The 45,979-nt window shown below is 57.8% G+C and carries 46 protein-coding genes; 24 read left to right on the top strand and 22 right to left on the bottom strand.

Annotated elements, in window-relative coordinates; translation table 11 throughout:
- Positions 1–4 precede the first annotated feature (4 nt).
- The 4 genes from aqpZ to hcr all read left to right on the top strand — a co-directional run bounded on the left by aqpZ (position 5) and on the right by hcr (position 4,493).
- Positions 5–706 carry an aquaporin Z gene (aqpZ, locus tag ACKLKD_RS22525; RefSeq protein WP_087804975.1) on the top strand — a complete coding sequence of 234 codons (702 nt, stop codon included), beginning with the start codon at positions 5–7 and terminating at the stop codon, positions 704–706.
- 114 nt (positions 707–820) lie between these two features.
- A complete protein-coding gene (locus tag ACKLKD_RS22520) occupies positions 821–1,720 on the top strand; it encodes a lysine exporter LysO family protein (protein ID WP_025712983.1) in 900 nt (299 codons plus the stop codon).
- A gap of 142 nt (positions 1,721–1,862) precedes the next feature.
- Entirely contained in the window at positions 1,863–3,515 is a 1,653-nt protein-coding gene (gene hcp, locus ACKLKD_RS22515) for a hydroxylamine reductase (protein ID WP_080897600.1), read from the top strand.
- 9 nt (positions 3,516–3,524) lie between these two features.
- Positions 3,525–4,493, top strand: a complete 969-nt coding sequence (gene hcr / locus ACKLKD_RS22510) for an NADH oxidoreductase (RefSeq protein ID WP_087804977.1) — start codon at positions 3,525–3,527, stop codon at positions 4,491–4,493.
- A gap of 207 nt (positions 4,494–4,700) precedes the next feature.
- On the opposite strand, the gene ACKLKD_RS22505 is transcribed toward hcr, so the two are convergent.
- The gene (locus ACKLKD_RS22505) at positions 4,701–5,135 is read right to left on the bottom strand and encodes a DoxX family protein (RefSeq protein ID WP_080924431.1); all 435 of its coding nucleotides are present in this window, start codon (positions 5,133–5,135) and stop codon (positions 4,701–4,703) included.
- 151 nt (positions 5,136–5,286) lie between these two features.
- On the opposite strand from ACKLKD_RS22505, the gene poxB reads away from it, so the two are divergent.
- The 4 genes from poxB (at position 5,287) to ACKLKD_RS22485 (ending at position 10,599) form a co-directional block, all read left to right on the top strand.
- Entirely contained in the window at positions 5,287–7,005 is a 1,719-nt protein-coding gene (poxB, locus tag ACKLKD_RS22500) for a ubiquinone-dependent pyruvate dehydrogenase (RefSeq protein WP_087805018.1), read from the top strand.
- 38 nt (positions 7,006–7,043) lie between these two features.
- On the top strand, positions 7,044–8,045 hold the full coding sequence (gene ltaE / locus ACKLKD_RS22495) for a low-specificity L-threonine aldolase (RefSeq protein ID WP_025712988.1): 1,002 nt from the start codon (positions 7,044–7,046) through the stop codon (positions 8,043–8,045).
- A 10-nt stretch (positions 8,046–8,055) separates the two neighbouring features.
- Positions 8,056–9,498, top strand: a complete 1,443-nt coding sequence (locus ACKLKD_RS22490) for an SDR family oxidoreductase (RefSeq protein WP_080924430.1) — start codon at positions 8,056–8,058, stop codon at positions 9,496–9,498.
- 87 nt (positions 9,499–9,585) lie between these two features.
- On the top strand, positions 9,586–10,599 hold the full coding sequence (locus tag ACKLKD_RS22485; protein ID WP_025712990.1) for an NAD-dependent epimerase/dehydratase family protein: 1,014 nt from the start codon (positions 9,586–9,588) through the stop codon (positions 10,597–10,599).
- Here the strand turns inward: ACKLKD_RS22485 and ACKLKD_RS22480 are convergent.
- Together ACKLKD_RS22480 and ACKLKD_RS22475 are read right to left on the bottom strand one after the other, a co-directional pair.
- Positions 10,596–11,426, bottom strand: coding sequence for an N-acetylmuramoyl-L-alanine amidase (locus ACKLKD_RS22480; protein WP_025712991.1), 831 nt, complete (start codon positions 11,424–11,426; stop codon positions 10,596–10,598). The genes ACKLKD_RS22485 and ACKLKD_RS22480 overlap by 4 nt on opposite strands.
- 31 nt (positions 11,427–11,457) lie before the next feature.
- Positions 11,458–12,597 carry a GGDEF domain-containing protein gene (locus tag ACKLKD_RS22475; protein ID WP_025712992.1) on the bottom strand — a complete coding sequence of 380 codons (1,140 nt, stop codon included), beginning with the start codon at positions 12,595–12,597 and terminating at the stop codon, positions 11,458–11,460.
- A gap of 360 nt (positions 12,598–12,957) precedes the next feature.
- On the opposite strand from ACKLKD_RS22475, the gene yahO reads away from it, so the two are divergent.
- The 7 genes from yahO to artJ all read left to right on the top strand — a co-directional run bounded on the left by yahO (position 12,958) and on the right by artJ (position 18,010).
- Positions 12,958–13,230 (top strand): DUF1471 family periplasmic protein YahO, encoded by a 273-nt coding sequence (gene yahO, locus ACKLKD_RS22470; protein ID WP_008805825.1) that lies wholly within the window; start codon positions 12,958–12,960, stop codon positions 13,228–13,230.
- Positions 13,231–13,480: 250 nt separating this feature from the next.
- The gene (locus ACKLKD_RS22465) at positions 13,481–13,996 is read left to right on the top strand and encodes a lipoprotein (RefSeq protein ID WP_025712993.1); all 516 of its coding nucleotides are present in this window, start codon (positions 13,481–13,483) and stop codon (positions 13,994–13,996) included.
- 226 nt (positions 13,997–14,222) lie between these two features.
- Entirely contained in the window at positions 14,223–14,951 is a 729-nt protein-coding gene (gene artP, locus ACKLKD_RS22460; RefSeq protein WP_087804980.1) for an arginine ABC transporter ATP-binding protein ArtP, read from the top strand.
- Positions 14,952–14,971: 20 nt separating this feature from the next.
- Complete coding sequence (artI, locus tag ACKLKD_RS22455; RefSeq protein WP_002896390.1) at positions 14,972–15,703, top strand: arginine ABC transporter substrate-binding protein ArtI; 732 nt, start codon at positions 14,972–14,974, stop codon at positions 15,701–15,703.
- Between the two features lie 6 nt (positions 15,704–15,709).
- Positions 15,710–16,426, top strand: coding sequence for an arginine ABC transporter permease ArtQ (gene artQ, locus ACKLKD_RS22450; RefSeq protein WP_023288989.1), 717 nt, complete (start codon positions 15,710–15,712; stop codon positions 16,424–16,426).
- Positions 16,426–17,094, top strand: coding sequence for an arginine ABC transporter permease ArtM (gene artM, locus ACKLKD_RS22445; RefSeq protein WP_008805822.1), 669 nt, complete (start codon positions 16,426–16,428; stop codon positions 17,092–17,094). Before artQ ends, artM begins: the two co-directional genes overlap by 1 nt.
- Before the next feature lie 184 nt (positions 17,095–17,278).
- On the top strand, positions 17,279–18,010 hold the full coding sequence (gene artJ, locus ACKLKD_RS22440; protein WP_008805821.1) for an arginine ABC transporter substrate-binding protein ArtJ: 732 nt from the start codon (positions 17,279–17,281) through the stop codon (positions 18,008–18,010).
- An 82-nt stretch (positions 18,011–18,092) separates the two neighbouring features.
- Here artJ and ACKLKD_RS22435 read toward each other — a convergent pair whose 3' ends face one another.
- The 12 genes from ACKLKD_RS22435 to ACKLKD_RS22380 all read right to left on the bottom strand — a co-directional run bounded on the left by ACKLKD_RS22435 (position 18,093) and on the right by ACKLKD_RS22380 (position 29,216).
- Positions 18,093–19,565: an ATP-binding protein gene (locus ACKLKD_RS22435; protein ID WP_087804982.1), complete on the bottom strand. Its 1,473-nt coding sequence runs from the start codon at positions 19,563–19,565 to the stop codon at positions 18,093–18,095.
- Positions 19,562–20,278, bottom strand: a complete 717-nt coding sequence (locus tag ACKLKD_RS22430; protein WP_025712995.1) for a response regulator transcription factor — start codon at positions 20,276–20,278, stop codon at positions 19,562–19,564. Before ACKLKD_RS22430 ends, ACKLKD_RS22435 begins: the two co-directional genes overlap by 4 nt.
- Before the next feature lie 78 nt (positions 20,279–20,356).
- On the bottom strand, positions 20,357–21,484 hold the full coding sequence (gene rlmC, locus ACKLKD_RS22425) for a 23S rRNA (uracil(747)-C(5))-methyltransferase RlmC (protein ID WP_039103028.1): 1,128 nt from the start codon (positions 21,482–21,484) through the stop codon (positions 20,357–20,359).
- A 41-nt stretch (positions 21,485–21,525) separates the two neighbouring features.
- The gene (locus ACKLKD_RS22420; protein ID WP_087804984.1) at positions 21,526–22,014 is read right to left on the bottom strand and encodes a YbjO family protein; all 489 of its coding nucleotides are present in this window, start codon (positions 22,012–22,014) and stop codon (positions 21,526–21,528) included.
- Between the two features lie 57 nt (positions 22,015–22,071).
- Positions 22,072–22,917 carry a putrescine ABC transporter permease PotI gene (potI, locus tag ACKLKD_RS22415; RefSeq protein WP_002896372.1) on the bottom strand — a complete coding sequence of 282 codons (846 nt, stop codon included), beginning with the start codon at positions 22,915–22,917 and terminating at the stop codon, positions 22,072–22,074.
- A complete protein-coding gene (gene potH, locus ACKLKD_RS22410; RefSeq protein ID WP_087804986.1) occupies positions 22,914–23,867 on the bottom strand; it encodes a putrescine ABC transporter permease PotH in 954 nt (317 codons plus the stop codon). The genes potI and potH overlap by 4 nt, the downstream gene beginning before the upstream one ends.
- Positions 23,868–23,877: 10 nt before the next feature.
- Entirely contained in the window at positions 23,878–25,011 is a 1,134-nt protein-coding gene (gene potG / locus ACKLKD_RS22405) for a putrescine ABC transporter ATP-binding subunit PotG (RefSeq protein ID WP_087805020.1), read from the bottom strand.
- A 161-nt stretch (positions 25,012–25,172) separates the two neighbouring features.
- Entirely contained in the window at positions 25,173–26,285 is a 1,113-nt protein-coding gene (potF, locus tag ACKLKD_RS22400; RefSeq protein ID WP_087804989.1) for a spermidine/putrescine ABC transporter substrate-binding protein PotF, read from the bottom strand.
- A 348-nt stretch (positions 26,286–26,633) separates the two neighbouring features.
- Positions 26,634–27,113, bottom strand: a complete 480-nt coding sequence (locus tag ACKLKD_RS22395) for a YbjN domain-containing protein (RefSeq protein WP_025713834.1) — start codon at positions 27,111–27,113, stop codon at positions 26,634–26,636.
- 88 nt (positions 27,114–27,201) lie between these two features.
- The gene (gene rimK, locus ACKLKD_RS22390) at positions 27,202–28,104 is read right to left on the bottom strand and encodes a 30S ribosomal protein S6--L-glutamate ligase (protein WP_087804991.1); all 903 of its coding nucleotides are present in this window, start codon (positions 28,102–28,104) and stop codon (positions 27,202–27,204) included.
- Between the two features lie 118 nt (positions 28,105–28,222).
- Entirely contained in the window at positions 28,223–28,945 is a 723-nt protein-coding gene (nfsA, locus tag ACKLKD_RS22385; protein WP_087804993.1) for a nitroreductase NfsA, read from the bottom strand.
- Positions 28,929–29,216, bottom strand: coding sequence for a YbjC family protein (locus tag ACKLKD_RS22380; protein WP_025713831.1), 288 nt, complete (start codon positions 29,214–29,216; stop codon positions 28,929–28,931). Before ACKLKD_RS22380 ends, nfsA begins: the two co-directional genes overlap by 17 nt.
- Positions 29,217–29,418: 202 nt before the next feature.
- Between ACKLKD_RS22380 and ACKLKD_RS22375 the strand changes: the two genes are divergently transcribed.
- Positions 29,419–29,682: a GrxA family glutaredoxin gene (locus tag ACKLKD_RS22375; RefSeq protein WP_002896352.1), complete on the top strand. Its 264-nt coding sequence runs from the start codon at positions 29,419–29,421 to the stop codon at positions 29,680–29,682.
- 6 nt (positions 29,683–29,688) lie between these two features.
- Here the strand turns inward: ACKLKD_RS22375 and ybjM are convergent, their stop codons facing one another.
- Positions 29,689–30,072 (bottom strand): inner membrane protein YbjM, encoded by a 384-nt coding sequence (ybjM, locus tag ACKLKD_RS22370; protein WP_025713830.1) that lies wholly within the window; start codon positions 30,070–30,072, stop codon positions 29,689–29,691.
- Between the two features lie 267 nt (positions 30,073–30,339).
- Between ybjM and ACKLKD_RS22365 the strand changes: the two genes are divergently transcribed.
- Positions 30,340–32,025 carry an aspartate:alanine antiporter gene (locus ACKLKD_RS22365; protein WP_025713829.1) on the top strand — a complete coding sequence of 562 codons (1,686 nt, stop codon included), beginning with the start codon at positions 30,340–30,342 and terminating at the stop codon, positions 32,023–32,025.
- 180 nt (positions 32,026–32,205) lie between these two features.
- Here the strand turns inward: ACKLKD_RS22365 and ACKLKD_RS22360 are convergent, their stop codons facing one another.
- Positions 32,206–32,769, bottom strand: coding sequence for a TetR/AcrR family transcriptional regulator (locus tag ACKLKD_RS22360; protein WP_087804995.1), 564 nt, complete (start codon positions 32,767–32,769; stop codon positions 32,206–32,208).
- 82 nt (positions 32,770–32,851) lie between these two features.
- Here ACKLKD_RS22360 and ACKLKD_RS22355 point away from each other — a divergent pair, with 82 nt between their 5' ends.
- Both ACKLKD_RS22355 and ACKLKD_RS22350 read left to right on the top strand, forming a co-directional pair.
- Entirely contained in the window at positions 32,852–34,054 is a 1,203-nt protein-coding gene (locus tag ACKLKD_RS22355; RefSeq protein ID WP_087804997.1) for an MFS transporter, read from the top strand.
- On the top strand, positions 34,054–34,866 hold the full coding sequence (locus ACKLKD_RS22350; RefSeq protein ID WP_087804999.1) for a Cof-type HAD-IIB family hydrolase: 813 nt from the start codon (positions 34,054–34,056) through the stop codon (positions 34,864–34,866). Before ACKLKD_RS22355 ends, ACKLKD_RS22350 begins: the two co-directional genes overlap by 1 nt.
- Before the next feature lie 37 nt (positions 34,867–34,903).
- Here the strand turns inward: ACKLKD_RS22350 and kdeA are convergent, their stop codons facing one another.
- Positions 34,904–36,136, bottom strand: coding sequence for a multidrug efflux MFS transporter KdeA (gene kdeA / locus ACKLKD_RS22345; RefSeq protein ID WP_087805001.1), 1,233 nt, complete (start codon positions 36,134–36,136; stop codon positions 34,904–34,906).
- Between the two features lie 324 nt (positions 36,137–36,460).
- Between kdeA and ybjG the strand changes: the two genes are divergently transcribed.
- Entirely contained in the window at positions 36,461–37,054 is a 594-nt protein-coding gene (gene ybjG, locus ACKLKD_RS22340) for an undecaprenyl-diphosphate phosphatase (RefSeq protein WP_025713826.1), read from the top strand.
- Between the two features lie 102 nt (positions 37,055–37,156).
- Positions 37,157–37,915, top strand: a complete 759-nt coding sequence (gene deoR / locus ACKLKD_RS22335; protein WP_004151717.1) for a DNA-binding transcriptional repressor DeoR — start codon at positions 37,157–37,159, stop codon at positions 37,913–37,915.
- 35 nt (positions 37,916–37,950) lie between these two features.
- On the opposite strand, the gene dacC is transcribed toward deoR, so the two are convergent.
- On the bottom strand, positions 37,951–39,153 hold the full coding sequence (dacC, locus tag ACKLKD_RS22330; protein ID WP_042929693.1) for a serine-type D-Ala-D-Ala carboxypeptidase: 1,203 nt from the start codon (positions 39,151–39,153) through the stop codon (positions 37,951–37,953).
- A gap of 255 nt (positions 39,154–39,408) precedes the next feature.
- Between dacC and ACKLKD_RS22325 the strand changes: the two genes are divergently transcribed.
- Complete coding sequence (locus ACKLKD_RS22325; RefSeq protein ID WP_025713824.1) at positions 39,409–40,035, top strand: glutathione S-transferase family protein; 627 nt, start codon at positions 39,409–39,411, stop codon at positions 40,033–40,035.
- Positions 40,036–40,037: 2 nt separating this feature from the next.
- On the opposite strand, the gene ACKLKD_RS22320 is transcribed toward ACKLKD_RS22325, so the two are convergent.
- A complete protein-coding gene (locus ACKLKD_RS22320; protein ID WP_087805003.1) occupies positions 40,038–41,147 on the bottom strand; it encodes a PQQ-dependent sugar dehydrogenase in 1,110 nt (369 codons plus the stop codon).
- Between the two features lie 115 nt (positions 41,148–41,262).
- A complete protein-coding gene (gene bssR, locus ACKLKD_RS22315; protein ID WP_025713822.1) occupies positions 41,263–41,646 on the bottom strand; it encodes a biofilm formation regulator BssR in 384 nt (127 codons plus the stop codon).
- A gap of 377 nt (positions 41,647–42,023) precedes the next feature.
- On the opposite strand from bssR, the gene ACKLKD_RS22310 reads away from it, so the two are divergent.
- Complete coding sequence (locus ACKLKD_RS22310) at positions 42,024–43,265, top strand: oligosaccharide MFS transporter (RefSeq protein ID WP_025713821.1); 1,242 nt, start codon at positions 42,024–42,026, stop codon at positions 43,263–43,265.
- Positions 43,266–43,281: 16 nt separating this feature from the next.
- Here ACKLKD_RS22310 and ACKLKD_RS22305 read toward each other — a convergent pair whose 3' ends face one another.
- Positions 43,282–44,184, bottom strand: a complete 903-nt coding sequence (locus ACKLKD_RS22305) for a Kdo hydroxylase family protein (RefSeq protein ID WP_025713820.1) — start codon at positions 44,182–44,184, stop codon at positions 43,282–43,284.
- Positions 44,185–44,429: 245 nt separating this feature from the next.
- On the opposite strand from ACKLKD_RS22305, the gene rimO reads away from it, so the two are divergent.
- Positions 44,430–45,755 (top strand): 30S ribosomal protein S12 methylthiotransferase RimO, encoded by a 1,326-nt coding sequence (gene rimO / locus ACKLKD_RS22300; RefSeq protein ID WP_025713819.1) that lies wholly within the window; start codon positions 44,430–44,432, stop codon positions 45,753–45,755.
- The last annotated feature ends 224 nt before the right edge of the window (positions 45,756–45,979 follow it).

Below are 45,979 nucleotides of genomic sequence, written 5' to 3'. Positions count from 1 at the left end.
AAAATTGGAGTCATTACCAAAATTAGCAGCCGAATGTTTCGGTACCTTCTGGCTTGTATTTGGTGGCTGCGGTAGCGCCGTGCTGGCCGCAGCATTCCCCGAGCTGGGTATCGGTTTTGCCGGCGTGGCGCTGGCCTTTGGTTTAACGGTACTTACTATGGCGTTCGCCGTGGGCCATATTTCCGGGGGCCATTTCAACCCGGCGGTAACGTTAGGCCTGTGGGCCGGCGGTCGTTTCCCGGCAAAAGAGGTGATTGGCTATATTATTGCCCAGGTCGTCGGCGGGATTATTGCCGCCGCGGTCCTGTATGTGGTGGCCAGTGGTAAAGCAGGCTTTGATGCCGCCGCCAGCGGCTTTGCTTCCAACGGCTATGGCGAGCACTCTCCGGGTGGCTTCTCTATGCTGTCGGCTATCGTTATTGAAATCGTCCTGACCTGCGGCTTCCTGCTGGTTATCCATGGCGCGACCGATAAACACGCGCCGGCGGGCTTTGCGCCGATCGCTATCGGCCTGGCGCTGACCCTCATCCACCTGATCAGCATTCCGGTCACTAACACCTCCGTCAACCCGGCGCGCAGCACCGCGGTGGCGATTTTCCAGGGCGGCTGGGCGCTGCAGCAGCTATGGTTGTTCTGGGTCATGCCGATCGTTGGCGGGATCCTCGGCGGCGTGCTGTATCGCACTCTGCTGGAAAAACGCGATTAACCCTTTCAAAGCCCGGTTCTCCGGGCTTTTTCTTTCTGGTGACTGCTTTACTCGGCCCGGTGATTTGGGTAGTGTCATGGGCGCTATTCTCATCATGCAAGGGCTGCGTCGTTCATGTTCTCGGGACTGTTCATCATTCTGTTGCCGCTGGTCGTCGGCTATTTACTGCCTCTTCGTCACCCCTCCGCGCTAAAACTGATTAACCGGATGCTCAGCTGGATTGTCTATGTCATCCTCTTTTTTATGGGGATCAGCCTGGCGTTTCTCGACAATCTGGCCAGCAACCTGTTAGCGATACTGCATTACGCCGCGGTCAGCGTAGTTATCATTTTACTGTGTAATATCGCCGCCCTGCTGTGGCTGGAAAGAAAAATGCCCTGGCGTAGTCAACATCGTCAGGAGAAATTACCCTCGCGCCTGGCCATGGCTCTCGAATCACTTCAGCTATGCGGTGTGGTAGTGCTCGGTTTTTTGCTTGGCCTGACCGGCCTGCCTTTTTTACAGCACGCGACCGAAGCCAGCGAATATACGCTGATTTTTCTCCTGTTCCTCGTCGGTATTCAATTACGCAATAACGGAATGAGCCTGCGACAAATAGTTCTTAACCGGCGGGGAATGATCGTCGCGGTGGTGGTCACCGCCAGTTCATTACTCGGCGGGATACTCAATGCGTTTATTCTCGGTCTGCCATTAAAGACCGGTCTGGCGATGGCCAGCGGCTTTGGCTGGTACTCGCTCTCCGGTATTTTACTCACCGAATCCTTTGGCCCGGTGATTGGCAGCGCGGCGTTCTTTAACGATCTGTGCCGCGAGCTGCTGGCCATCATGTTAATTCCGGGTTTAATTCGCCGCAGCCGCTCCACGGCGCTGGGGCTGTGTGGCGCCACCTCGATGGATTTCACCTTACCGGTACTCCAGCGTTCCGGCGGGGTCGAGATCGTCCCTGCCGCCATCGTGCACGGTTTTCTTCTCAGCCTGCTGGTCCCGATCCTGATCGCCTTTTTCACCGCCTGAGCACGCGCTGGCGGCAGCCACCTGCCGCCAAATTTGCGCTAAATCAATCTCCCTTTAAGTTGTATCAGAAATACCTTTTCTCCTGGTGTCGTGCGGCATAACCTTAAACATGTATATTAAATATAACTTTAAAGGTGTGACCATGTTTTGTGTGCAATGTGAACAAACCATTCGTACTCCAGCCGGCAACGGCTGCTCTTACGCGCAGGGAATGTGCGGTAAAACAGCGGAAACCTCCGATCTGCAGGATCTGCTGATTGCGTCACTGCAAGGCCTGTCCGCCTGGGCGCTCAAAGCGCGTGAATATGGCATTATCGATCATGAGGTCGACAGCTTTGCCCCCCGCGCGTTCTTCTCCACCCTGACCAACGTGAACTTCGACTCTCCGCGTATTGTCGGCTACGCCCGTCAGGCGATCGCGATGCGCGAGGCACTGAAAGCGCAATGCCTGGCTATTGATGCCAGCGCCGCGGTCGATAGCCCGGTCGCCGACCTGCAGCTGGTCAGCGACGATCTGGGCGACCTGCAGCGTCAGGCGGCGGACTATACCCCGAATAAAGACAAAGCCGCCATCGGTGAGAATATCCTCGGCCTGCGTCTGCTGTGCCTGTACGGCCTGAAAGGCGCGGCGGCCTATATGGAACACGCCCATGTGCTCGGCCAGTACGACAACGCTATTTATGCCCAGTACCATAAAATCATGGCATGGCTGGGAACCTGGCCGGCCGATATGAACGCTCTGCTGGAGTGTTCGATGGAAATCGGCCAGATGAACTTCAAAGTGATGAGCATCCTCGACGCCGGTGAAACCACCAAATACGGCCACCCGACGCCGACTCAGGTCAACGTTAAAGCCACCGAAGGGAAGTGCATCCTGATCTCCGGTCACGATCTGAAGGATCTTTATAATCTGCTGGAGCAGACAGAAGGCACCGGCGTCAACGTCTATACCCACGGCGAAATGCTGCCGGCGCACGGCTATCCGGAGCTGCGTAAATTCAAACATCTGATCGGCAACTACGGCAGCGGCTGGCAGAACCAGCAAGTGGAATTTGCCCGCTTCCCGGGTCCCATCGTGATGACCTCTAACTGCATCATCGACCCGACCGTCGGCGCCTACGACGACCGCATCTGGACCCGCAGCATCGTCGGCTGGCCAGGCGTCAACCATCTGGAAGGCGAAGACTTCTCTCCGGTTATTGCCCAGGCGCAGCAGATGGCGGGCTTCCCGTATAGCGAAATCCCGCATCTGATCACCGTCGGCTTTGGCCGTCAAACGCTGCTCGGCGCGGCGGATACACTGATCGATCTGGTCAGCCGCGAAAAACTGCGCCACATCTTCCTCGTTGGCGGCTGCGATGGCGCGCGCGGCGAACGTAACTACTTCACCGATTTTGCCACCAGCGTGCCGGACGATTGCCTGATCCTGACGCTTGCCTGCGGTAAATACCGCTTCAACAAGCTGGACTTTGGCGATATCGAAGGGCTGCCGCGCCTGGTCGACGCCGGGCAATGTAACGATGCCTATTCGGCAATTATTCTGGCAGTGACGCTGGCGGAAAAACTGGGCTGTGGCGTCAACGATCTGCCGCTGTCGCTGGTGCTCTCCTGGTTCGAACAGAAAGCGATCGTCATCTTGTTGACGCTGCTGTCGCTGGGGGTGAAAAACATCGTCACCGGCCCGACTGCGCCTGGCTTCTTCACGCCGGACCTGCTGGCGGTCCTCAACGAGAAGTTCGGCCTGCGTTCCGTCACCACCGTTGAACAAGATATGCAGCAGTTGCTGAGTGCGTAAGGAGTCCTGATGACTATGCCAACCCCCCAGTGCCCGTGGCGGATGCAGGTTCACCACATTCACCAGGAAACCCCGGACGTGTGGACCCTTTCGCTGCTGTGCCACGATTACTATCCGTACCGTGCTGGCCAGTACGCTCTGGTCAGCGTGCGTAACTCGGCGGAAACGCTGCGCGCTTATACCCTCTCTTCGACGCCGGGGGTCAGCGAATACATTACGCTGACCGTTCGTCGTATTGACGAGGGTGCGGGATCGCAGTGGTTAACCCGCGAGGTCAAACGCGGCGATTATCTTTGGCTGTCGGATGCCATGGGCGAGTTTACCTGTGACGACAAAGCGGAAGATAAATTCCTGCTGCTGGCCGCCGGCTGCGGGGTGACGCCGATCATGTCGATGCGCCGCTGGCTGGCGAAGCACCGCCCGCAGGCGGACGTACAGGTTATCTATAACGTTCGTTCGCCGGAGGATGTCATTTTCGCTGAAGCGTGGCGCGAGTATCCGGTCACCCTGGTGGCGGAGCACCATGCCACCCATGGCTTTATTGCCGGCCGTCTGACCCGGGAACTACTGCAGAGCGTGCCGGATATCGCCAGCCGTACCGTGATGACCTGTGGCCCGGCGCCTTATATGGAGAAGGTCGAGCAGGAGGTGACCGCCTTAGGGGTTACCCGCTTCTATAAGGAGAAGTTTTTCACTCCGGTGGCGGAGGCGGCCACCAGCGGGTTGAAATTCACTAAACTGCAGCCGGCGCGCGAGTTTTACGCACCGGTGGGCACCACACTGCTTGATGCGCTGGAGAGCAATAAGGTGCCGGTGACCGTCGCCTGCCGTGCCGGGGTCTGCGGCTGCTGTAAAACCAAAGTGGTTTCCGGAGAGTACAGCGTCACCAGCACCATGACGTTGACCGATGCCGAAATCGCCGACGGCTATGTGCTGGCCTGCTCCTGTCACCCGCAGGGCGATCTGGTTCTCGCCTGAGGTCAAAATCCCCGGTGGCGCTACCGCTTACCGGGGCTACAGCACTGTGCTATTTGGTAGCCCGGAGAAGGCGCAATGCGCCGCCTCCGGGAAAATTCCCGGCGACAATAAACTCTCAGGCGACAGGAGATAAACGTTTTCTCAGACTGCAAAAGTTGCAAACCAACAACAGTATCGACTTTACGCCGCAGGACGAATGAGGCATTTTTACCGCCAAACCGACTGGCCGGCCAGTGAATAACGCCCGGCGCCGAGCAACGCAATCGCCAGCGCGCCAACAAAGAAATAGGCCAGATTTTCGATCGCCCAGGCGCCCACCGCATCAAGCGCAAACGTCTTGTCGAGCCCAACCATCAGCCAGGCCACCACCATGGTGAAAGCCAGCACCAGCGCCGCCGGTCGCGTCAGAATACCGAGTATTAACAGGCAAGGTGCGAGGACCTCCCCCACCAGCACACCGTAGGCGATAAACCCCGGCAGCCCCTTCGCCACCAGCATGCCGCTGATACCCTCTACGCCATCCATCAGCTTGTGCAGACCGTGGAACAACATTAAGCCGCCGACGGCAAGTCGTAACAAGAATTTACCGACATCGTCATGCGATAGCGTGTTATTCAATGTGTTTAACAATCCTTTAACCATTTGATGTTATTCCTGTTTTACACCCTGTGTGTTTACAGAGTATGCGCAGTCGAAGGCGAATAAAACCAGTAAAAAATAAGGGGTAATCGGTTACATTGCGTTCAGTTTCATCTAAGCTTGAAGGCGTTATCAAAAAAAGGAGATGGAAATCATGAAACAGACCGTGGCGGCATACATTGCCAAAACGCTGGAACAAGCCGGCGTGAAACGTATCTGGGGCGTCACCGGAGATTCCCTCAATGGATTGAGCGATAGCCTGAACCGCATGGGCACCATCGACTGGATGCCCACCCGGCACGAAGAAGTCGCCGCTTTCGCCGCCGGTGCGGAAGCGCAGCTGACCGGCGAGCTGGCGGTCTGCGCCGGTTCCTGCGGACCGGGCAACCTGCACCTGATTAACGGTCTGTTTGACTGTCATCGCAATCATGTCCCGGTGCTGGCCATCGCCGCCCACATCCCATCCAGCGAAATCGGCAGCGGCTATTTTCAGGAAACCCATCCTCAGGAGCTGTTCCGCGAATGCAGCCACTACTGCGAGCTGGTCTCCACGCCGGAGCAGATCCCGCAGGTACTGGCAGTAGCGATGCGCAAAGCGGTGATTAACCGCGGCGTCTCAGTGGTGGTCCTGCCCGGCGACGTGGCGCTGAAGGCGGCTCCGGAGAGCGCCAGCAGCCACTGGTATCATGCGCCGCTGCCGACGGTCACCCCAGCGGAAGAGGAGCTGCGCAAGCTGGCGCAGCTTATTCGGTACTCCAGCAATATCGCGCTCATGTGCGGCAGCGGTTGCGCCGGTGCCCACCAGGAGCTGGTGGAGTTCGCGGCGAAAATTAAAGCCCCTATCGTCCACGCCCTGCGCGGTAAAGAGCACGTGGAGTACGATAACCCGTACGATGTCGGCATGACCGGGCTGATTGGCTTCTCCTCGGGTTTCCATACCATGATGAATGCCGATACCCTGATCCTGCTGGGTACCCAGTTCCCGTATCGCGCCTTCTATCCAACCGACGCCAAAATTATCCAGATTGACATCAACCCCGGCAGCATTGGCGCGCACAGTAAGGTCGATATGGCGCTGGTGGGCGATATTAAATCAACGCTGAAAGCACTCCTGCCGCTGCTGGAAGAGAAAACCGATCGCCATTTCCTCGATAAGGCGCTCGAACATTATCGCGACGCGCGAAAAGGGCTCGACGATCTGGCGAAACCCAGCGATAAGGCAATCCACCCGCAATATCTGGCACAGCAGATCAGCCATTTTGCCGATGAAGACGCCATTTTCACCTGCGATGTCGGCACCCCGACCGTCTGGGCGGCACGCTATCTCAAGATGAACGGCAAACGTCGCCTGCTGGGCTCGTTCAACCACGGCTCAATGGCCAACGCCATGCCGCAGGCCATCGGCGCCAAGGCCACCGCGCCGGAGCGTCAGGTGGTGGCCATGTGCGGTGACGGCGGGTTTAGCATGCTGATGGGGGATTTTCTGTCGCTGGCGCAGATGAAGCTGCCGGTGAAAATTATCATTTTTAACAACAGTGTACTGGGCTTCGTGGCGATGGAGATGAAGGCCGGGGGCTATCTGACTGACGGTACGGAACTCCACGACACTAACTTCGCCCGCATCGCCGAAGCCTGCGGTATTAAAGGTATCCGCGTGGAGAAAGCGTCCGAGGTAGATGAAGCGCTGCAGACCGCCTTTCGCAACGACGGTCCGGTACTGGTCGACGTCGTTGTCGCCAAAGAGGAGCTGGCGATCCCGCCGCAGATCAAGCTGGAACAGGCCAAAGGCTTTAGTCTGTATATGCTGCGGGCGATCATCAGCGGTCGTGGCGATGAGGTCATCGAACTGGCGAAAACCAACTGGCTCAGGTAAAACAGAAGCAATACGTTGAACCAGACCAAGGAAAAGCCGTGATCGATTTACGCAGTGATACCGTTACCCGTCCCGGGCGCGCCATGCTGGAGGCCATGATGGCCGCCCCGGTCGGGGACGATGTGTATGGCGACGACCCTACCGTCAATGAACTGCAGCGCTACGCCGCCGACCTGGCCGGCAAAGAAGCGGCGCTGTTTCTGCCTACCGGCACCCAGGCCAACCTCGTTGGCCTGCTCAGCCACTGCCAGCGCGGCGAAGAGTATATCGTCGGCCAGGGGGCGCATAACTATCTGTACGAAGCCGGCGGTGCGGCAGTGCTTGGCAGTATTCAGCCGCAGCCGATCGACGCCGCGGCGGACGGTTCGCTGCCGCTGGATAAGGTGGCGGCGAAAATCAAACCCGACGATATCCATTTTGCCCCAACCCGCCTGCTGAGTCTGGAAAACACCCACAACGGTAAAGTGCTGCCGCGCGACTATCTGCAGGAAGCCTGGGCGTTTACCCGCCAGCGCGACCTGGCGCTGCACGTCGACGGCGCGCGCATCTTTAACGCCGTAGTGGCCTACGGCTGCGAACTGCGTGATATCGCCCAATACTGCGACTCCTTCACCATCTGCCTGTCAAAGGGGCTTGGTACTCCGGTAGGCTCGCTGCTGGTCGGCAGCGAGGCATACATTCGCCGCGCCGTTCGCTGGCGGAAAATGGTGGGCGGCGGTATGCGTCAGGCGGGGATACTGGCCGCTGCCGGGCTGTACGCGCTGAAAAATAACGTACAGCGCCTGCAGGAGGATCATGACAACGCCGCGTGGATGGCGGAGCAGCTGCGCGCCATCGGCGCCGACGTCACCCGCCACGATACCAATATGCTGTTCGTGCGCGTCGGCGAAGCGCAGGCCCTGGCGCTCAGCGAGTTTATGCAGGCGCGCGGCGTGCTGATCAACGCCTCGCCTGTTGTTCGTCTGGTCACGCATCTGGATGTCAACCGTCAGCAGCTGAGCGAGGTGGTCGCCCACTGGCAGGCTTTTTTACAACGCTAAGGAGTCAGGCGTGTCGCAATCTGTTCTGGTGCTCGGCGCCAGCGGCTATATTGGCCAGCATTTAGTGCGCGCATTAAGCGCGCGGGGCTATCCGGTGCTGGCGGCGGCACGCCATATCGACCGACTGCAAAAACTCGCTTTGCCCGGCGTCACCTGCCGGTCAGTCGATCTCAATCAGCCGCAGGCTCTGCCTGCGCTGCTCACCGGTATCGATACCCTTTATTATCTGGTCCACGGCATGGGAGAAGGCGGCGATTTTATCGCCCATGAGCGCCGGGTCGCCACGCATGTGCGCGATGCCCTGCGCCAGATACCGGTGCGTCAGATTATTTTTCTCAGCTCGCTGCAGGCTCCGGCGCAGGAGCAGTCCGACCATCTGCGCGCCCGTCAGGTGACCGGCGATCTCCTGCGCGAGTCGGGCGTACCGGTGACCGAACTACGGGCCGGGATTATCGTCGGCGCCGGCTCCGCCGCCTTCGAGGTGATGCGCGACATGGTCTATAACCTGCCGGTGCTGACGCCTCCGCGCTGGGTTCGTTCGCGTACCACCCCTGTCGCGCTGGAAAATCTGCTCGTTGACCTCGTTGAGCTGCTCAATCATCCCTCCGGGGAGCATCGCATCTTCGAAGCCGCCGGCCCGGAGGTGTTAAGCTATCAGCAGCAGTTCATTCGCTTTATGGCCGTCAGCGGCAAACATCGCCCGCTCATTCCCATTCCCCTGCCGACGCGCTGGATCTCGGTCTGGTTTCTTAACGTTATCACCTCGGTACCACCCACCATCGCCAAAGCGCTGATCCAGGGACTGAAGCACGATCTGATTGCCGATGACCGCACCCTGCGCGCGCTGATCCCGCAAACACTGATCCCCTTCGAACAGGCGGTTCGTCGTACGCTAAAAGAAGAAGAGCAACTGGTGAACTCCAGCGACTGGGGCTACGACGCCCAGGCTTTCGCCCGCTGGCGACCGGAGTACGGCTACTTTCCCAAACAGGCGGGTTGCACTGTCACCACCCAGGCGAGTCGCCAGGCGTTATGGCGGGTGGTGAACCAAATTGGCGGTAAAGAGGGGTACTTTTTCGGCAATATGCTGTGGAAAACCCGCGGGGCGATGGACCAGCTGGTCGGCCATCGGTTAGCCAAAGGGCGGCCGCCGCGCGACTATCTGCAGACCGGCGATACGGTCGACAGCTGGAAGGTGATAATCGTGGAGGAGGAAAAACAGCTCACCCTCTTATTCGGCATGAAAGCGCCGGGCCTGGGTCGCTTAAGCTTTACGATTAATGATAAAGGCGATTGTCGTGAGCTGGACGTGCGCGCCTGGTGGCACCCGCACGGTATGCCGGGCCTGATCTACTGGCTGCTGATGATCCCGGCACACCTGTTTATTTTCCGCGGAATGGCGCAACGCATCGCCCGGCTGGCCGAACAAATCTCAGGCAGAGCTGAAGGATAAGCATTATTCTTTCATGATTCTCATTGCATAGTCGGGAGAATCACGGAAAAATGCGCACGAAATTCTTTTCTGGGACAGTAGAGTGATATGAAGGTACTGGTTACCGGTGCGACCAGCGGATTAGGGCGCAACGCAGTGGAATATCTGCGCAATAAGGGCATCAGCGTGCGAGCGACCGGGCGCAACGAAGCGATGGGTAAGCTTCTGAGCAAGATGGGGGCGGAATTCATCCCGGCCGATTTAACCGAGCTGGTCTCTTCGCAGGCTAAAGTGATGCTCGCCGGTATCGACACCCTGTGGCACTGCTCAAGCTTTACCTCACCCTGGGGCACTCAACAGGCGTTCGATCTCGCTAACGTCCGCGCCACCCGTCGCCTCGGCGAATGGTCGGTGGCATGGGGCGTACGGAATTTCATTCATATCTCCTCGCCATCGCTCTATTTTGATTATCACCATCATCGTGATATCCAGGAAGATTTTCGCCCGCACCGCTTCGCCAACGAGTTTGCCCGCAGCAAGGCGGCTAGCGAGGAGGTGATCAACCTGCTGGCGCAGGCCAACCCGCATACTCGCTTTACGATTTTGCGCCCGCAGAGCCTGTTCGGGCCGCACGACAAAGTGTTTATTCCCCGACTGGCGCAAATGATGCAGCACTATGGCAGCGTCCTGTTACCGCGGGGCGGCAGCGCGCTGGTCGACATGACCTATTATGAAAATGCGGTACATGCGATGTGGCTGGCAAGCCAGCCGGCCTGCGACCACCTCCCCTCCGCCCGCGCGTGGAATATCAGCAACGGCGAACCGCGCCCCCTGCGCAGCATCGTACAGAAACTGATCGACGAGCTGGGCATCAAGTGCCGGATCCGCTCTGTTCCCTACCCGATGCTGGATATCATCGCCCGCAGCATGGAACGTTTTGGCGATAAAACCGCCAAAGAGCCCGCCTTTACCCACTACGGCGTCTCCAAACTTAACTTTGATTTTACGCTTGATATCACCCGCGCGCAGGATGAGCTGGGTTATCAGCCGGTGGTGACGCTGGACGACGGCATTGTGCGCACCGCCGCCTGGCTGCGCGATCACGGCAAACTTCACCGCTAACCCTGGCCGTATTTTTCTAACAACGCCTCGGCTATCGCCTCGGTTTGCGCATCCGCTACGCCATCCCAGCGCTGCGGGCGGAAGTGCATCTGAAAAGCGATAATCACCCGCTTCTTCTGCGCGGGGGTCATCTCCGGCGTCACCTGATAGCCATAGCGCGACAGCAAATCCAGCACGACTTCGGGGTCCACTGGCTCGCTGGCCGGCCGGCCATTCAGATAAAAGGCCACCCGCTGCTCGTCAGGCCAGGCGCCAATCCCCTGCTGCGCCAGCTGTTGCCAGGGGAATAACGGCCCCGGATCGTCTTTGCGCTGTGGGGCGATATCCGCATGGGCGACCACGTTCTGCGGCGCAATGTGGTAGCGGGCGATGATGTCCCGCGCCAGCGGGATCAGGGCCGCTATCTGTTCCGGGTTGAAAGGCGTAAAGCTTTTGCCACCGGCCGTCTTCTGCCAGCCGCGGTTTTCCAGTTCAATGCCGATGGAGGTATCGTTGATGCGCGTGCTACCGCGCCAGTAGCTTATCCCGGCGTGCCAGGCTAAATCTTCTTCTGGCACCAGCTGCCAGATCCGCGGTTTGTGCTGAAAACGCGGGGGCTTTTCGGGAATTAAATAGTGGGAGCTGACCTCTTTATCGGTCAACGTGGCCAGCGAGACATCAAAATTATCAGCCGTATAGTGGATCACTAACACCTTTATTCGCGGATACGCGGCCTGCGCCGGATGACGAGTGTCCAGCTGATATCCATCGCGATCGATAATTCCCTTTTCCCCGGCACAGCCGGTTAGCAGCAACGCCAGCAGGGCGAACCACGCAATACGTTTCATTCCCTCTTCCTTGCCCGACAGCGTCTCCGGGTTAATAAGACCATTGATTTCGTCCTTTATTTTTCGCCTGGTACAGCGCACTGTCCGCCCGGGCGATCAGCGTCTCCATCGGAACCGTGCCATCGGAGGCGACGATCCCGATACTGACAGTCACCACCGCAGCCACCTCAGAGGCCTCATGGGGGAGCGCCGCCTCGTGAATTTTCTGCTGAATGCGCTCGGCAATCGCGGTGGCATGCGCCAAGGATACCCCAGGCAATGCGACGACAAACTCTTCCCCGCCGTAGCGAGCCACCAGATCGCCCTCAGCCCGGACCGCCATTTTAAGCACCTGAGCGACAGAAGATAAGCATTCATCACCGGCCTGATGGCCATAGTGGTCGTTGTAGCGTTTAAAGTAATCGACATCGATCATCATTAGCGCTAACGGTACATTCTGCTGCCAGAGCTGCCCCAGGAAGGCATCCAGCGCCCGACGGTTAGCCGTCCCGGTGAGAGCATCCTGGTTGGCAATACTCTCCAGCCGCTGAATAAGCTGCATATTCTCCTGATGGGTATCCCAGGCTTCATCATACCAGCGCTGCAGAATGCGCCGGCCATACAGCAGAATCGCCGTAAAGATAAACCACAGCGTCAAAAAACGGACTTCGGTGTCATAGTGAATCTGCATGCCTGCCAGCAAAGCGGTGGCCCACAGCGGCAGCATAAAAGCGATAATGCCCGGCCAGTGGTGATAGAGCGCGGTCAGGCCGGTGGTCATTAAAATCACCAGCAGCGGCCAGGCAAAGGGCAGCGTCCAGAAAAAGAGAAAACAGTAATTACTCAGGGACCAGCACAGGCTGAGCGCCAGCAGCAGACCGGTAATGATATTTAGCGTATGGCGCCCTTGCGCCAGGCGCGGCGTGACGGCAATGATAGCTAAAATCGCCGAAATAATAATGACTGCAATCAGCGCCACTTCAATATAAGGAATAACCGCCCGGTGCGTCAGTAGCTTCTGATCAAAATAAGTGAAGATAAAATTGCGGAAGAAAATCATTAACGCAAAAGCGATATTGACAAAGGCCAGCCAGGGCATACTCATGGACAGCGCATGGCGCTGAACATTATCTTTGGTGGCCCACAATGCGGCTCTCTCATCCTGAGCGTTCGCTCGCTTATTTGTTAACATCTTGTCTCCCTGGTGACCTGCATGACCATGGGCACACACCCCGCTCTTCTTTATGATAACCCATGTTGCCGGGAATGTCTGTCAACGCCCCACGCCGCCTCCCCCGGCTGCTTAAGCTGATTTTCAGCTAACGTCAGTACAAAATGGTTTGCATCCCCCCCTATGTGTAATTGACAAAAAAAAGCAAGCGTAATCAATGAGAATCATGTCATCTTTTCTTTAAAAAAGAGTTAACTAACTATCATAAAATTGCAGTATTTCGCTTGAAAAAAAAGCGGCGTTAGTACAATCTGAAACCGCTCATTGGTGAGTTAAAACAAGAGCATGATGATAGCAAAATAAACAATGGAGTTTAAAAATATGAAATATGCAGCTTTAGTGGCAGGTGCAGCATTGTTTTTAACAGCGAATGCCTTCTCCGCTGAGATTTTAACGAAAGAAGCCTTTAATAAGGTCCATACCCAATATACCAAAATTGGCACCATTTCTTCGACCGGCCAGACGGCGCCGAGCGATGCCCGTGAAGAACTGATTAAAAAGGCCGATGAAAAAGGCGCGGACGTCATCGTGCTCTCCTCCGGTAATACGGATAAAAAACTGCACGTCTCCGCTAATATCTATAAGAAGAAATAATTAACCTTATATCCCAAGAAACATTACTCTATTTTCGGGGGTAATGTTTCTTGTTTGCAGAAAAGTGAATTTATTTTTATACCTCATGCATTTTCCTGCCTGATACGCCGCCATCCTTCCCACACGCATTTCCAGTACAAAGCCTGTTGCGACATCAAGGTCTTAGCTCTTTGCGTCAAGTACAATCCGCACGCTATACGCTATGCTTTAACGGAAACTGAAAACGTAGTTTGCTTATAAGGAAATCATCATGCGCTACAAACTTCTTGCTGTACTTCTCCCTTGCGCGCTGGCGCTCAGCGCCTGTACGACCGTCACCCCGGCCTATAAAGATAATGGCACTCGCAGCGGCCCCTGCGTTGAAGGCGGCCCTGACGACGTAGCGCAAAAATTCTATGACACCCAGATCCAGAACCGCACTCAGGATCCGGCAGCACTGCGCCCCTATCTGAGCGACGGGCTGGCGCAGTTACTCAACGACGCCCGCCAGGATCCGGCCAACAGCAAACTGTTACAGGCTAACCCGTTCTCCAGCAGCAGCACCCCGGCGGACAGCGCCGTCGTTGCCAGCGCCTCCACCATCCCGAACCGTGATGCGCGCAATATTCCGCTACGCGTCGAACTGAAACAGGGCACCCAAAGCTGGAAAGATGAAGTGCTGATGATCCAGGAAGGCCAGTGCTGGGCGGTCGATGACGTTCGCTATCTCGGCAATAACAGCCACGCACCAGCGGGTTCCTTGCGACAGAGTCTGGAGAAACGCTGATTCCGGAGTTGAAGCCACGTCGCTGAAACGATAACCCCGGTAAAATGTCGGTATTTGCCCCGGGAATGCCGACATTTGCGCCTCCCTCACCCACCAGGCCATATTTTGTGCTAACTTTAAAGCTAAACGTGGTTTAGATTTAACTTTTAACGCATAAATATTGCATAACTATTCTGCCAAAGGTAGTATTTGCGGCCTCAATAGCTATTCGTATCAGACTGCCCAGATGAGTATTAAACTAAACGGCATTAATTGCTTCTACGGCGCACACCAGGCGCTGTTCGACATCACGCTGGATTGCCCGCAGGGGGAAACGCTGGTGCTGCTCGGCCCCAGCGGTGCCGGGAAGAGCTCGCTGCTGCGCGTACTCAACCTGCTGGAGATGCCGCGTTCCGGTTCGTTATCCATCGCCGGCAACCAATTCGACTTCAGCAAAGCGCCGTCCGATAAAGCGATACGCGAACTGCGTCAGAACGTCGGCATGGTCTTTCAGCAGTACAACCTGTGGCCGCACCTGACGGTGCAGCAAAACCTGATCGAAGCACCCTGTCGCGTACTGGGGTTAAGCAAGGATCAGGCGCTGGCTCGTGCAGAGAAGCTGCTGGAACGCCTGCGTCTGAAGCCTTACAGCGATCGCTATCCGCTGCATTTATCCGGCGGCCAGCAGCAGCGTGTGGCTATCGCCCGCGCGCTGATGATGGAGCCGCAGGTCCTGCTGTTCGATGAGCCTACCGCGGCGCTCGATCCGGAAATCACGGCTCAAATCGTCAGCATTATCCGCGAGCTGGCTGAAACCGGCATCACCCAGGTTATCGTCACCCACGAAGTTGAAGTGGCGCGCAAGACGGCCAGCCGGGTGGTGTATATGGAAAATGGCCATATCGTCGAGCAAGGGGATGCCTCCTGCTTCACGCATCCGCAAACTGACGCGTTTAAAAACTATCTTTCACATTGATGTTTTTCGGGGAAATGACGATGAAAAAAGTACTGATAGCCGCCCTGCTCGCAGGCATGAGCCTCTCCGCTTCCGCCGCGCAGACCATTCGTTTCGCCACCGAGGCCTCCTACCCTCCGTTTGAACTGGTGGACGCCAACAACCAGATCGTCGGTTTCGATGTCGATCTGGCGAACGCGCTATGTAAAGAGATCGATGCCACCTGTACCTTTACCAACCAGGCCTTTGACAGCCTGATCCCGGGACTGAAATTCCGCCGTTTCGACGCGGTCATGGCCGGGATGGACATCACGCCGGAGCGTGAAAAGCAGGTGCTGTTCTCTACCCCGTATTATGACAACTCGGCGCTGTTCGTCGGTCAGCAGGGTAAGTTCACCAGCATTGACCAGCTGAAGGGCAAAAAAGTGGGCGTGCAGAACGGCACCACCCACCAGAAATTCATCACCGACAAACATCCGGAAATTACTACCGTTCCTTACGACAGCTACCAGAATGCGAAGCTGGACCTGCAGAACGGTCGTATTGACGCGGTCTTTGGTGATACCGCCGTGGTCACCGAATGGCTGAAGAGCAATCCGAAGCTGGCGGCCGTGGGCGACAAAGTGACCGACAAAGCCTATTTCGGCACCGGGCTGGGCATTGCCGTGCGTCAGGGCAACACCGATCTGCAGCAGAAATTTAACGCTGCGCTGGAAAAAGTGAAGAAAGACGGCACTTACCAGACCATCTATAACAAATGGTTCCAGAAGTAAGACTGAATGAACGAAATTTTTCCATTAGCAAGCGCCGCCGGGATGACCGTCGGCCTTGCCGTTTGCGCGCTCGCCATCGGCCTGGTCCTGGCGATGCTCTTTGCGGTACTGGAGTCAGTGAAATGGCGCCCGGTAGCCTGGCTTGCAACCGGCATTGTGACCATTCTGCGCGGACTACCGGAAATTCTGGTGGTGCTGTTTATCTATTTCGGCTCTTCCCAGCTGCTGCTAACGCTCTCTGACGGTTTCACCATCCCGCTCGGGTTCACGCAGATCCCGGTGCAGATGCAGATTGAGAACTTTGACGTCAGTCCGTTCCTCTGCGGGGCGATCGCCCTGTCGCTGCTGTATGCCGCCTACGCCTCGCAAACGCTGCGCGGCGCGCTGAAAGCGGTTCCGCAGGGCCAGTGGGAGTCCGGCCAGGCGCTGGGGCTGTCGAAAGCCGCGATTTTCTTCCGCCTGGTGATGCCGCAGATGTGGCGCCATGCCCTGCCCGGCCTCGGTAACCAGTGGCTGGTGCTGCTGAAGGACACCGCGCTGGTGAGCCTGATCAGCGTCAACGATCTGATGCTGCAGACCAAAAGCATCGCCACTCGCACTCAGGAACCCTTTAACTGGTATATCATTGCGGCGGCAATCTATCTCGTCATCACCCTGTTGAGTCAATACATCCTTAAGCGGATTGACCAGCGTGCGACGCGCTTCGAACGGAGACCAGGCTGATGCTCGACTACTTACCCGAACTGCTGAAAGGGCTTCATACCAGCCTGACGCTGACCGTGGCGTCGATTATCGTGGCGCTGATCCTGTCGCTGATTTTTACCATAATCCTGACGCTGAAAACGCCGGGGCTGGTGTGGATAGTCCGCGGCTATATCACCCTGTTTACCGGTACGCCGCTGCTGGTGCAGATCTTCCTGATTTACTACGGCCCCGGACAGTTTCCTTCGCTACAGGATTATCCGTGGCTGTGGCATCTGATCTCCGAGCCGTGGCTGTGCGCGCTGATCGCCCTGTCGCTCAACAGCGCCGCCTACACCACTCAGTTGTTTTATGGCGCCATCCGGGCGATCCCCGACGGGCAATGGCAGTCGTGCAGCGCGCTGGGGATGAGTAAAAAGGATACCCTGGCGATCCTGCTGCCGTATGCCTTTAAGCGTGCGCTGTCGTCCTATTCCAACGAAGTGGTGCTGGTTTTCAAGAGTACCTCTCTGGCCTACACCATCACCCTGATGGAAGTAATGGGCCACGGCCAGCTGCTGTACGGACGCACTTACGACGTGATGGTGTTCGGCGCCGCCGGGATTATCTATCTCATCGTCAACGGACTGCTGACGCTGCTGATGCGGCTGGTGGAACGTAAAGCGCTGGCCTTCGAGCGACGTAACTAGCGACTGAGCCTTATTGCATAAAAAGCAGACAACAAGACGGACAAGTCTAATGACTGTCCGTCTTTTTTTATGCCATTAAAAATACTTAATCATTTTTATTGCATATAAATTCATTTAATGGCATTGTCACTCTATGCCGCAGACACGGCGAATAATCATAAGATTGACAGACGGGAGTTCCACGATGAAAAAGTTAGTTCTGGCTGCACTGCTCACCACGTTCACCTTCGGCGCTGCCGCCGCAGAGAAAATCAGCTTCGGCGTGTCCGCGACCTATCCGCCGTTTGAATCGATGGATGCCAATAATCAGATTGTTGGTTTCGATCTCGACCTGGCCAAAGCGCTGTGCAAACAAATGCAGGCAGAATGTACCTTTACCAACCACGCGTTTGACAGCCTGATCCCGGCACTGAAGTTCAAGAAATATGATGCGGTGATTTCCGGAATGGATATTACGCCGGAACGCAGCAAGCAGGTGGCCTTCACCGACCCGTACTACGCCAACTCCGCGCTGGTGATCGCCAAAAAAGACGCGTTCCATTCCTTCGATGACCTGAAAGGCAAACGGATTGGCATGGAAAATGGCACTACTCACCAGAAATATCTGCAGGATAAACATCCTGAGGTGAAGACCGTCGCCTATGACAGCTATCAGAATGCGATTATCGATCTGAAAAATGGCCGTATCGACGGCGTGTTCGGCGATACCGCAGTGGTCAACGAGTGGCTGAAAACCAACCCGCAGCTGGGCGCAGCCACGCCGAAAGTGACGGATCCGCAATACTTCGGCACCGGACTCGGCATTGCTGTGCGCCCGGATAACAAGGCGCTGCTGGAGAAACTGAACGCCGCGCTGAAAGCGATTAAGGCCGACGGTACCTACCAGAAAATCAGCAATCAGTGGTTCCCGGAGTAACTTTTTTGCCGGGTGGCGCTGCGCTTACCCGGCCTACTCTTTCCCTGTAGCCGGGTAAGGCGTATCCGCATCCGGCAATGTCTCAAAGTGGCACGAAGAACCTGAACCGCGCCCCGCTTACCGACTCCACCAGTCTGATACCGCCTCCGTGCAGCTCCAGCATCCGTTTCACAATCAGCAGCCCTAACCCGCCGCGCTCCTCCCGCGATGCCTGGGTAGACAACGCCGACGGCCGCTGGAACAGATCGTCGCGCAGCGCGGCATCGACGCCCGTTCCGTTGTCGGCCACTTCCACCTGGAGCTGTTGATCCTCCTGCCAGACCGCCAGACGGATCTCCCCGCCGACGGGAGTATGCCGCATCGCGTTATCGAGCAGGTTGGTCACCACCCTCTCAATCATCGACACATCGGCGTTAATCAGCGGCAGCGGTCCCGGCACATCAATATGCAGGTTCACCTCGCGCGTGCGGGCAGTTAATTCAAACTTCTGCGCGACGTCGGAGATCAGCTCCCCCATCGCGAAACGCTCGCGCTGTGGCTTAATGCCCCCGTGCTCCAGTCGCGCCAGCTCAAACAGCTGCTGCGAGAGATGGCGTACTTTGTTGCCCTGACGCAGGGCGATGGTGAGATATTGCCTGCGCTCCTCGGCGGTCAGCCGTTCATCCTTCAGCGTCAGCGTTTCCAGATACCCCAGCAGCGAAGTGAGCGGCGTACGCAAATCATGGGAGATATTGGCCACAAATTCGCGGCGCTGGCGGTCGCTGTCGGCCAGCCGATCCCACTGGCCGGCGATCTGCTGCGCGAGGTCAATAAAACGATTCTCGAGCATCGCCACCTCGTTACCAGGCAGGGGCTCCGGTGTGCGGGCCGCCAGGGTTTTGATGGCGCTGATGCTGTCCTGGCCGCTCGCCACGACCTGGGCGGTGAGCAGGCGGACCGGCCGGGTGACCCAGAACCATGCCAGCCCCCCTGTCAGCAGGCCAAACAGGGCCACCAGCAGCAGCGTCCACAGAACAATGCTCCACAACGTTTTTTGCCAGGCGTCGGCCGCCAGCTGATTAAAGGTCTCTCCCTGCAAAATGATATACAGGTAGCCGCGCAACTGCCCGTCGACGCGCAGCGGGGCGGCGCTGAAGACTTTTCGTCCGTCGAGACTACGCGGATCGTCGCCATACACCGGCGACGCACTGCCGGTGAGAAAAGCCTGCACCGGCGCCATATCGATACGCTGGCGCTGGATATGTCCCGGCGGCGCCGCATCGGCCAGCAGGTCGCCATCCGGCGACAGCAGATAGAGCTCCACGCTGGGGTTAAAGGTCATCAGGCGGTCAAACAACGACTTCAGGGTTTGTCGGTTGACCTCGCCGTGGGCGTCCACCAGCGGCTCGCGGGCCACAATCTGCTGAGCCAGCCCGGCGGAGAGGCGCTGCACCATGGCGTTGCCATACTGCGCGCTGCTGTGTAACTGAACGGCGCACACTGCCGCCGCGCACAGTAGCAACAGGGAGACCACCACCAGCGCCAGCCGCTGGCTGAGGCTTAAGCGGCGGATCACGGGGCGGCCTCTTGCGACACCGGGGCGAACTTATAGCCTTTACCCCAGACGGTAAGAATGATGTCCGGCTCCGCCGGATCACGTTCGATTTTGCTGCGCAGGCGGTTGATATGGGTATTAACCGTGTGCTCATAGCCCTCGTGCTGATATCCCCAAACCTGCTCCAGCAGCGCCAGCCGCGAAAACACCTCACCGGGATGGCGGGCGAAGTAATAGAGCAGATCGAATTCGCGCGGCGTGAGGTCCACCACCTCGCCGCGCAGCTTTACTTCGCGCGACAGCGGATCGATGCTCAGGCCATGGCAGGACAAGCGCCCGGCGTCCATCAGCAGGTTCTGCCCCATCGCCTCCTGGCGACGAAACAGCGCTTTGACGCGGGCAATGAGCTCGAGCAGCGAAAAGGGTTTCGCCAGATAGTCATCGGCCCCCATCTCCAGGCCCAGCACGCGGTGCATTTCACTGGTGCGGGCGCTGATGATAATCACCGGCAGGTAGCGGGTCATCTGGCGGATACGCCGGCAGATCTCCAGGCCATCGACGCCGGGCAGCATCAAATCGAGGATCACTGCATCCCAGACCTGTTTTTCCAGCTGGACAAGGGCCTGGTCGCCGTCGGCTTCATGCACAATCTGATAGCCCTCATCCTGAAGATTGAGCCGCAGCAGCGTGGCAATATCCTCGTCATCTTCCACCAGCAGAATGGTTTTGGCCATTAGATTCCCCCCACCAATAACAAAACATGCAGCGCCAAGCTTACCTGATTTCAGCGGCGCAAAGCCTTCACATTTTGTTTAAACTTCGCGGACCAGCAGGGTCAGCACTTCGTAGTGCGCGGTGTGAGGGAACATATCAAACAGCTGGACCCGCTCGACGCGATAGCCGCGAAGACGGGCAATATCGGTCGCCATGGTGCGAGCGTTACAGCTGGAATAGATGATATAGGGCGGCGCCATGCGGCTTAAATAGTCGCACAGTTCGGCGCCAATGCCGCGACGCGGCGGGTTGACCAACACCAGCTGCGGGATATCGTCTTCATGAGTGGCGAACTGCGTCGAGTCCAGCGCCTGAAAATGCAGATTGCTGAGCCCCAGCTGCGCGGCTGACTGTCTGGCGCAGGCGATCGCTTCCGGGGCAATCTCGATACCGGTCAGGCGCATCGCCGGCGTCGCGCAGTGCAGGCCAAATCCCCCGACGCCGCAAAACAGATCCCACATATGCTGGACCGGCAGCGCGCGCACCCAGTCGCGGGCGGTGGCATACAGCCGACTGGCTACCGCCGGGTTGGTCTGAAAGAAACTTTGCGGGCGGATCCACAGCGGCACCTCATTAAAGACCTCCCCCAGCGCCTGCTGTTCGGTGAAGAAGATCTCCTGCTCGCCTTCCATGATTGCCATATGCACCGGCTGGATATTCGCCGTGATCACCTTGAGCTGCGGGAGCTGCGCCTGCAGCCACGGCAGCGCGGCGCGCAGCTGGGCCACCTTGGCCTCTGAGCGCAGCACGAAGCGCAGCATCATCTCCCCCTGCTGGCTGGCGGTTAGCAGCAGATATTTCAGCTCCCCGCGCTTGCGCGCGACGTTATAGGGGGTTAACCCGGCGCGGGCGATAAAGGGCTTCAGGACGGCAAACAGCGGCGCAAACTCGGCGGGATAGAGCGGGCAGTCGGTGAGATCCACCGGGGTGCCATCGCGATGCAGCATCCCCAGCAGCGGACGCTCAACGCTGCCGCTGACCACCATCTTGGCCTTGTTACGAAAGGCCGTCTCTGGCCCGCTGACCGGCTCGCCCCAGGCAGCGACCGGGATCGCCGCCAGCAGTGTGCGCAGATCAGCCATTTTATCGGCGAGCTGTTGCGGGACCGGCCGCTCCAGCCATTGACAGGAGCGGCAGCGGCCGGCGTCGTAGAGTGCGCAATGCATAATTGACCTTCAAAAATCCAGGGGCGGGGATTGTATCACCGTTATTGCAGGCGGAAAAACCGACGGCAGTTCGTTGGCACAAACAGCAGCGTCAGGACCAGCAGATCCGGCAGTTTTTGCATCACCAGCGAGTGGAAAATCTCCCGTTTTGATTCGCCGGGAATGCTGAACAGTTCCGGATACCCGTAGCCCAGCGACGCCGCCCACAGGTAGCCGGCGGCGATAATCTGCGTCAGCAGATAGACCCAGCGCGCCCAGTTGCGCCCTTTCACCAGCGAGAAGGCGCACCAGATTTCGACAAATACCAGCGCCAGGCTGCCGAGGAAGACCAGCGTCAGGTTCCAGGTCTGGACGCTGCGGTGTATGAATTCGTTCAGCCCCTGCAGGCCCAACAGATTGAGGATCATCAGTAGATCCAGGCCGCGAATCAAAATAATAGCAAAGGCCGCCACCTGCACCAGCGCAGGGACGTTAAGGCGGGCATGCGATGAGCGAGTTTTCGTAAACAATCCCAACGTAATGTCTTCCATGAAAACGGCGCCACAGGGTGGCGCCGACCGGAGGCTGCTGTACCGATTTTAGGTGGTTCAGCCTTGTCTTGCACGCTGGATATCGCGCACTCGCTGCTTTTCTGCGCGGGCCATCAAATACCAGGCGATAAAACCGACAATACCGACCACGCCAAGAATAAGTGTCGCCAGGGCGTTAATCTCCGGATTGACCCCCATGCGCACGCTGGAGAAGACCAGCATCGGCAGCGTCGTGGCACCGGGGCCGGAGACAAAGCTGGCGATCACCAGGTCATCCAGCGACAGCGTGAAGGCCAGCAGCCAGCCGGAGATCACCGCCGGCATAATCATCGGCAACGTGATGACGAAAAAGACCTTCAGCGGCGCAGCGCCCAGATCCATCGCCGCCTCTTCAATGGAGTGGTCCAGCTCGCGCAGGCGCGAGGAGATCACCACCGCCACGTAGGCGGTACAGAAGGTGACATGCGCCAGCCAGATGGTCAACATCCCGCGATCCGACGGCCAGCCGATGGCATGCCCCAGCGCCACGAACAGCAGCAGCAGCGAGAGGCCGGTGATCACGTCCGGCATAACCAGCGGCGCGGTGATCATAAACGCGAAGCCGTTAGATCCGCGAAAGCGCCCAAAGCGTACCATCACCACCGCGGCGATGGTACCGAGGATCGCCGCCGCCGTCGCCGCGCAGGCGGCGATGGTCAGACTCAGCCCCACCGCGCTCATCATCGCGTCATCGTGGAACAGCTCGCTATACCAGCGCGTCGACCATCCGGCCCACACCGTTACCAGCTTCGAACTGTTGAACGAGTAGATCACCAGCATCAGCATCGGGGCGTAGAGGAAGGTAAACCCGAGCACGAGGATCAAAATGCGCCACGGCGAGCGTACTACCGGCAAGTCGTTCATCCCTGCTCTCCCATCTGTTTTTGCTGGTGCTTGTGGAACCACATGATCGGCACGATCAGCAGCAGCAGCATGACAATCGCCACCGCCGAGGCGACCGGCCAGTCGCGGTTATTAAAGAACTCCTGCCATAGCACGCGGCCAATCATAATGCTGTCCGGCCCGCCCAGCAGTTCCGGGATCACGAACTCCCCCACCGCCGGGATAAACACCAGCATGGAGCCGGCGATAATGCCCCCTTTGGTAAGCGGAACGATCACCTGGAAGAAGGTCTTCAGCGGCCGGGCGCCGAGATCCAGCGAGGCCTCCACCAGCGAATAGTCGATGCGGGTCAGCGCGGTGTAGATCGGCAGCACCATAAACGGCAGATAGGCATACACAATACCGATATACACCGCCAGGTTGGTGTGCAGGATCTCCAGCGGCTGATCGATAACCCCTAACCACAACAGGAAGTTATTCAGCACCCCGTTGCTTTTCAGCAGCCCCATCCAGGCGTAGACGCGGATCAAAAATGAGGTCCACGACGGGAGGATCACCAGCAGCAGAAGAATATTACGCGTCGACGGCTTGCTGTGCGCCACTGCCCAGGCCAGCGGATAGCCCAGCAGCAGGCAGCAGATCGTCGAGATGCCGGCCACCTGCAGCGACTGCAGATAAGCTTCAAAATAGAGCGGATCGTCGGTCAGCTGCAGGAAGTTGGCAAAATTGAGGGTCAGCGTCAGCTGACCGTCCGCCCACTCCATCAGATCGGTGTAGGGAGGGATCGCCCGCGCCATCTCGGCAAGACTTATCTTGAACACGATCAGGAACGGCAGCATAAACAGCAGGATCAGCCACAGATAGGGCAGCGCAATCACCAGCTTGCGGCCATGCGCCATCTGCAGGCGCGCCACCCACAGCGCGAAGCCGCCCGGTTTTTTCGCCCCTGACGGGGATTCAACGGTACTCATCGCCCTCTCCTTACACCGTCAGCACAACGCAGCTGTCCGCATCCCAGCATAAACGCACCTCGTCACCCCAGGTGGGCGTCCCTTTCCGATGGCGGTGCTCATTCTGCAGCTGGGCGCTGATCATCTGGCCGCTTTGCAGGCGCACATGGTAGATAGAGAGATCCCCCAGATAGGCGATATGAATCACCTCGCCGACGGCAAAATTGTAGCCGTCCGCCGGCGGTTCATCGCACAGCATGATCTTCTCCGGACGCAGCGCCACCCAGACCGGCACGTTGTCCACCACCGACGCGTCGGGGTCGACCTTCAGCGGGTGCACCAGTCCCGGCGAGCTTAGCACCAGACCATCCTCCAGACGCGCCTTCACCAGCCCTTCAAAGACGTTCACCGAGCCGATGAACTCGGCGCTGTAGCGGGTGGTCGGATGCTCGTAAATCTCTTCCGGTTCGCCAATCTGCACAAACTTGCCGCGGTTCATGATGGCGATACGGCCCGCCATGGTCATCGCCTCTTCCTGGTCATGGGTTACCATCACGCAGGTGACGCCAACGCGTTCGAGAATGTCCACCACTTCGAGCTGCATGCGATCGCGCAGCTTTTTATCCAGCGCCCCCATCGGCTCATCAAGCAGCAGCAGCTTCGGTCGCTTCGCCAGGCTACGCGCCAGCGCGACACGCTGGCGCTGGCCACCAGAGAGCTGATGCGGCTTGCGTTTGGCAAACTCCTGCATATGTACCAGGGCCAGCATCTCCTGCACCCGGGCGGTGATTTCCGCCTTCGGCAGACGATCCTGCTTCAGGCCGAAGGCGATATTCTGCTCAACGGTCATATGGGGAAACAGGGCGTAAGACTGGAACATCATATTGATAGGCCGCTGATAAGGCGGCACGCGCGCCAGATCCACGCCGTCGAGCATAATCTGCCCGGCGGTCGGTTGTTCAAAGCCCGCCAGCATGCGCAGCAGCGTCGATTTCCCGCAGCCTGATGCGCCCAGCAGAGCAAAAATTTCGCCTTTGTAGATAGTGAGACTGACGTCGTCGACCGCGTGCTGGCCATCAAACGACTTGGTTAAGTTACGGATTTCCAGTAGCGGGGTCAGCGCTTTGGGGGCTTTCGCCTGTGGGCGGGGCATTACGTCGTTCAATCGGGTGCTCTCCGGCAAAAAAACGATCACCATATGGTCCGGTGCCATACTTCGTGCTTAACAGTGCATTTGCACCATCCTGGTGCGTCTGCTCGCCGGGCGCGCTGCTATTTCCCGGCGAGTACCGAACTGATTCGGCCCGTTCACCGGGCCGTCAGAGATTATTTGCCACTCTTCACTTTGGTCCACGCGCGGGTGCGCACGCGGTCGATCTTCGGATCCTGCACCTTCAGCGTGAACAGTTTGGCGAATACATCCGCTGGCGGATAAATCGCCGGGTTGTTACGGATCGTCTCGCTGACCAGCGGCGTGGAGGCCTTGTTGCCGTTGGCGTAGAACACCTGGTCGCTGATCTTGGCGATCACATCCGGGCGCATCAGATAGTTAAGGAACTGATAGGCTTCATCTTTATTCTTGGCGTCGGCCGGCATAGCAAAGACGTCAAAGAACGCCAGCGCGCCTTCTTTCGGAATAAAGTAAGAGACGTTGACGCCGTTCTTCGCCTCTTTCGCGCGGTTGGCCGCCTGCCAGACATCCCCTGCCCAGCCGATCGCCACGCAGATATCGCCGTTGGCAAGGTCATTAATATATTGCGAAGAGTGGAAGTAGCGAATGTTCGGCCGCAGTTTCAGCAGCAGGTCGGTGGCCGGGCCGGTATAGTCATCTGCTTTACTGCTGTTCGGATCCTTGCCGAGGTAGTTCAGCACGGTGGCGAAAATCTCTTCCGGCGCGTCGAGGAAGGAGACGCCGCAGCTTTTCAGTTTTTCGAGGTTCTCCGGCTTCAGCACCAGATCCCAGCTATCCACTGGCGCATCTTTGCCCAGCACCGCTTTCACTTTATCCACGTTGTAGCCAATACCCGTCGTCGCCCACAGATAAGGCACCGCGTATTTATTCTCCGGGTCATGCTTGGCGACCAGCTTCAGCACTTCGGGGTCAAGGTTCTTCCAGTTCGGCAGCTTGCTCTTATCCAGCGGCTGGAACACGCCCGCCGCCAGCTGGCGCTCAAGGAAGCTTGCCGACGGTACCACCAGGTCGAAACCGGTGCTGCCCGCCATCAATTTGCCTTCCAGTACTTCGTTGGAATCAAAAACGTCATACACGACTTTAATCCCGGTCTCTTTTTCGAAATTCGCTACCGTGTCCGGCGCAATATAATCAGACCAGTTATAAACATGCAGGGTTTTTTGTTCGGCGGCGAGCGAACCGGCAGAGACGGCCATCAGCGCACCCGTAACCAGACCTGTTAACCATTTTTTACCAAAGGCGGTCATATCTCTTATCCTTCTCAACGCCCGTTAATTTACGGGCTCAAATATACGCATTTCAACGCATGCAAGAATCATGCATATTTTTTCATTGCCTGAGAAAAGGAGAGCGGATCTCTCCCGGAGTGGTTGCTCGCAACTGGAAGCATCGCCAGAATAACTGTAGCCAGAATAAGAGGCTATAGCCCAGGTAAAAAAACGCCTTTTATCAAATTTTTATGCAATAACGGTCTACGTGATAAGCCAAAACGGCCGGAATGGCGGTGAATAATGCTTTAAGAAAAGGTTAAATGCAGAATAAAAGCGGGTAATACGCAGCCGCTGCGGTAGTGGCTGCGCTAATTTTAGGCAGGCTTAGTGAAGAAAATGGTATTGCACGTTTTCCGCTGCCGGCTCTTCTTCTTCGCCTTTGTACAGTAGCTGATTGGCACCGGCTTCGAGGATCACCATCGAGATCTGCTCTTCACTTTGGCGGAAAAACCAGGCGAACTGCTCCAGGGTCACCCCGGGGCCGATGGACAGCGACTGGCAGACCACCAGCTTGGGCAAATTATCGTCCTGAATGTCGATAAACGCCTTCACGGTTAATGAGCTGGCGTTGATGGCCGACAGATCCGCCGACAGCGCCAGCAGGGCAGACGGCTTCACCTCCGCCAGGGCGGAAAAGAGCACCACGTTGTCCACCAGGTCAATTTTGGCATCAAAAATACCGTCGAAATTCTGCATATGCGGCAGGTGCAATGCCTGGCAGGAATCGCACTCAAAAAAGCTGATGCCGATCTCGTCCAGCCAGCGACGTAGCGTATCCAGACCTGGAACGACCAGTGAATCCATAGTGCCTGTGACCTCTTACAGTGGAAAAACGACGCCATAGCTTACGCAAAAAAAGCGCCGCGTACCATGGCCGTCTTGCATCCGGCGGTTAGCCGCCTATTTTCAAACAGAATTCCGGCGTCGCCTGGCGCTCGATCCAGGCGATCATCTTGCCGGCAATATCCACCCCGGTGGTGGTTTCCACCCCTTCCAGCCCCGGTGAAGCATTGACCTCCATCACCAGCGGCCCGCGGGTGGCGCGTAAAATATCGACACCGGCGACGTCAAGCCCCAGAGTTTGCGTCGCCTTGATAGCGATAGCCCGCTCCTCGTCGCTAATCTGCGCCACCGTGGCCACGCCGCCGCGGTGCAGGTTAGAACGAAAGTCGCCCTCTTTTGCCCGCCGTTCGATCGCCGCCACCACCTCATTGCCGACCACCAGGCAGCGAATATCGCAGCCTTTCGCCTCGGCAATATACTCCTGCACCAGGATGTGGGCGTTCAGCCCGCGAAAGGCGTCGATCACGCTCTCCGCCGCCTGACGGGTCTCCGCCAGCACCACGCCGATCCCCTGGGTGCCTTCCACCAGCTTCACCACCAGCGGCGCGCCGCCCACCATGGCGATCAGGTCGCTGGTGTCATCAGGGGAGTGAGCGATGCCGGTCAGCGGCAAATCGATGCCCTGGCGCGCCAGCAGCTGCAGCGAGCGCAGCTTATCACGAGCGCGGGTGATGGCGACGGATTCATTCAGCGGGTAGCTTCCCAGCAGCTCAAACTGACGCAAGGCCGCAGTGCCATAGTAAGTGATCGCCGAACCGATGCGCGGGATCACCGCATCAAAATGCGGCAGCTGGCGACCTTTGTAGTGGATAGACGACGCCACTGGGCTAACGTTCATATAGCAGGAAAGCGGATCGAGGATCTCGATCTGATGACCGCGCTTCTGCGCCGCTTCGCGCAGGCGTCGACATGAATACAGCGTTCCATCCCGGGATAATATGGCAATTTTCATCCTGCACCTCTGCAAAAAGACCCGCTCTGGCGGGCCTCAGCTATCGAACACATTTTCAACCAACTTTCCTGCGGCCGGCGGCGGATAGCACCAGACCGGAGCAGCAGTGTACACGTAATCAGCGCGTTGCCCACCCCTGCTTATGCAGATAGTCGAGAATAAACGGGCGGCTCTCTTTCACGATAGTGCGACGAATATGATCGCTCCAGGTATCACGGCGGGCGTTGCTGCCGCGCGACAGATAATAGTGCGCCAGTTGTTCGTCATACTCCGCCAACAGCGCGTTATCCAGTGGCTGATAGCGGTTCTCATGCACCAGCATGGCCGACGGCATTCGCGGCTTGATGTCCGGGTTATCCGCCGGCCAGCCGAGGCAGAGGCCAAACAGCGGTAGAACATGCTGCGGCAGCGCCAGCAGCTCTGTCACCGCCTCAATGCTGTTGCGCAGTCCGCCGATATAGACGCCCCCCAGTCCGAGGGACTCGGCGGCAATCAGCGCGTTTTGCGCCAGCAGCGCCGTATCAACCACGCCGATCAGCAGCTGTTCCGCCAGCCCCAGCTGCGCCTGCGGGCAAATTTGCAGGTGGCGGTTGAAGTCGGCGCAGAAGACCCAAAACTCCGCCGCCTGCGCCACGTGCTGCTGGCCGCCGGTCAGCGGGACCAGACGTTCACGCAGGGCCGGATCGGTAATGCGAATAATGGAGGTGCACTGTAAAAAACTCGAGGTAGATGCCGCTTGCGCGCTGGCGATAATGGCTGCGCGCTGTTCGTCGCTCACAGGCGCATCGGTGAAGTGGCGGATGGAACGGTGGCTGCACAGCAGCTCAATGGTCGGCGTCATTGCGTTTTTCTCTGTCAGACAATGTTTCAGGCTTAGAAGAGTGCGTTAACTGCGGGGCCACAATCTGCGCCACCCGCCACATGACGGCGATGGCGGCGGGGATCATCAGCAGGATCCCGGCAAAAATCATCACCAGCGCCGCGGTCGGACTGGCCACAGGCGCAGGCAGCCGGACATACTGATTAAGCGAGAGCCAGGCCAGGGTTAATAACCCCATCCCGAGGATCTCAAGCAGCAGAATACTTTTCGGCAATGGGGCAGGTTTTCGCATCACGCCTCTCCGGTTGATAAACGTAGCACACCAGGCAATCCCAGCGCGCCGCCGGGTCAGTATACGGGTTTTGATAGTACGACATTTATCAAACATAGCCGTAAACCATCGAAGCAAAAGGCAGAACCTTCTTTCCCTCCCCGGCCGATGCAGGCATCATAAGCACCATTCGCCATCCGGCAGAGGTTTAAGGAGAGAAGCAATGTTTACCGTTATTTTTGGTCGTCCAGGCTGCCCATACTGCGTTCGTGCTAAAGAGCTGGCAGAAAAACTGACCAACGAGCGTGATGATTTTAACTACCGCTACGTGGATATTCACGCCGAAGGCATCAGCAAAGCTGACCTGGAAAAAACCGTCGGCAAACCGGTTGAAACCGTACCGCAGATTTTCGTCGACCAAAAACACATCGGCGGTTGCACTGATTTTGAAGCCTGGGCGAAAGAAAACCTCGGTCTGTTTGCCTGAGTAGATTTATTTGCTAGATGAATGACTGCGCCAGGCATCAAGCCAGGCGCAGATAAACAAAAAGCACAGCGCCCCAAGCGCGCACCAGAACACAGCGCTCAGCACCCACGCCATCTCCTGCCAGAACGTTCGGTGCGTCACGAAGAATAAGCGCATCGTGACCATACAGACCGGTGCCGCCAGCATCGCGCCCAGCAAAGGACGCAGCACCCGCTGACCCGGAGAGAGACAGCTCGCCGCCGCCCCTGGCAGCAAAAAGAAGAGCAGGCCCAGCTCCGGATTGCCGCTGGCGCGAAAGGCCCCTTTCATATGTAACAACAGCGATAAGCACACCACAATGAACAGAACGAAGCCGCAGATAATACCGGCCCAACTACGCTCAGATTTCACCGTATCCTCCTGATGTCGCCTCTAACTCACGTCCACGTCGCCCAGTCAGATAAAGCATTTCGGCAATCCATGCCAATAACTCCCCGTCCAGCGTAAAAACGATTGTCACTAGCCGCCGCATCCAGGAAGGATTAAACTAGCGGGTATATTTTTGCTGGTTATAACAGGGTGCCAGAATAGGTTCGCCACAATGCGAACACCAGAGCAACCTTAGACCAAATAACCATTTCCTTCAACAACTTACTAGTAAACGAGAAGTTGGCTTTCGTGAATATAAACGTCGCAGATTTGTTAAACGGGAATTACATCCTGTTATTATTCGTTGTACTTGCATTAGGACTATGCCTGGGAAAACTGCGTCTCGGCTCAGTACAACTTGGTAATTCCATTGGCGTTTTAGTCGTTTCTCTATTATTAGGCCAGCAGCATTTCGCGATTAACACCGATGCCCTTAATCTCGGCTTTATGCTGTTTATTTTTTGCGTTGGCGTAGAAGCCGGCCCCAACTTTTTTTCTATTTTTTTCCGCGACGGCAAAAACTACCTGATGCTGGCGCTGGTGATGGTCGGCAGCGCAATGCTGATCGCCCTGGTGCTGGGTAAAGTCTTCGGCTGGGATATCGGGCTCACCGCCGGTATGCTGGCGGGGGCCATGACCTCCACCCCAGTGCTGGTCGGCGCGGGAGACACCCTGCGCCATTTCGGCCTGCCCAGCGATCAGCTGGCGCAGTCGCTTGACCATCTGAGCCTCGGCTATGCCCTGACCTACCTGGTTGGCCTGGTGAGCTTGATCGTCGGCGCTCGCTATATGCCCAAGCTGCAGCATCAGGATCTGCAGACCAGCGCCCAGCAAATCGCCCGTGAGCGCGGCCTCGATACCGATTCAAAACGTAAAGTCTACCTGCCGGTGATCCGTGCCTATCGCGTCGGCCCGGAGCTGGTGGCCTGGGCGGACGGTAAAAATCTGCGCGAACTGGGTATTTATCGCCAGACCGGCTGCTATATCGAACGCATCCGCCGCAACGGCATTCTGGCCAACCCGGACGGCGATGCGGTGCTGCAGATGGGCGACGATATCGCGCTGGTAGGCTATCCGGACGCCCACGCCCGCCTCGACCCCAGCTTCCGTAACGGCAAAGAGGTGTTCGACCGCGATCTGCTCGACATGCGCATCGTCACCGAAGAGATTGTGGTCAAAAACCACAACGCCGTCGGCCGCCGCCTGGCGCAGCTGAAGCTCACCGACCACGGCTGCTTCTTAAACCGGGTTATTCGCAGCCAGATTGAAATGCCTATCGACGACAACGTGGTACTGAACAAAGGCGACGTACTGCAGGTCAGCGGCGACGCCCGCCGTGTGAAAACCGTGGCCGACCGCATCGGCTTTATCTCCATTCACAGCCAGGTGACCGATCTGTTGGCCTTCTGTGCCTTCTTTATCGTCGGCCTGATGATCGGCATGATCACCTTCCAGTTCAGCTCCTTCAGCTTCGGCATCGGCAACGCCGCCGGACTGCTGTTCGCCGGCATCATGCTTGGCTTCCTGCGCGCCAACCACCCAACCTTCGGCTATATCCCGCAGGGGGCGCTGAACATGGTGAAAGAATTTGGTCTGATGGTATTTATGGCCGGGGTCGGACTCAGCGCCGGCGCCGGGATCAATAACGGTCTGGGCGCTGTCGGCGGCCAGATGTTGGCGGCAGGGCTTATCGTCAGCCTGGTGCCGGTAGTGATCTGCTTCCTGTTCGGCGCCTACGTGCTGCGCATGAACCGGGCGATGCTGTTCGGCGCCATGATGGGGGCGCGCACCTGCGCCCCGGCGATGGAGATCATCAGCGATACCGCGCGCAGCAACATTCCCGCGCTCGGCTACGCGGGCACCTACGCCATCGCCAACGTCTTGCTCACCCTCGCCGGGACGCTCATCGTGATCATCTGGCCAGGGCTACAATAAATTTTTTGCGAAAAAAACCGTCACAGGCAGAACTTTTTCTCAGGGCATCAGTCATAAGTAATGCCACTGCTTTTCTTTGATGTCCCCATTTTGTGGAGCCCATCAACCCCGCCACTTCGGTTCAAGGTTGATGGGTTTTTTGTTGCCTGCGTTTCACCCGCATGCACATCTCGCACCGCTTCAGCGCCTCTCTTCCTGCGCCCTCTCCCCTGCCAGCTGCCCGACCATCATGCGGATTGCCGCCTTCGACAACGGTGCGCGATCGGTGACAAAGTGCAAGGTCATCCCTTCAATAAAGGCGTCGAGACCGCGGGCGGTATCGGGGGCAAACCATTGTTCCAGCGTCTGCTGGCTGCGCCGCATCCAGTTTTGCATCACCGCCTTCAGCGCCGGCTGACTGCTGCAAAAAGCATACAGCTGGTACATCAGCTTCATATTACGCGCCGTGGTCACCTGGGCGCTGAAGATCAGCTCAGCAATGGCATCGCAGGCTTGCTCCTGGTTCGTTACCCCAACGAAGCCTTGCTGGTAGTGCGCCGACATCTCGGCAGTAAACAGGCTGAACGCCTCCTCAATTAACGCCTCAATGCCGCTAAAATAGTAGGTCAATGACCCCAGCGGCACATTCGCGCAGGTGGCGATTTTACGGTGCGTTACCGCATGGACGCCGTGCGCCGCGATGGTGTCCAGCGTCGCCTGCAGGATGCGCTCGCGGCGCTGCGGATCGTTCGGTCTACGGGCCATGATTTTCCTCTTCCGGTTTATGTACAAATGTACACATGCTTGCTACTGTTGTCTTCACTCTTCTCGTTTAAGGCGTTTACGGATGACGACGCAATCCTCGCGCAGAGCGCTGCAGCTTCGGCTGTGGGCGCTGTTTATGTTCTTTTTCATCCCCGGCTTGCTAATGGCCTCCTGGGCCACCCGCACGCCGGCGATCCGCGATCTGCTGGCACTCTCCACCGCAGAGATGGGCGTGGTGCTGTTTGGCCTGTCGGTGGGGTCGATGAGCGGTATCCTCTGCTCGGCATGGCTGGTGAAACGCTTTGGTACCCGCAAGGTTATCCGCACCACCATGTCCTTCGCCGTACTCGGCATGCTGGTGCTCAGCCTGGCGCTGTGGATCTCTTCCGCCCCGCTGTTCGCCTTCGGTCTGGCCATCTTTGGCGCCAGCTTTGGCTCGGCAGAAGTCGCGATTAACGTTGAAGGCGCGGCCATCGAGCGGGAGATGAATAAAACGGTGCTGCCGATGATGCATGGATTTTACAGCTTCGGCACCCTGTTCGGCGCCGGGGTGGGCATGGCAGTGACTGGATTCGGTCTGCCTGCCGCCCCGCATATCCTGGCGGCCGCGCTGGTGGCTGTCCTGCCCATCGCCATCGCCATCCGCGCCATTCCCGATGGCACCGGCAAAAATGCCGCCGAAGCCGCCCACGGTGAAGCGAAGGGTCTGCCGGTATGGCGCGACGCGCAGCTGCTGCTGATCGGGGTCATCGTCCTGGCGATGGCCTTTGCCGAAGGCTCGGCCAACGACTGGCTGCCGCTGCTGATGGTGGACGGCCACGGCTTTAGCCCCACCTCCGGCTCGCTGATCTATGCCGGCTTCACCCTCGGCATGACGCTGGGCCGCTTTACCGGCGGCTGGTTTATCGATCGCTACAGCCGGGTGACGGTGGTCCGCGCCAGCGCGGTGATGGGTGCCCTGGGTATTGGCCTGATCATCTTCGTCGATAACCCCTGGGTGGCAGGCATCTCGGTACTGCTGTGGGGCATTGGCGCCTCGCTCGGCTTCCCGCTGACCATCTCCGCCGCCAGCGATACCGGGCCGGACGCGCCCAAGCGCGTCAGCGTGGTGGCGATCACCGGCTATCTCGCTTTCCTCGTCGGGCCGCCGCTGCTGGGCTTCCTCGGCGAACATTTCGGCCTGCGCAGCGCCATGATGGTGGTGCTGGGTCTGGTGATGGTGGCGGCGCTGGTCGCCCGCGCGGTGGCTAAGCCACAGTCTGAACCCGTTATGGAGAACAGCTAATGAGCATCAAACTGATTGCGGTGGATATGGACGGCACCTTTTTAAGCGATGCCAAAACTTACAACCGGCCGCGCTTCCTCGCCCAGTACCAGCGAATGCGTGAGCAAAACATTCGCTTCGTGGTCGCCAGCGGCAACCAGTATTATCAGCTGATCTCCTTTTTCCCGGAGATTGCCCATCAGATCGCCTTTGTGGCGGAAAACGGCGGCTGGGTGGTGAGCGGCAATGAAGACGTGTTCAACTGCCAGCTGCCGGTTCACCATTTCAATGCCGTGGTCGACCATCTGCAGACCCTGCCAAATATCGAAATCATCGCCTGCGGGAAGCGCAGCGCCTACACTCTCAACCGCTATAACGACGCGCTGAAGACGGTGGCGGCGAAGTATTATCACCGCCTTGAACTGGTGGATGATTTTAACCATCTCGATGACACCATCCTCAAATTTGGCCTCAACGTGCCGGACAGCCTGATCCCGGACATTCAGCCGAAGCTGCACGCGGCGCTGGGGGACATGGTCACCGCGGTGGCCACCGGCTACGGCAGCATCGACTTAATTATCCCGGGCGTGCACAAAGCCAATGGGCTGCGCATTTTGCAGCAGCGCTGGGGCATTGAGGATCACGAGGTGGTGGCGTTCGGCGACAGCGGCAACGATATCGAAATGCTGCAGCACGCCGGGTTTGGCTTTGCCATGGCCAACGCCCGGGAAGACGTCAAAGCCGTCGCCCGCTATCAGGCGCCGCACAACAACGAAGAAGGCGTGCTGCAGATTATTGATAAGGTGTTAGATCGCGAAGCGCCGTTCGCCTGACAAGACCCGGATGCGAGCGCATCCGGGTTGAAAACAACTACCCCTGCTGCGAATTGCCGATGCTTTTATCTTTCAGGAAGTAGATCATCAGCCCCAGCCACAGCACCCCGCCCAGCAGGTTAAACAGGCTGAACAGCCCGTTGCCGCCCAGCGCGTAAGCATGTTTGCTCAGCTCGATGCCGACGGTGAAGATTAGCATCTGCAGCATCCCCATCGCCGCCGAAACCGTGCCTTTGCTCATCTCGCTGGCGAACAGCGTTAAGCGCACCAGGCCGGCGTTCGCCAGGCCAATCCCGAAGGCGTAGAAGCTCAGGCCGGCGGTCATCCACAGATACGCATGGGAAGAGACCACGGTCGCCGCTGCGGAGAGGATCAGACCAAACATGATCGGCCAGCCGCCCATGATAATCAGCGAGCGCACGGTCCGGCGCGAAGTCAGACGCGCCAGCACCAGGTTACCGGCAATCAGCGCACCGAAAATCGGCACCTGCAGCATGCCGTACTCATAGCTGGTGGCCTGTTCGCCGCTGATAATAATCACCGGCGACTGGGCAATCCACGCCAGCAGCGGCAGGCTGACAAAGCCGGTGGCCAGCGCGCCGGCGACGAAGCGCAGGTTCTTCAGCACCAGCCGATAGTCGCGGCCCAGCTCTTTGACCGACAGCTTTTCGCCGAGTCGCGTCGCGGTTTCCGGCATCGCCCGCTGCAGGCCGAAGAACGAAATGGCCGCCAGCACGGCGAACAGGACAAACATCATCTCCCACGGCAGGATATGCACCCAGGCGGCGCCCACCAGCGGCCCCAGCAGCGGGGCAATCAGCGCCACGTTAGCCATCAGGGCGGTAATTTTGATACACACCGCCTCCTCGAAGGACTCCTGGATCGCCGCATAGCCCACCGCGCCGATAAAGCACAGGCTGATCCCCTGCAGAAAGCGCAGCAGGGTAAACTGCTCGATGGTCTGCGCCAGCAGCGTCGCCAGGCAGGTAACGATAAACCAGACCACGCCGGTCAACATCACCGGACGGCGGCCAATACGATCCGATAGCGGCCCCAGCAGCCACTGTAAAAACATACCGCCAGCCAGATAGGCGGTCATCGAGGTAGGTACCCACTCGTTGCCCACCTGAAATTCCTGCACCACGGCTAACATGCCCGGCTGAATCATATCGTTGCCGATATAAGTGGAAAACTCGTACAGCACCAGACATAGCGGGAACAACAGCGCCTGCCTTCCGAGGCGGCGGCCTGAAAGCGAATAATTTTGCATGAAATCTCTTATCTATCAAAAATCGCGCAAAGTGTAATGAAACTCCCGGCGCGGAGATAGTGAATTGTGGGTGACACCGCACAATATTGCGCATCCTGCGCCGCGTGCTGGCCCTCCCCGGCTATTCAGCTTGTGTATATATTCCGTTTATGTTTCAGCAATGTGACAAACGATATACTGACGTTTTTCAGGTTGTTAGCACTGAAACCACTATGCAAAATTTCTTAACAACCTGATTTTTAAGACAATGCTGCTTTATCTCTGCGCTGCTTTTTTTTAGAGTAAGCGGCTTATTTGCTCTCGGACCAACAAGCCTGGAAGTCTATGCTGGAAAATATTAATTACGCGCTGTTCGCCCTGCTCAACGCGACACCGGCCTCGCCGCAGTGGGCCATTGAGGTAGCCCTTTTCATCGCCAAAGATCTGATCCTGATCGTGCCCCTGCTGGTGGTGACATTATGGCTGTGGGGACCCGCCCAGCGGCAGATGATATTTAAGCTGATGCTGGCGCTGATGCTCAGCCTGACCGTGTCGTGGGCGATCGGCCACCTTTACCCGCACGATCGGCCTTTTGTCGCCGGCGTAGGCTATAACTTCCTGCATCACGCCGCAGACGACTCCTTCCCCAGCGACCACGGCACCGTCAGCTTTACCTTTGCCCTGGCCTTCCTGTTCTGGCACCGTCTGTGGTCCGGCGCGCTGTTGATGACTATCGCCGCGGCCATCGCCTGGTCCCGCGTCTATCTCGGCGTCCACTGGCCGCTGGATATGGTCGGCGGCCTGCTGGCCGGCATGTGCGGCTGTCTTGGCGCGGCGCTGATCTGGCATACGTTCGGTCCGGCGCTGTACCGTCAGCTGCAGCGGCTGTACCGCCTCTGCTTCTCCCTGCCGATCCGCAAAGGCTGGGTACGCGGCTAAACGCCAGCCGCCGCTGCGGCCACCGCGTGACTAACCCGCAAGCGACAGGTAAAATCCCGCTAACGCCCTGCCCCCGCAGGGCGATTTTAGCGCAGAGGGAATATGGAAACTCGCCGTGACGAACGTATCAGTCAGCTCATTCAGGCACTCAAACGCAGTGATAAGCTGCATCTGAAAGAAGCCGCTTCCCTGCTTGGGGTGTCGGAAATGACCATTCGTCGCGACCTCAACGGCCACAGCGGTCCGGTTGTGCTGCTCGGCGGCTATATTGTGCTGGAACCGCGTAGCGCTACCCATTACCTGCTCAGCGATCAAAAAACCCGGCTGGTTGAGGAAAAACGCCGCGCTGCCCGCCATGCCGCGGCACTGCTGGAGGCCCATCAGATGGCCTTCTTTGACTGCGGCACCACCACGCCGTGGATCATTGACGCCATTGACGATGCCCTGCCCTTCACCGGCGTCTGCTACTCCCTGAACACCTTTCTTGCCCTGCAGGAAAAACCGCAGTGCCGGGCGGTCCTGTGCGGCGGGGAATTTCATGCCAGCAACGCGATTTTTATGCCGTTGAGTCTTGAGGATACCCTCAGCCATCTGAGCCCCGACATCGCCTTTTACTCGGCGGCAGGCATTGACTGCGAGCAGGGGGCAACCTGCTATAACCTGGAAGAGCTGCCGGTCAAGCACTGGGCGATGCGTCACGCCCGCTACCACGTGCTGGTGGTCGACCACAGCAAGTTTGGCAAAGTGCGTCCGGCGCGGATGGGGGCGTTAGCGAAATTTGACGTAATTGCCAGCGACATCTGCCCGGATGACGAGCTGGTGGCGCTGGCGAAGGCGCAACAGATCTCTCTGCTGTATTGAAGACTGCCCGCGCCCCACAAGGCGCGGGCATGGCATCAGGAGAACCAGCTGCCGAACCAGCCGTGCAGTTTCATCAGCACGAAGTCGATCATCCGGCTGAAGAAGCCGCCCTCTTTCACCGGCTCCATGACGATCAGCGGCCGCTGCTCGATGGTTTTATCATTCAGCTTAAAGTCGATAGTCCCGACCACCTGCCCCTTCTCCAGCGGCGCGGTGAGCTGCGGCTGATTTAAGGTGTAGCTGGCTTTCAAGTTCTTCAGCTGGCCCTTCGGCAGGGTGATAGAACCCGCCTCGCCGGCTCCCAGTTTCGCTTCGCTGCTGTCGCCAAACCACACGCGCTGGGTGACGAAGGTGGCATCTGGTTTAATCGGCGTCACGGTTTCATAGAAGCGGAAGCCCCAGGTCAGCAGTTTTTCCGACTCGTTAAAGCGAATGCGGTCGGTTTTGGTTCCCAGCACCACCGCAATCAGACGCATATCGCCCTGAGTGGCCGAAGAGACGAGGTTATAGCCGGCCCCGGCGGTGGTCCCGGTTTTCACGCCGTCGGCGTTGAGATTGGTGCTCCACAGCAGACGGTTACGGTTTGGCTGGCGAATTTTATTAAAGGTGAACTCTTTTTCTTTATGTACCGCGTACTCTTCCGGTACGTCGTGGATCATCGCTTTGGTCAACAGCGCCATATCGCGCGCGGTACTGAACTGCCCCGGCGCATCAAGGCCGTGGACGGTCATAAAGGTGGTATTGGTCAGCCCCATTTTTTTGGCATAGCCGTTCATCAGACTGACGAAAGCATCCTGGCTGCCCGCCACGTAGTCAGCAATCGCAATGCTGGCGTCGTTCCCGGACTGAATGATGACCCCTTTATTCAGATCTTCCACCGAAACCTGCATGCCGGGTTTGAGGAACATCACCGATGACCCGCGCAGGGCCGGGTTGCCGGTCGCCCAGGCATCACGTCCGACGGTCACCATGTCGGTCAGTTTGATTTTTCCCGCTTTTATCGCCTGCCCCACCACGTAGCTGGTCATGATCTTCGTCAGACTGGCCGGGTCGAGTTTTTCATCGGCATTGCCTTCGCTCAGCACCTTCCCGCTGGCATAGTCCATCAGGATCCAGGCGCGAGCGTCAATCGAAGGGGCGTCGGGGAGTTGTTCTGCAGCCTGCACCGCAGGTGCGACAAGAAGTAATAGTGCGCAACCTGCCGCGAGGCCGCGAAGGGAAAAAGCGTCATGCATCATAAGAGCCACCCAAGTATCCTTTCCAAACAAAATATGCCGCACCACTCTGACCGCGCCGCAGCAACCGGTGAGTAAAGCGTACAAATGACCTTAAAGAAACAGCGAGTTGGTAAAGTTTTTAAAGTTTACGCAATAACCTGCCGCTGTGCTTTAATCAGAACAATTTTTTTGATCGCGATTGCCTAAATATTAACTTTATCCCAACATGATCGCCGATCGCGCTGCAACGGCAGTGAAACAAACTCAGGAGCGAAAATGATTACACTGTGGGGACGTAATAACTCGACCAACGTGAAGAAAGTACGCTGGGTGCTGGAGGAGTTGGAACTGCCTTATCAGCAGATCCTCGCCGGGCTGGAGTTTGGTCTCAATCATGACCCGGAATATCTGGCGATGAATCCGAACGGACTGGTGCCGCTGTTAAAGGATGATGCCACCGGGGTGGTACTGTGGGAATCAAACACCATTATTCGCTACCTTGCCGCCCAGTATGGCGTTGACCGTCTGTGGCTGGCCGCGCCGGCGCAGCGCGCGCAAGGGGAAAAGTGGATGGACTGGTCCAACGGTACCCTCTCTCCCGCCCATCGCCCGGTGTTAATGGGCCTGGTCAGGACGCCGCCGGCGCAGCGCGACCCGGCGGCCATCGCCGCGGGGATCGGCGCCTGTGAATCGCTGTTTGCCATGCTCGATGACGAACTGGCCAAAATGCCGTGGCTCTCCGGGGAACAGTTCGGCCTTGGCGATATTGCCGTTGCCCCCTTCGTCTACAATCTGCTGTCGATCCTCGATAGCTGGCAACCGCGGCCCCATCTGCAGCGCTGGTATCAGCAGATTAGCCAGCGTCCCGCCTGGCGCGAAGTAGTGCAGATCCCGGTGACCTGAGGTTAATTCTCCGGACTCAAGCGCAACAGCTCGCCGTTAGACTCGTCGGTTAAAACGTACAGATAGCCGTCGGGTCCCACGCGAACGTCGCGGATACGCTTCCCGCGCGCCTCCAGTAACCTCCCCTCCTCGCGGACCTGATTACCATCAACCGATAAGACGATAAGCGACGTCTCCTTCAGCGCGCCGATAAACAGCTTATGCTGCCACTGGGGAAAAGTCTGCGCCGCGTAAAAGGCCATCCCGCTCACGCCGGGGGAGACCGGCCAGACATACAGGGGAGGCTCGGTACCCGGGGCCGTTTTGCCCTTCGCCTCCGGGATCGGCTGACCGCTGTAGTTAATGCCATGCGTCGCCAGCGGCCAGCCGTAGTTTTTCCCCGCCTGCGGGATGTTAATTTCATCTCCGCCGCGCGGGCCATGCTCATTGAGCCACAGCGCGTCGCTCCATGGGTTCATCGCCATGCCCTGCGGATTACGGATGCCGTAGGCCCAGATCTCCGGCCTGGCGTCGGTCCGGCCGACAAAAGGGTTATCCGACGGGACGCCTCCGGTTTCCGTCAGGCGGACCACTTTCCCCTGCAGCTTGCTGAGATCCTGGGCAGTGGGGCGCTGATTGTTTTCTCCCAGACCGATATACAGATATCCTTTGCCGTCGAAGACCAGCCGGCCGCCGAAATGGTTGCCGACGGAGAGCTTCGGCTGCTGGCGAAAGACCACGGTAAAGTTCGACAGCTGCGTGGCATCCTCGCTTAACCGCCCGTAGCCTACCGCAGTGCCGGCTTTGCCGCTGGCGTCGCTTTCCGCATAGCTCAACCATACCCGCCGTGATTGGGCGAAATCCGGGGCCAGCGCCACATCCAGTAAGCCGCCCTGGCCGTTGGCCCATACCTGCGGCACGCCGGATATCGGTGCCGACAGGCCTTTACCTGGCTGCCAGCGCTTCAGCTCGCCGCCACGCAGGGTAATCAGCATACCCTGATCGTCGGGGAGAAACGCCAGGCTCCACGGATGTGCCAGCCGGTTTTGCAATACCTCAACCCGCACCGCGGCCTGGCTCAGGGCTGGTAGCGCTAAGGCGCTCAATAGCAACAGCAGTGGGATCGGACGCATGGCATTCTCCTTTCGTCAGCTCTGGGCTAAAGGGTAGCCAGCGGGGAAATTTGCGCGGGGATTTTTACATAACCTTTAACAGGGGAAGCGTTCACTTCCCCTGGGTTGCAGCCGATCAGGCATGAGTGATTGGCGCCAATTTATTCAGTTTATGAATATTTGAAGTCAATCCCGTCAGACAGCGTTCTAGCTTCTCTACGTTAACAGCGATGTACAGTGGACAATCATGATGCCCACTCATCAGGCATACTGCCGCTGCGGCGACGGACTCGCCGGCCAGACGAAGGGCCTCCTTTTCCTCCGGTGAAACAATATGCTGCAGGCGCGGCGCCTGCGCACGCATTTCACGGCAAAGCTCAAACAAGTTTTCACGCAGATGGTCATTTTCGCTGACTGACATGTAGCCTTTGGCCTTTCGCAGCTGCAGATAGGCATCAATATCAATATTGGCATTGATGAGCTTCTGCAAAAGGTGGCGGTACAGTCTGTCAACGGTCATCACGGTTCCTCCTCTGTCGTCCTTTACCCTTTCCATAATACGGTTATTTTTTGTGCAAAATGATGCGCCAGGTCAATTATTACCAAGCCTTTAACACCCTTTACAATGTGACAACTTTACGGTTTTGTAGGTTATATAACAAATAAAATGTAATACGATCACAATTAATTCCACAATGAAATCAAATACAGTTTAGTGCCATTTTTGAGTCAATTAGTGCCAATAAGATCACAATACAGCATAAACACAGTTGCACAACTGGCAGTCAGGATGTCATAACAAATAATTAATGTGATACGTATAACACAAAAGAAAAACAGCGAGCGCGTGGCGTACTTCGCTGATAATCTCTCTGCTCGTTTGCAAGGAACTGAACCATGACGTCCGGTAAAAGAAACTACCTTCTGTTGAGTCTTTTCGATTTCCTCTACCTGTTCGCCTGGTCGTCGACCATGGCTTTCTTTGTCATCTGGACCACCCAGCATCTAGGTATCAGCGCGACGAAAACCGGCCTTCTCTATTCGGTGAATGCCTTCATCGCTCTGCTTATGCAGCCTTTCTTCGGCTACATTTCCGATAAGTTCGGCCTGAAAAAACGGCTTATCTGGCTGCTGGTGGCACTCCTACTGCCGGTGGGACCTTTCTTTATCTACGTCTACGCGCCGCTGCTGGTGCATAACTTCTGGTTCGGCGCCCTGCTCGGGGGGATCTATCTGGGGATTATTTTTAATTCCGGCTGTGGGGTGATCGACTCTTACATCGATAAGATTTCTCGCCGCTACCAGTTCGAATACGGTCGGGTGCGGATGTGGGGCTCGTTAGGCTGGGCGGCGGCAGCCTGGATTGTAGGTAAATATATCGACAGCAATCCTAATCTGGCCTTCTGGCTCGCCAGCCTCGCCATCGTCATCGCCGCCATCTGCTTTATGCTGACCAAAATTGAATTAACCGACGCCGATGTGGCGCGAAGCGAGTCGCTGAAGGTCTCCCATGCCCTTGAGCTGGCGAAGAATGGTCAGTTCTGGATGCTGCTGCTCTTTACCCTCTTCGTCACGCAAATTTACGACACTTACGATCAGCAATTTGCGCAATACTTCTCACTGCAGTTCCCGACGCCGGAGGAAGGCAACCGCTGGTACGGGATCCTCGCGTCCATTCAGGTCTGCGGCGAAACCCTGTTCCTCTGCCTGATGCCATGGTTTGTTAACCGGACCGGCGCTAAATGGGCGCTGATCATCGCCGGGTTAATCATGTCGGTACGTATCGTCGGGTCAGCCGTGCCCCTCGGCCCGGTGTGGATTGGTGCGGTGAAAATGATGCATGCCCTGGAGAAACCCTTAATTCTGGTGTCCGTCTTTAAATTCATCGCCGCCAACTTCGACCATAAACTCTCGTCAACCGTCTATTTACTGGTGCTGTTTGTCGCCTCGATCGCCACCGCCATCTACTCCCCGCTGGCAGGCTATCTGTACGATACCATTGGCTTTGCCAACACCTATCTGATCCTCGGCGGCATTGCCGGGCTCTTCACCCTGATCTCCATCTTCACCCTGCAGGATAAGCGCGAACCGAAAAAGCCCGACGCGACCCCCTCAGACGCCGTGACGTCGGCACAATAACCCGCCAGGCCGGGCATTATCTGGTGCGCGCCACTAACGGCTTTTGCAGGAGCGTTTCCAGCACCCGCAGCGGCGAAAGCTGCGGGTTAGTCATCGCGCTTACCGGCAGCAGGAACGTCTGTTCAAGCAGATACTGGCCGCGCATCGCCGCATGCGGGGTCTGATCGGAAAAGCAGATCCAGGTGCTGCCAGCGGCAAAGTCGATCTCCTGCTGTGCCCCCTGTCGTTGGTACTCAGGGGCGCTTTTCATCGCATCGTGCAGGGCCAGCATCAAATGATCGTAATGGCTGCGCCGGGTTTTGGTGATCCCCAGGGCAGACTGCAGCCAGGCGCCAAACGGCGACCAGGGTTTCAGCTGCGGCAGGAAGCGCGCCGCGAGGGTATCGAAATGCTCCCCCGTTCGCCAGGTGCGTGGTTCGCCGCGGGGGTGAATATTGCAAAAGACGCGCAGAATACGCTCACCATTGACCGGTCGTGACGGAAAAGCATCCACATGCAGACGGGAGTCATCTTTGCGCCAGGAGGTCTTCTCCCGCCAGGCGGTGATGGGATGCAGGCGCAGACTGGTTTGCGGATGGTGCAACGCCTCGCCATAGCCTGGCAATAACGCGTCGATCAGCTGCAGCGTCATCTGATGATAACGCGCCAGCAGCCGGGCGACGGCGGCGGTTTTTTGCTGATCGGCAACGCCTTTGAGCGTGCGCGAGTCGGGTTGATAACTGATGTTCTTGCGCCGCGGCGCGACCAGCTCGGGCGTGAGCAACCCCTGCTCCGCCGCGGTTAATGAAAAGGCCAGCTGCGGCAGATAGAGCACATTCCCCTGCTCAAGGGAGCGTTGGATCTGCGGCGGCTGCGGGGGGATCTCCAGATTACTGAACGGCAGGGTGGCAATTGCCACCGGTGCACTTATTGGTGTCATTTCCTTGCCTCTTCTCCTGGCGGTCATCGAGGTGTTTAGTAAAGAAATTGTTATATTTTTGTAGAATACAACGTAAATAACCGCCGTTTTTATCAGGAATGGCGGTTTACGCACAACCAAACCGCCAGGATGCGCTTCAGCCGAGCGCTTTTTCACCATTAACCGCGACGGAGCTATACTCTTTTTCGCAAAGATCTGTAGAATTCCTGCCCTGACCATTCCAATAATTGAACACTTTTTAAGCTATGAGCAATGTCACGCATCAGCCGAAAATCGGCTTCGTCTCCCTGGGCTGCCCGAAAAACCTCGTGGACTCAGAGCGTATCCTGACCGAACTGCGCACCGAAGGTTATGACGTCGTACCCACCTACGACAACGCCGATATGGTGATCGTTAACACCTGCGGCTTTATCGACAGCGCTGTGCAGGAATCGCTGGAAGCGATTGGCGAAGCGTTAAAAGAGAATGGCAAGGTGATCGTCACCGGCTGTCTCGGCGCGAAAGAGGATCAGATCCGCGAAGTACATCCGAAGGTGCTGGAGATCACCGGTCCGCACAGCTATGAGCAGGTGCTGGAGCACGTCCACCACTACACGCCGAAGCCGAAGCACAACCCGTTCCTGAGCCTGGTGCCGGAACAGGGCGTTAAGCTGACCCCGCGTCACTATGCCTACTTAAAAATCTCCGAAGGCTGCAATCATCGCTGCACCTTCTGCATTATTCCGTCTATGCGCGGCGACCTGGTGAGCCGTCCGATTGGCGAAGTGCTGGCGGAAGCCAAACGCCTTGCTGACGCCGGGGTGAAAGAGCTGCTGGTCATCTCGCAGGACACCTCCGCCTATGGCGTCGACGTTAAGCACCGCACCGGTTTCCACAATGGTATGCCGGTGAAGACCAGCATGGTCAGCCTGTGCGAAGAGCTGGCGAAGCTCGGCATCTGGGTGCGCCTGCACTATGTCTACCCGTACCCGCACGTTGACGATGTGATCCCGCTGATGGCAGAAGGCAAAATTCTGCCGTACCTCGATATTCCGCTGCAGCACGCCAGCCCGCGCATCCTGAAGCTGATGAAGCGTCCAGGTTCCGCTGACCGTCAGCTGGCGCGCATCAAGCAGTGGCGTGAAATCTGCCCGGATCTGACCCTGCGCTCCACCTTTATCGTGGGCTTCCCGGGGGAAACGGAAGACGATTTCCAGATGCTGCTCGACTTCCTGAAAGAGGCGCGTCTCGACCGCGTCGGCTGCTTCAAGTACAGCCCGGTTGAAGGCGCCACCGCCAATGAGCTGGCGGACCAGGTGCCGGAAGAGGTGAAAGAGGAGCGCTGGAACCGCTTTATGCAGCTGCAGCAGCAGATCTCTGCCGAGCGTCTGCAGGAAAAAGTGGGTCGCGAAATCCTGGTGCTGGTGGATGAAGTTGATGAAGAAGGCGCCATTGGCCGCAGCATGGCCGACGCCCCGGAAATCGACGGCGCGGTCTACCTGAACGGCGAAACCCGCGTTAAGCCGGGCGACGTGGTGCGGGTGAAAGTCGAGCACGCCGACGAATACGACCTGTGGGGAACCCGGGTCTAGTCCAGCTTCCCGGATAGCGGCTTAGTGCATTCCCAGCCTACGGGGTCCTCCCGTAGGCTCCCCCCCCAGGCCCGCGCAAGCACAGCGCCGCCGGGCAAGCATTGATTACTTCCAGGCAGACCTGTTACATCGTTATTTTGCCGGGTGGCGCTACGCTTACCCGGCCTACAGTGCGTGCGATCTGTCGTTAATTTATTCACCATTGTTGCTGAAACTGCCGGTGC

Origin of the sequence: Klebsiella sp. 10982 (assembly GCF_048589245.1) — a bacterium.
In the GTDB taxonomy this organism is placed as follows: domain Bacteria; phylum Pseudomonadota; class Gammaproteobacteria; order Enterobacterales; family Enterobacteriaceae; genus Klebsiella; species Klebsiella quasivariicola.
The sequence above is the reverse complement of the archived record's forward strand: the minus strand, read 5'-3'. Positions and strand labels throughout refer to the sequence as shown.

Bases quoted from the DNA above. Each gene is read 5' to 3' on its own strand.
- ACKLKD_RS22505 (WP_080924431.1), bottom strand. From the start codon at position 5,135: ATGGTTAAAGGATTGTTAAACACATTGAATAACACGCTATCGCATGAC.
- artI (WP_002896390.1), top strand. From the start codon at position 14,972: ATGAAAAAAGTACTGATAGCCGCCCTGCTCGCAGGCATGAGCCTCTCC.
- hcp (WP_080897600.1), top strand. From the start codon at position 1,863: ATGTTTTGTGTGCAATGTGAACAAACCATTCGTACTCCAGCCGGCAAC.
- artM (WP_008805822.1), top strand. From the start codon at position 16,426: ATGCTCGACTACTTACCCGAACTGCTGAAAGGGCTTCATACCAGCCTG.
- yahO (WP_008805825.1), top strand. From the start codon at position 12,958: ATGAAATATGCAGCTTTAGTGGCAGGTGCAGCATTGTTTTTAACAGCG.
- ACKLKD_RS22475 (WP_025712992.1), bottom strand. From the start codon at position 12,597: ATGTTAACAAATAAGCGAGCGAACGCTCAGGATGAGAGAGCCGCATTG.
- ACKLKD_RS22305 (WP_025713820.1), bottom strand. From the start codon at position 44,184: ATGACACCAATAAGTGCACCGGTGGCAATTGCCACCCTGCCGTTCAGT.
- ybjG (WP_025713826.1), top strand. From the start codon at position 36,461: ATGCTGGAAAATATTAATTACGCGCTGTTCGCCCTGCTCAACGCGACA.
- artJ (WP_008805821.1), top strand. From the start codon at position 17,279: ATGAAAAAGTTAGTTCTGGCTGCACTGCTCACCACGTTCACCTTCGGC.
- ACKLKD_RS22320 (WP_087805003.1), bottom strand. From the start codon at position 41,147: ATGCGTCCGATCCCACTGCTGTTGCTATTGAGCGCCTTAGCGCTACCA.
- ACKLKD_RS22480 (WP_025712991.1), bottom strand. From the start codon at position 11,426: ATGAAACGTATTGCGTGGTTCGCCCTGCTGGCGTTGCTGCTAACCGGC.
- bssR (WP_025713822.1), bottom strand. From the start codon at position 41,646: ATGACCGTTGACAGACTGTACCGCCACCTTTTGCAGAAGCTCATCAAT.
- dacC (WP_042929693.1), bottom strand. From the start codon at position 39,153: ATGATGCATGACGCTTTTTCCCTTCGCGGCCTCGCGGCAGGTTGCGCA.
- ACKLKD_RS22350 (WP_087804999.1), top strand. From the start codon at position 34,054: ATGAGCATCAAACTGATTGCGGTGGATATGGACGGCACCTTTTTAAGC.
- ACKLKD_RS22310 (WP_025713821.1), top strand. From the start codon at position 42,024: ATGACGTCCGGTAAAAGAAACTACCTTCTGTTGAGTCTTTTCGATTTC.
- nfsA (WP_087804993.1), bottom strand. From the start codon at position 28,945: ATGACGCCGACCATTGAGCTGCTGTGCAGCCACCGTTCCATCCGCCAC.
- ACKLKD_RS22520 (WP_025712983.1), top strand. From the start codon at position 821: ATGTTCTCGGGACTGTTCATCATTCTGTTGCCGCTGGTCGTCGGCTAT.
- poxB (WP_087805018.1), top strand. From the start codon at position 5,287: ATGAAACAGACCGTGGCGGCATACATTGCCAAAACGCTGGAACAAGCC.
- ACKLKD_RS22430 (WP_025712995.1), bottom strand. From the start codon at position 20,278: ATGGCCAAAACCATTCTGCTGGTGGAAGATGACGAGGATATTGCCACG.
- ACKLKD_RS22375 (WP_002896352.1), top strand. From the start codon at position 29,419: ATGTTTACCGTTATTTTTGGTCGTCCAGGCTGCCCATACTGCGTTCGT.
- potF (WP_087804989.1), bottom strand. From the start codon at position 26,285: ATGACCGCCTTTGGTAAAAAATGGTTAACAGGTCTGGTTACGGGTGCG.
- artP (WP_087804980.1), top strand. From the start codon at position 14,223: ATGAGTATTAAACTAAACGGCATTAATTGCTTCTACGGCGCACACCAG.
- ACKLKD_RS22465 (WP_025712993.1), top strand. From the start codon at position 13,481: ATGCGCTACAAACTTCTTGCTGTACTTCTCCCTTGCGCGCTGGCGCTC.
- kdeA (WP_087805001.1), bottom strand. From the start codon at position 36,136: ATGCAAAATTATTCGCTTTCAGGCCGCCGCCTCGGAAGGCAGGCGCTG.
- potI (WP_002896372.1), bottom strand. From the start codon at position 22,917: ATGAACGACTTGCCGGTAGTACGCTCGCCGTGGCGCATTTTGATCCTC.
- artQ (WP_023288989.1), top strand. From the start codon at position 15,710: ATGAACGAAATTTTTCCATTAGCAAGCGCCGCCGGGATGACCGTCGGC.
- ACKLKD_RS22395 (WP_025713834.1), bottom strand. From the start codon at position 27,113: ATGGATTCACTGGTCGTTCCAGGTCTGGATACGCTACGTCGCTGGCTG.
- ACKLKD_RS22325 (WP_025713824.1), top strand. From the start codon at position 39,409: ATGATTACACTGTGGGGACGTAATAACTCGACCAACGTGAAGAAAGTA.
- ACKLKD_RS22355 (WP_087804997.1), top strand. From the start codon at position 32,852: ATGACGACGCAATCCTCGCGCAGAGCGCTGCAGCTTCGGCTGTGGGCG.
- deoR (WP_004151717.1), top strand. From the start codon at position 37,157: ATGGAAACTCGCCGTGACGAACGTATCAGTCAGCTCATTCAGGCACTC.
- rimK (WP_087804991.1), bottom strand. From the start codon at position 28,104: ATGAAAATTGCCATATTATCCCGGGATGGAACGCTGTATTCATGTCGA.
- ACKLKD_RS22360 (WP_087804995.1), bottom strand. From the start codon at position 32,769: ATGGCCCGTAGACCGAACGATCCGCAGCGCCGCGAGCGCATCCTGCAG.
- potH (WP_087804986.1), bottom strand. From the start codon at position 23,867: ATGAGTACCGTTGAATCCCCGTCAGGGGCGAAAAAACCGGGCGGCTTC.
- rimO (WP_025713819.1), top strand. From the start codon at position 44,430: ATGAGCAATGTCACGCATCAGCCGAAAATCGGCTTCGTCTCCCTGGGC.
- ACKLKD_RS22380 (WP_025713831.1), bottom strand. From the start codon at position 29,216: ATGCGAAAACCTGCCCCATTGCCGAAAAGTATTCTGCTGCTTGAGATC.
- rlmC (WP_039103028.1), bottom strand. From the start codon at position 21,484: ATGCATTGCGCACTCTACGACGCCGGCCGCTGCCGCTCCTGTCAATGG.
- ACKLKD_RS22485 (WP_025712990.1), top strand. From the start codon at position 9,586: ATGAAGGTACTGGTTACCGGTGCGACCAGCGGATTAGGGCGCAACGCA.
- hcr (WP_087804977.1), top strand. From the start codon at position 3,525: ATGACTATGCCAACCCCCCAGTGCCCGTGGCGGATGCAGGTTCACCAC.
- ACKLKD_RS22420 (WP_087804984.1), bottom strand. From the start codon at position 22,014: ATGGAAGACATTACGTTGGGATTGTTTACGAAAACTCGCTCATCGCAT.